51 protein-coding genes and 1 pseudogene (1 of these 52 cut by a window edge) are annotated in these 56,128 nt (G+C 68.6%); 23 read left to right on the plus strand and 29 right to left on the minus strand.

Features of this window, described 5'->3' with window-relative positions:
• Window positions 1–73: 73 nt before the first annotated feature.
• Both AWC03_RS02010 and hrpA read right to left on the minus strand, forming a co-directional pair.
• Window positions 74–775, minus strand: a pseudogene (locus AWC03_RS02010) (FAD-dependent monooxygenase); the annotation flags it as partial.
• A gap of 128 nt (window positions 776–903) precedes the next feature.
• Window positions 904–4,791, minus strand: coding sequence for an ATP-dependent RNA helicase HrpA (gene hrpA, locus AWC03_RS02015; RefSeq protein WP_085238867.1), 3,888 nt, complete (start codon window positions 4,789–4,791; stop codon window positions 904–906).
• Between the two features lie 53 nt (window positions 4,792–4,844).
• On the opposite strand from hrpA, the gene AWC03_RS02020 reads away from it, so the two are divergent.
• Together AWC03_RS02020 and AWC03_RS02025 are read left to right on the plus strand one after the other, a co-directional pair.
• Window positions 4,845–5,618 carry an enoyl-CoA hydratase/isomerase family protein gene (locus tag AWC03_RS02020; RefSeq protein WP_085238868.1) on the plus strand — a complete coding sequence of 258 codons (774 nt, stop codon included), beginning with the start codon at window positions 4,845–4,847 and terminating at the stop codon, window positions 5,616–5,618.
• 115 nt (window positions 5,619–5,733) lie between these two features.
• Window positions 5,734–6,399: a cutinase family protein gene (locus tag AWC03_RS02025; RefSeq protein WP_085238869.1), complete on the plus strand. Its 666-nt coding sequence runs from the start codon at window positions 5,734–5,736 to the stop codon at window positions 6,397–6,399.
• A 4-nt stretch (window positions 6,400–6,403) separates the two neighbouring features.
• Here AWC03_RS02025 and AWC03_RS02030 read toward each other — a convergent pair whose 3' ends face one another.
• Window positions 6,404–7,078: an IF2 family translation initiation factor gene (locus tag AWC03_RS02030; RefSeq protein WP_085238870.1), complete on the minus strand. Its 675-nt coding sequence runs from the start codon at window positions 7,076–7,078 to the stop codon at window positions 6,404–6,406.
• 26 nt (window positions 7,079–7,104) lie between these two features.
• Window positions 7,105–7,662 (minus strand): CsbD family protein, encoded by a 558-nt coding sequence (locus AWC03_RS02035; RefSeq protein ID WP_085238871.1) that lies wholly within the window; start codon window positions 7,660–7,662, stop codon window positions 7,105–7,107.
• A 265-nt stretch (window positions 7,663–7,927) separates the two neighbouring features.
• On the opposite strand from AWC03_RS02035, the gene AWC03_RS02040 reads away from it, so the two are divergent.
• Window positions 7,928–8,182, plus strand: a complete 255-nt coding sequence (locus tag AWC03_RS02040; protein WP_085238872.1) for a hypothetical protein — start codon at window positions 7,928–7,930, stop codon at window positions 8,180–8,182.
• 79 nt (window positions 8,183–8,261) lie between these two features.
• On the opposite strand, the gene AWC03_RS02045 is transcribed toward AWC03_RS02040, so the two are convergent.
• Window positions 8,262–9,095 carry an MOSC domain-containing protein gene (locus AWC03_RS02045; protein ID WP_420845641.1) on the minus strand — a complete coding sequence of 278 codons (834 nt, stop codon included), beginning with the start codon at window positions 9,093–9,095 and terminating at the stop codon, window positions 8,262–8,264.
• 741 nt (window positions 9,096–9,836) lie between these two features.
• Here AWC03_RS02045 and AWC03_RS02050 point away from each other — a divergent pair.
• From AWC03_RS02050 to AWC03_RS02065, 4 genes are all read left to right on the plus strand, one after another.
• A complete protein-coding gene (locus tag AWC03_RS02050; protein WP_085238874.1) occupies window positions 9,837–11,252 on the plus strand; it encodes a PPE family protein, SVP subgroup in 1,416 nt (471 codons plus the stop codon).
• A 47-nt stretch (window positions 11,253–11,299) separates the two neighbouring features.
• Complete coding sequence (locus tag AWC03_RS02055; protein ID WP_085238875.1) at window positions 11,300–12,685, plus strand: PPE family protein; 1,386 nt, start codon at window positions 11,300–11,302, stop codon at window positions 12,683–12,685.
• A gap of 78 nt (window positions 12,686–12,763) precedes the next feature.
• Window positions 12,764–13,936 carry a glycosyltransferase gene (locus AWC03_RS02060; RefSeq protein WP_085238876.1) on the plus strand — a complete coding sequence of 391 codons (1,173 nt, stop codon included), beginning with the start codon at window positions 12,764–12,766 and terminating at the stop codon, window positions 13,934–13,936.
• Window positions 13,937–13,987: 51 nt separating this feature from the next.
• Window positions 13,988–15,031 carry a class I SAM-dependent methyltransferase gene (locus tag AWC03_RS02065; protein WP_085238877.1) on the plus strand — a complete coding sequence of 348 codons (1,044 nt, stop codon included), beginning with the start codon at window positions 13,988–13,990 and terminating at the stop codon, window positions 15,029–15,031.
• A gap of 16 nt (window positions 15,032–15,047) precedes the next feature.
• Here AWC03_RS02065 and AWC03_RS02070 read toward each other — a convergent pair whose 3' ends face one another.
• Window positions 15,048–16,553 (minus strand): FAD-dependent oxidoreductase, encoded by a 1,506-nt coding sequence (locus AWC03_RS02070; RefSeq protein WP_169716503.1) that lies wholly within the window; start codon window positions 16,551–16,553, stop codon window positions 15,048–15,050.
• Window positions 16,554–16,612: 59 nt separating this feature from the next.
• The gene (locus AWC03_RS02075; RefSeq protein WP_085238879.1) at window positions 16,613–17,434 is read right to left on the minus strand and encodes a hypothetical protein; all 822 of its coding nucleotides are present in this window, start codon (window positions 17,432–17,434) and stop codon (window positions 16,613–16,615) included.
• A gap of 132 nt (window positions 17,435–17,566) precedes the next feature.
• On the opposite strand from AWC03_RS02075, the gene AWC03_RS02080 reads away from it, so the two are divergent.
• From AWC03_RS02080 to katG, 3 genes are all read left to right on the plus strand, one after another.
• Window positions 17,567–18,853 (plus strand): L,D-transpeptidase, encoded by a 1,287-nt coding sequence (locus AWC03_RS02080; RefSeq protein WP_085238934.1) that lies wholly within the window; start codon window positions 17,567–17,569, stop codon window positions 18,851–18,853.
• Window positions 18,854–18,995: 142 nt separating this feature from the next.
• Window positions 18,996–19,400, plus strand: coding sequence for a Fur family transcriptional regulator (locus AWC03_RS02085; RefSeq protein ID WP_420845642.1), 405 nt, complete (start codon window positions 18,996–18,998; stop codon window positions 19,398–19,400).
• A 34-nt stretch (window positions 19,401–19,434) separates the two neighbouring features.
• Entirely contained in the window at window positions 19,435–21,675 is a 2,241-nt protein-coding gene (gene katG, locus AWC03_RS02090) for a catalase/peroxidase HPI (RefSeq protein ID WP_085238881.1), read from the plus strand.
• A gap of 69 nt (window positions 21,676–21,744) precedes the next feature.
• Here the strand turns inward: katG and AWC03_RS02095 are convergent, their stop codons facing one another.
• The gene (locus AWC03_RS02095; RefSeq protein WP_085238882.1) at window positions 21,745–22,551 is read right to left on the minus strand and encodes a DUF1906 domain-containing protein; all 807 of its coding nucleotides are present in this window, start codon (window positions 22,549–22,551) and stop codon (window positions 21,745–21,747) included.
• A gap of 21 nt (window positions 22,552–22,572) precedes the next feature.
• Complete coding sequence (locus AWC03_RS02100; RefSeq protein WP_085238883.1) at window positions 22,573–24,126, minus strand: GMC family oxidoreductase; 1,554 nt, start codon at window positions 24,124–24,126, stop codon at window positions 22,573–22,575.
• A gap of 290 nt (window positions 24,127–24,416) precedes the next feature.
• Between AWC03_RS02100 and AWC03_RS02105 the strand changes: the two genes are divergently transcribed.
• Genes AWC03_RS02105 through AWC03_RS02115 form a run of 3 tightly spaced genes read left to right on the plus strand, consistent with a single transcriptional unit; the run spans window position 24,417 to window position 27,497 of the window.
• Window positions 24,417–25,682, plus strand: coding sequence for an MMP alpha-(1->4)-mannosyltransferase (locus tag AWC03_RS02105; protein ID WP_085238884.1), 1,266 nt, complete (start codon window positions 24,417–24,419; stop codon window positions 25,680–25,682).
• Window positions 25,676–26,434, plus strand: a complete 759-nt coding sequence (locus tag AWC03_RS02110) for a class I SAM-dependent methyltransferase (RefSeq protein WP_085238885.1) — start codon at window positions 25,676–25,678, stop codon at window positions 26,432–26,434. The genes AWC03_RS02105 and AWC03_RS02110 overlap by 7 nt, the downstream gene beginning before the upstream one ends.
• Window positions 26,421–27,497, plus strand: coding sequence for an MMP endo-(1,4)-3-O-methyl-alpha-D-mannosidase (locus AWC03_RS02115; protein ID WP_085238935.1), 1,077 nt, complete (start codon window positions 26,421–26,423; stop codon window positions 27,495–27,497). Before AWC03_RS02110 ends, AWC03_RS02115 begins: the two co-directional genes overlap by 14 nt.
• 9 nt (window positions 27,498–27,506) lie before the next feature.
• Here AWC03_RS02115 and AWC03_RS02120 read toward each other — a convergent pair whose 3' ends face one another.
• The gene (locus AWC03_RS02120) at window positions 27,507–28,169 is read right to left on the minus strand and encodes a class I SAM-dependent methyltransferase (protein WP_085238886.1); all 663 of its coding nucleotides are present in this window, start codon (window positions 28,167–28,169) and stop codon (window positions 27,507–27,509) included.
• Between the two features lie 123 nt (window positions 28,170–28,292).
• Between AWC03_RS02120 and AWC03_RS02125 the strand changes: the two genes are divergently transcribed.
• Window positions 28,293–28,964: a cutinase family protein gene (locus AWC03_RS02125; protein ID WP_085238887.1), complete on the plus strand. Its 672-nt coding sequence runs from the start codon at window positions 28,293–28,295 to the stop codon at window positions 28,962–28,964.
• 24 nt (window positions 28,965–28,988) lie between these two features.
• Here AWC03_RS02125 and AWC03_RS02130 read toward each other — a convergent pair whose 3' ends face one another.
• From AWC03_RS02130 to AWC03_RS26675, 3 genes are all read right to left on the minus strand, one after another.
• Entirely contained in the window at window positions 28,989–29,744 is a 756-nt protein-coding gene (locus AWC03_RS02130) for a sulfite exporter TauE/SafE family protein (RefSeq protein WP_085238888.1), read from the minus strand.
• Window positions 29,745–29,796: 52 nt separating this feature from the next.
• Window positions 29,797–32,172: a plasma-membrane proton-efflux P-type ATPase gene (locus tag AWC03_RS02135; protein ID WP_249025811.1), complete on the minus strand. Its 2,376-nt coding sequence runs from the start codon at window positions 32,170–32,172 to the stop codon at window positions 29,797–29,799.
• 376 nt (window positions 32,173–32,548) lie between these two features.
• Complete coding sequence (locus tag AWC03_RS26675; protein WP_142278303.1) at window positions 32,549–32,755, minus strand: hypothetical protein; 207 nt, start codon at window positions 32,753–32,755, stop codon at window positions 32,549–32,551.
• A 251-nt stretch (window positions 32,756–33,006) separates the two neighbouring features.
• Here AWC03_RS26675 and AWC03_RS02140 point away from each other — a divergent pair, with 251 nt between their 5' ends.
• Window positions 33,007–33,855, plus strand: coding sequence for a glycoside hydrolase family 16 protein (locus AWC03_RS02140; RefSeq protein ID WP_085238890.1), 849 nt, complete (start codon window positions 33,007–33,009; stop codon window positions 33,853–33,855).
• On the opposite strand, the gene AWC03_RS02145 is transcribed toward AWC03_RS02140, so the two are convergent.
• The 3 genes from AWC03_RS02145 to AWC03_RS02155 all read right to left on the minus strand — a co-directional run bounded on the left by AWC03_RS02145 (window position 33,813) and on the right by AWC03_RS02155 (window position 36,405).
• On the minus strand, window positions 33,813–34,676 hold the full coding sequence (locus AWC03_RS02145) for a TIGR03560 family F420-dependent LLM class oxidoreductase (RefSeq protein WP_085238891.1): 864 nt from the start codon (window positions 34,674–34,676) through the stop codon (window positions 33,813–33,815). The two genes, AWC03_RS02140 and AWC03_RS02145, sit on opposite strands and share 43 nt — an antisense overlap.
• Before the next feature lie 163 nt (window positions 34,677–34,839).
• Window positions 34,840–35,700 carry a class I SAM-dependent methyltransferase gene (locus tag AWC03_RS02150; RefSeq protein WP_085238892.1) on the minus strand — a complete coding sequence of 287 codons (861 nt, stop codon included), beginning with the start codon at window positions 35,698–35,700 and terminating at the stop codon, window positions 34,840–34,842.
• A 30-nt stretch (window positions 35,701–35,730) separates the two neighbouring features.
• Window positions 35,731–36,405 (minus strand): hypothetical protein, encoded by a 675-nt coding sequence (locus AWC03_RS02155; protein WP_085238936.1) that lies wholly within the window; start codon window positions 36,403–36,405, stop codon window positions 35,731–35,733.
• A 76-nt stretch (window positions 36,406–36,481) separates the two neighbouring features.
• Between AWC03_RS02155 and AWC03_RS02160 the strand changes: the two genes are divergently transcribed.
• The gene (locus tag AWC03_RS02160) at window positions 36,482–37,492 is read left to right on the plus strand and encodes an NADP-dependent oxidoreductase (RefSeq protein WP_085238893.1); all 1,011 of its coding nucleotides are present in this window, start codon (window positions 36,482–36,484) and stop codon (window positions 37,490–37,492) included.
• A 3-nt stretch (window positions 37,493–37,495) separates the two neighbouring features.
• Here AWC03_RS02160 and AWC03_RS02165 read toward each other — a convergent pair whose 3' ends face one another.
• From AWC03_RS02165 to AWC03_RS02185, 5 genes are all read right to left on the minus strand, one after another.
• Complete coding sequence (locus AWC03_RS02165) at window positions 37,496–38,332, minus strand: class I SAM-dependent methyltransferase (RefSeq protein WP_085238894.1); 837 nt, start codon at window positions 38,330–38,332, stop codon at window positions 37,496–37,498.
• Between the two features lie 37 nt (window positions 38,333–38,369).
• On the minus strand, window positions 38,370–38,594 hold the full coding sequence (locus tag AWC03_RS02170) for a DUF2905 domain-containing protein (RefSeq protein WP_085238895.1): 225 nt from the start codon (window positions 38,592–38,594) through the stop codon (window positions 38,370–38,372).
• 5 nt (window positions 38,595–38,599) lie between these two features.
• The gene (locus tag AWC03_RS02175) at window positions 38,600–39,247 is read right to left on the minus strand and encodes an SOUL family heme-binding protein (RefSeq protein WP_085238896.1); all 648 of its coding nucleotides are present in this window, start codon (window positions 39,245–39,247) and stop codon (window positions 38,600–38,602) included.
• Window positions 39,248–39,465: 218 nt separating this feature from the next.
• Entirely contained in the window at window positions 39,466–40,920 is a 1,455-nt protein-coding gene (locus tag AWC03_RS02180) for an aldehyde dehydrogenase family protein (protein WP_085238897.1), read from the minus strand.
• Window positions 40,921–41,119: 199 nt separating this feature from the next.
• The gene (locus AWC03_RS02185) at window positions 41,120–42,022 is read right to left on the minus strand and encodes an NAD-dependent epimerase/dehydratase family protein (protein ID WP_085238898.1); all 903 of its coding nucleotides are present in this window, start codon (window positions 42,020–42,022) and stop codon (window positions 41,120–41,122) included.
• Window positions 42,023–42,218: 196 nt separating this feature from the next.
• On the opposite strand from AWC03_RS02185, the gene AWC03_RS28070 reads away from it, so the two are divergent.
• Complete coding sequence (locus AWC03_RS28070) at window positions 42,219–42,974, plus strand: PE family protein (RefSeq protein ID WP_142278304.1); 756 nt, start codon at window positions 42,219–42,221, stop codon at window positions 42,972–42,974.
• A gap of 20 nt (window positions 42,975–42,994) precedes the next feature.
• Here the strand turns inward: AWC03_RS28070 and AWC03_RS02195 are convergent, their stop codons facing one another.
• A complete protein-coding gene (locus AWC03_RS02195; protein WP_085238899.1) occupies window positions 42,995–44,179 on the minus strand; it encodes an acyl-CoA dehydrogenase family protein in 1,185 nt (394 codons plus the stop codon).
• Between the two features lie 145 nt (window positions 44,180–44,324).
• On the opposite strand from AWC03_RS02195, the gene AWC03_RS02200 reads away from it, so the two are divergent.
• Together AWC03_RS02200 and AWC03_RS02205 are read left to right on the plus strand one after the other, a co-directional pair.
• Window positions 44,325–44,705, plus strand: coding sequence for an NYN domain-containing protein (locus AWC03_RS02200; protein WP_085238900.1), 381 nt, complete (start codon window positions 44,325–44,327; stop codon window positions 44,703–44,705).
• Window positions 44,702–45,643: an NAD(P)H-dependent flavin oxidoreductase gene (locus AWC03_RS02205; protein ID WP_085238901.1), complete on the plus strand. Its 942-nt coding sequence runs from the start codon at window positions 44,702–44,704 to the stop codon at window positions 45,641–45,643. Before AWC03_RS02200 ends, AWC03_RS02205 begins: the two co-directional genes overlap by 4 nt.
• Before the next feature lie 51 nt (window positions 45,644–45,694).
• Here the strand turns inward: AWC03_RS02205 and tpx are convergent, their stop codons facing one another.
• Window positions 45,695–46,189 carry a thiol peroxidase gene (tpx, locus tag AWC03_RS02210; RefSeq protein ID WP_085238902.1) on the minus strand — a complete coding sequence of 165 codons (495 nt, stop codon included), beginning with the start codon at window positions 46,187–46,189 and terminating at the stop codon, window positions 45,695–45,697.
• A gap of 110 nt (window positions 46,190–46,299) precedes the next feature.
• On the opposite strand from tpx, the gene AWC03_RS02215 reads away from it, so the two are divergent.
• Both AWC03_RS02215 and AWC03_RS02220 read left to right on the plus strand, forming a co-directional pair.
• Entirely contained in the window at window positions 46,300–47,259 is a 960-nt protein-coding gene (locus AWC03_RS02215; protein WP_085238903.1) for a GlxA family transcriptional regulator, read from the plus strand.
• Between the two features lie 31 nt (window positions 47,260–47,290).
• A complete protein-coding gene (locus AWC03_RS02220) occupies window positions 47,291–48,076 on the plus strand; it encodes a DJ-1/PfpI family protein (RefSeq protein ID WP_085238904.1) in 786 nt (261 codons plus the stop codon).
• Between the two features lie 28 nt (window positions 48,077–48,104).
• Here AWC03_RS02220 and AWC03_RS02225 read toward each other — a convergent pair whose 3' ends face one another.
• Complete coding sequence (locus tag AWC03_RS02225; RefSeq protein WP_085238905.1) at window positions 48,105–48,581, minus strand: nuclear transport factor 2 family protein; 477 nt, start codon at window positions 48,579–48,581, stop codon at window positions 48,105–48,107.
• A 58-nt stretch (window positions 48,582–48,639) separates the two neighbouring features.
• Between AWC03_RS02225 and AWC03_RS02230 the strand changes: the two genes are divergently transcribed.
• A complete protein-coding gene (locus tag AWC03_RS02230) occupies window positions 48,640–49,410 on the plus strand; it encodes an SDR family oxidoreductase (protein WP_085238906.1) in 771 nt (256 codons plus the stop codon).
• A gap of 40 nt (window positions 49,411–49,450) precedes the next feature.
• Here the strand turns inward: AWC03_RS02230 and AWC03_RS02235 are convergent, their stop codons facing one another.
• A complete protein-coding gene (locus tag AWC03_RS02235) occupies window positions 49,451–50,107 on the minus strand; it encodes a hypothetical protein (RefSeq protein WP_085238907.1) in 657 nt (218 codons plus the stop codon).
• A gap of 116 nt (window positions 50,108–50,223) precedes the next feature.
• On the opposite strand from AWC03_RS02235, the gene AWC03_RS02240 reads away from it, so the two are divergent.
• A complete protein-coding gene (locus tag AWC03_RS02240) occupies window positions 50,224–51,075 on the plus strand; it encodes a bile acid:sodium symporter family protein (protein ID WP_244275495.1) in 852 nt (283 codons plus the stop codon).
• 12 nt (window positions 51,076–51,087) lie between these two features.
• Here AWC03_RS02240 and AWC03_RS02245 read toward each other — a convergent pair whose 3' ends face one another.
• From AWC03_RS02245 to AWC03_RS02260, 4 genes are all read right to left on the minus strand, one after another.
• Window positions 51,088–51,759, minus strand: coding sequence for a GAP family protein (locus AWC03_RS02245; RefSeq protein WP_085238937.1), 672 nt, complete (start codon window positions 51,757–51,759; stop codon window positions 51,088–51,090).
• An 8-nt stretch (window positions 51,760–51,767) separates the two neighbouring features.
• Window positions 51,768–54,095: an arylsulfatase gene (locus AWC03_RS02250; RefSeq protein WP_085238909.1), complete on the minus strand. Its 2,328-nt coding sequence runs from the start codon at window positions 54,093–54,095 to the stop codon at window positions 51,768–51,770.
• A 94-nt stretch (window positions 54,096–54,189) separates the two neighbouring features.
• A complete protein-coding gene (locus AWC03_RS02255) occupies window positions 54,190–55,422 on the minus strand; it encodes a serine hydrolase domain-containing protein (protein ID WP_085238910.1) in 1,233 nt (410 codons plus the stop codon).
• A 75-nt stretch (window positions 55,423–55,497) separates the two neighbouring features.
• A protein-coding gene (locus AWC03_RS02260) for a fatty acyl-AMP ligase (protein ID WP_085238911.1) crosses the window boundary here: on the minus strand, window positions 55,498–56,128 show its end. The gene runs 1,205 nt beyond the window's last position; only the last 631 of its 1,836 coding nucleotides appear in the window; its start codon lies off the right edge, out of view; it ends in the stop codon at window positions 55,498–55,500.

Genomic DNA, 56,128 nt, shown 5'->3' on the forward strand with positions numbered 1-56,128 from the left:
CTGGACCAAGACAGCCGACCAAATCCTGACCAGCATCGCCAACTACTGCACCCAAATTAATGACTCAGGACACTAGCGTGGGTTCGCCGGCGGGGTCCAGGCGCCGTTCGGTGACCATGACGCGCACCCGCCCGTCGTCGACCGCCGCCAGGGAATGAACGCCGATCGCGTCGTGGCGGATGCCCGACACCGGCGAATCCCCTGTCCCGGTATCCATTTCGACCTCGGCGAGCAGGTAGCTGGTGGTCGGCTCCCAGCCGGCAAACTCGATGCCGGCGGTCTTGCGGACCGCGCTGCGTCCGCCGTCGCAGCCCACCAGGTATTCCCCTCGCAGGGATCGGCCGTTGGACAACGCGATGTCCACGGCGCCGGCCTGTTGGGCGAGGCCCCTCACCTCGCATCCGCGGTAGAACCGCACCCCCAGCTCATGCACCCAGTCGGCGAGTATCCGTTCGATCTCGTTCTGCCACAGCGCGAGACCGTACGGATGCCGGGTGGGAAAGTCGCTGATGTCCAGCCGAATCTGGGAGAACCCGGCGACCTGGGCGACCCGGCCCCGGGCGAGGAACCGATCGGCGATCCCCCGCTGATCGAGGACCTCGATGGTGCGCGCATGCAGACCCCCGGCGCGGGCGCCGACGAGATTCTGGTCGGCGCGCCGCTCGACGATCGCCACATCGACCCCCGACAACGCCAGCTCACCGGCCAGCATCAGCCCCGTCGGGCCTCCCCCAACGACCAGCACCGCATGGTCGACGTTGCTGTGCGACGACATACCCCACCCCCGTCATGAGCGAAAACCGGCTTCGGCCAGCGATTGTGCGGCAGCACCCGGCCCTTGCCGCAAGCCCCCCAGTGCGCTATAGGTTGAGAGTGGGAGGGGAACAATCCGCCGAAGGGGTCCTACAGCGCGTCGATGGCGCGGTAGATCCGCTGCTCGCTCACCGGCCGCGGGGTTCCCAGCTGCTGCGCCCACAGACTGACGCGTAATTCCTCGATCTGCCGCGCAACGTCGCGCACGTCGTCTGCCGCCCGCCGCGCGGGCGGCAGCGCGCGCAGCAGTTCGTCGTAGGCGCGCTGGACTGCGTGCACCCGCCCCATCCGCTCTCGATCCCCGTCGAGACCGTGCGGCAGCCGCTCGAGGCGCCGGCGGATCGCGCCCAGGTAGCGGGTCAGATCGGCCAGGTGGGCGCGTCCGGTGGCGGTGACGAACCCCGGCGGTAGGAGTCGGTCCAGCTGGGCGCGGACGTCGGCGATGGCGTCGGTCTGCGGCGGTGGTGGCTGGCCGGGCAGGAGCAGTTGCACTTCCTGCGCGGCGGCCAACACCTGCTCCACGCGGGCCGCGATGTCGGCGGTCGCCGACACCAGATGGCCGCGGACCCGCTCGCGCAGCGTGTCGAACTCGTCGCGGGTCCACACCGGCCCGGTTATCAACGTGTCGGCTGCCGCGTCGGCGCAGTCCTCGAGCAGCGCGGCCAGCGAGCCATCCGGGCTCGACCCCAGTATCAGCCGGGTACGTGGGCTCAGTTGCCGCTCAACGGCTTTGGCTGGTGACGCCACACTGAGCCGCACCAGTCGGCGCAGCCCCGGCCCCAGCAGCTGGTCGCGTTCCAACGATGTCGCGAACACCCGCAGGTCGACCGCGCCACCGGCGTCGACGAAACCCGGAAAGCCTCGTACGGCGCGTCCGTCGACCGTGCGCTCGACGACTCGCGGCAGCGCGTCGAGGTCGGCGGGCCAGCCGCGCAGGCCCGTCCGTTCCAGCCCGGCGGCGACCGCCCCGGCGACCGCGCGGCGGGCGGGCGCGGCCAGCCGTTGTTGCAGCGCGTCGAGGTTCTTGCCGCGCGCGATCTCGCTGCCGTCGGCGGACTCGACGGCGAAGGTCACCCGCAGATGCGCGGGCAGCTTGTCCAGGTCGAAGGCGTCTAAGGGCACCAGAACGCCGGTGCGGCGCCGCAATTCGCGCTGCAGCGCTTCCAACAGCGGCTCACCGGCCGGATCGATCCCGGCGAGCACGGCGCGCGCCGTGTCTGGTGCGGGAACGAAGTTGCGGCGCAAGTCTTTTGGCAGCGAGCGGATGAGGGCGGTCACCAGCTCCTCGCGCAGCGCCGGCACCTGCCAGGCGAACTCGTCTCCACCCAGCCGCGCGAGCACGTCGATCGGCACGTGCACCGTGACGCCGTCGTCGGCGGCGCCGGGTTCGAACCGGTAGGTCAGGGGCAGCGTGACATCGCCCGAATGCCAGGCGGTCGGCCGCTCGGTGTCGGCGGTGTCGCCGGTGCGCAACAGGTCGTCCCGAGTGAAGGTCAGGAGGTCGGGCGTGTTGCGGCGCTGCCCTTTCCACCAGGTGTCGAAGTGCCGCGCCGACACGACCTCGGCCGGGATGCGGGCGTCGTAGAGCCCGTAGACCTCGTCGTCGCCCACGAGCAGGTCGCGGCGGCGGGCCCGTTCCTCCAGCTCTTCGAGCTCGGCGCGCAGTCGCGCGTTGTCGCGGAAGAAGTGATGGCGTGTCTGCCAGTCGCCCTCGACCAGGGCGTGCCGGATGAACAGCTCCCGCGCCACCGCCGGCTCGATGCGCGCGTACCCGACGCGGCGGCGCGCAATCAGCGGCAGGCCGTACAGCGTCACCCGCTCGTAGGCCATCACCTCGCCGCGCTTGGGGTCCCAGTGCGGTTCGCTGTGGGACCGCTGTACGAGGTCGCCCGCGACGCGCTCGACGACCTCGGGCTGAATGCGCGCGGCGGTGCGCCCGTAGAGGCGGCTGGTTTCCACCAGTTCCGCCACGACCACCCACCGGGGCGGCCGTTTGGTGAGCGCCGAGCCCGGTGCGAGGACGAAGTGCGAGTTGCGCGCGCCGAGGTACTCGCGCCCGTCCTCGCGGCGCAAACCCACGTGCGAGAGCAACCCGGCCAGCAGCGCCGCGTGCACCCGGGCGGGTTCGGCCGGCTCATCGGACTCGACGATGCCGAGGTCGCGGGCGATGCTGCGCAGTTGCCCGACCAGGTCCTGCCACTCGCGGATGCGCAGGTAATGCAGGAACTCATCCCGGCACATCCGTCGGAAGCCGTTGCCCGACAGGGTCTTACGCTGCTCCCGTAGGTAGCTCCAGAGGTTCAGGTAGGACAGGAAGTCGGAATTCTCGTCGGCGAAGCGGGCATGCTTCTGCCGGGCCGCGTCCTCGCGGTCGGTGGGCCGCTCCCGCGGGTCGTGGATGGTCAGCGCCGCGGCCAGCACCAGCACCTCCGCCACACATCCCTCGGTCTGGGCCTGCAGAATCATCCGGCCCAGCCGGGGATCGACCGGCAGCCGTGCCAGGCGGCGGCCGAGTTCGGTGATGGCGCCGTGGGCGTCGAAAGCGCCCAATTCCTGCAGCAGTTGCGCGCCGTCGCGGATGCTGCGCCGGTCCGGCGGGTCGAGGAACGGAAAGCTCTCGACCTCGCCGAGTCCCAGCGCCGCCATCTGCAACAGCACCGCCGCGAGGTTGGTCCGCAGGATCTCGGGGTCGGTGTAGCGCGGACGGCCCGCGAAGTCCTCCTCGGAGTAAAGGCGGATGCACACGCCGGCTGCCACCCGGCCGCAGCGGCCCGCCCGCTGCGCGGCCGACGCCTGGGAGATCGGTTCGATCGGCAACCGCTGCACCTTCAAGCGCCGGCTGTAGCGCGAGATCCGGGCGTTGCCCGGGTCGACGACATAACGAATGCCGGGCACGGTAAGCGACGTCTCGGCGACGTTGGTCGCCAGCACGACGCGGCGCCCGGTGTGCGGTGCGAACACCTTCTGCTGCTCGGCGGTCGGCAGCCGGGCGTACAGCGGAAGGACCTCGGTGTTTCTCAGGCCGCCCAAAGCCTCTGCGGTGTCGCGGATTTCGCGCTCACCCGAGAGGAACACCAGGACATCGCCGGGCGGCTCGGCCTCGAGCTCACCGATCGCGTCGACGATCGCCTCGACCTCGTCACGGGTCTCGGTGCGCACGATCTCGTGGTCGGGGTCGTCGGGATCATCGTCGGGACCGCTGGGCACGGGCACTTCGAGCGGCCGGTACCGGATCTCCACCGGGTACGTGCGCCCGGACACCTCGACGACGGGCGCTCCGCCGAAGTGGTCGGCGAAGCGTCGTGGCTCGATGGTCGCCGAGGTGACGATCACTTTCAGGTCGGGGCGGCGAGGCAGCAGCTCGCGCAGGTAACCCAGCAGGAAATCGATGTTCAGGCTGCGCTCGTGCGCCTCGTCGAGGATCAGCGTGTCGTAGCGCAGCAGGCGGCGGTCGCGCTGGATCTCGGCCAGCAGGATGCCGTCGGTCATCAGCTTGACCAGGGTTCGGTCGCTGACTTGATCGGTGAACCGGACGGTGTAGCCGACCGTCTCGCCCAGGGGGCTGCCCAGTTCGTCGGCGATGCGCTGCGCGACCGTGCGGGCGGCCAGCCGCCGGGGCTGGGTGTGCCCGATGGTTCCGCGGACGCCCCGGCCGGCCTCCAGGCAGATCTTGGGCAGCTGCGTGGTCTTGCCCGAACCGGTCTCGCCGGCGACCACCACCACCTGGTTGGCCCGCATCGCGTCGGCGATCTCCTGGCGCTGCGCGCTGACGGGCAGGTCGGGATAGGTGACGGCGGGCACCGCGGCGTGCCGGGCGGCGACGAGCGCCTCGGCCCGGGCGATCTGCTCGGCGACGTGCCGGAGTTTGTCGGGATCGGCGTCGCGCACGTTCTTCAGGCGCCTGCCCAGGCGCGCGGCGTCGCGGGTGGTCAGACCGTCAAGGCGGGAGCGCAGTTCCGCGCGGGACAGTTCGGCCATTTCGGCCAGGATAAGCGTGCGGTGGGCACGTGCCGCCGCCCTAGGGTTGGCTCATGAGCCTCGTCACCTATGAGCTGGACGACCACGTTGCCACCATCACCCTGAACCGCCCCGAGGCTCGCAACGCCATCAACGGGCAGCTCCGTGAGGACCTCAACGCGGCCTGGGAGCGGTTCCGCGACGACCTGGACGCCTGGGTGGCGATCCTGACCGCCAACGGCAGCGTCTACTGCGCCGGCGGCGACCTCAGGGACGGCGAGGACTCCGTCGGCACCTTCGGCGGAACGTTCTGGGAGAAGCCGACCATCAACTCCTTCGAAAGCGGGATGGAGCTGTTCAAGCCGACCATCGCCGCCGTGCACGGGCCCTGCATCGGCTACGGGCTGACGGGGGTGTTGTTCTGCGACTTCGTCATCGCCAGCACAGAGGCCAGCTTCTGCTTCCCCGAGGTGTCACTCGGCGTCCCGACCATCGTCGGGGCCATCCGGTTGCCCCGGCGGGTCGGCTGGGCCAACGCCATGGAGCTCCTGTTGACCGGCAAGCCGATGAGCGCGGAGCGCGCCAAGGAGATCGGCCTGGTCTGGCGGCTCGTCGAACCCGATCAGCTGCAGGCCGAGGCCAAGGCGTGGGCCCGCACCCTCACCGACGCCGCCCCGCTGGCCCAGCGGGCTACCAAGGAGGTGGCGTGGCGGACCGCGGACATGGGCTGGGTGGAGTCGGTTCGCTTCGGCGAGACCATGCGCAAGGTTGCCGGGGCGACCGAGGACGTGGCCGAGGGACTTCGGGCCTGGGCCGAGAAGCGCAAACCCCAGTGGCGCGGACGCTAGCGGCGGCTGAGCGTTTACGTTGCGCCCCAAAGTGACTCAGCTGTCGGCGCTCGCCTCCAGGGGTAAGCCCGCACCGCCGGGGCCGGCGCGGCCGGTGATGTGACAGGATTTCGGCATGACTGCACGGAGAGTTGCTCGCATTATTGGTATCCCGGTGGTGGCCACCTGGGCGGGGCTCAGCGCCCCCATCACGCTTCCCGTCGCCGTTGCCGATCCGTGCTCCGACGTCTCGGTGGTGTTCGCCCGCGGCACCCACCAGGAGCCTGGCCTGGGCAACATCGGCCAGGCATTCGTGGACTCGCTCACGTCGCAGCTCGGCGGAAAGTCCGTCGATGTCTACGCGGTCAACTACCCCGCCAACGACGACTACCACAACAGCGCGAACGCCGGCTCCACCGACGCGAGCACCCATATCCAGGACACCGTGGCCAGCTGCCCGAACTCGAGGATCGTCCTCGGCGGATACTCGCAAGGCTCGACGGTGATCGATTTGGCCACCAACGCGATGCCGGCCTCGGTCGCCGATCACGTCGCCGCCGTCGCCCTTTTCGGCGAGCCGAGCAGTGGGTTCTCGACCATGCTGTGGGGCGGGCAGCCGCTGCCCACGATCAACCCCGCTTACGGATCGAAAACCATCAGCTTGTGCGCCCCCGACGACCCGATCTGCTCCGCAGGCGGCAACATAATGGCCCACGTGTCCTACATCGACGACGGGATGACCGCTCAGGCCGCCACCTTCGCGGCCAACAAGATCAACCAGGGTCCCGCGCCGCGCGTCTGACCCGTCAGCCGTTCTCCCGCTCCTCTTGCCGCTGCTGCCTCTCGGCGGCGGCAAGGTGCGCGACCCGGTCCGCTTCGGACCGCTTGTCGGCGGCGTCGCCCAGTTTGTCCTCGGCCTCGTCGATTTTGACTGCTGCGGCCTTGGATGCGGCCTGCTCGGCGGCGTGAGTCCTGGTCTCGACCTGGCGCTTGGCCGATTCGACGGTCCGCTTCTGCCGGTCGGCCGCCTCGTCGGCGCGCCGCTTCGCCGCGGCGCTCTGCTGCTGAGCCGACTGTGCCGCCTCCCGTTTGCGCTGCTCGGCGGAGTTACGCGCCTCTTTGATCTCGTGCTGCGTGGCCGCCTGCGCTTCCTCGCGCTCCTCGATCGCCCGGTCGCGGGCGTCCTTCAGCTTGGCGTCGGCGCGTTCCTTGCGGGCCGCGGCCTTGGCGTCCAGCCGCGCGGCGCGACCCAGCGCGTCGCTGCGTTCGATCAGTGCCGTGCCGCGCTCGACGAGTCGCGGGTCGTCGAGCGCATTGCCGACCGTGCTGTCCAGCATGCCCAGTGAGCGCTCGAAGAGCAGCCGCGCGGGCGCCTCGCCGGGGATGCGGGTGACGACCCGGTCCTCGATGAGCTGCAACGGGACCCGGGCGAGTTGGTAGTGAAACCGCAGGACTGCGAACGGGAGTTCGGAAATCTTCATCAACTTCTCCTGTATGTGGTCCGCCGTCAGGGCAGGTCGGCTTCGTTGGTCACGTTCTGAGCTTCGCGTCGAAGGCGGTCGGCCTCCGACTCTTCGTTGCGGGCCACCTGCACCGATGTCTGGTGCTCGGCGACGGCGTCGACGATTTCTTCGGAAGCGTCACGGATTTCGGCTCGCTCGTCGGCCTTGGCCCGTTGCACTTCGCGCTGTGCGTCCAGCTCGGCCTGCGTCTTCGCTGCGGTCTCCCGCTGCCGCGCGGTCTGCTCGGCGGCGCGCTTCTGGGCCGCTTCCCGAGCTTCGATCGACTCCTCGGTGGAAACGGCCTGGGCATTCGCCGCGATGCGCTGTCGGGCGCCTTCCACCCGGGCTTCGGCCGCGTCGTTCCGCGCCTGCTTGGCCTGGGCCTCGGCGACGGCCTCCATCGCGTTTGCTTCCTTGCGCTCGTGCGCCTGCGTCTGCTCGAGCTGCCCCTCGGCGGTCAGCGATTCGTTGCCGGTGACCGCCCCGAAGACCTCTTTGGCTTTGCCTTTCACCGAGTCGATCAGGCCCCTGCGGGCTTCGCCGGCTTTGTTCTGTTCGCTCATTCGGCAGTCTCCTTGCGGCGCTAGCCAAGCGCCGAGTTCGTTCGTTGGTGTCACGCTCAGTGGTTCCACCGACGCCGCGGATCAAACACGCGTGTGACCTGGGTCACGCGCGTGCGGAGCGTGCCTGATGTCGGTTTTTCGACGAATTCCCAAGCGCTACAAGGCTAATGGGGATCAATGTCCCGAGGGCCGGTCGCCCGGGCAGTCGTCGGCATGACGCCGGTTGAAAATCGGCGACAGGGATCGATCGGCTACCGTCGACGGTATGTCCGAAGTCTCCGGTAACGACCGAATCGACGACGTCAGCCCAGGCGACATCATCGCCGTCGACCGCGGCTCTGGTGAACGGCCTTACAAAGTGGTGTTCAAAGACCCCACCGACGGGGGCTACCTCCTGACGTTCCAGGACGACGACGGGGAGACCTTCCAGCTCGAGCTGGCCGCCGGCACCACGGTCAGGCGGTCGCTGGCCTCGAAGTGGGAGTCCGCGCAAAGCCCCACGCCGCACGCGGAAGCCTAGGTAAGCGCGTCCGCAGCGACGTCGATGCGGCCCTCGATCGCGACCAGCACGGCGCCTTAATCTGGGCGCCTGAGCTCGCCTACCCGCCGATGGTGACGCGGTCGCCGACGCGGATGACGCCCTCGGACGCCACCGCGAGATACGCGCCTGCGCACGGCTGAGCGCCATGGCCGCCGGTGTCCCAACGGTTCTCGGCCGCCGGTAGGCGGAGCGCCTGCGGAGCCCGTGGCAGTGGGCCGTGTTCGAGCGTCGGCACGACGCATCGTGAGGTCGCGGTCAGGACGCGCAGGCGTACCTCGCCGGCGGCGATTTCCGTTCCGACCCAGCCGTTTTCGGCGTAGGGCGGATAGTCCGGTGGGGTCGCGATGACGATGTTGGGTCGGTATCGCAGCGCTTCGACACCGATGTGCGCGAGCGTGGCCGTGGTGATCGCGTGCAACGGGGCCTCATCGGTGAATGCGTCGCCCGGGGTGGCCTGGGCGATCTCCAAAATGCGGCCGCTGACCTCGGCGTCCAAACCCAGTTCCAGCAGCTGCTCCGGATCCGGGCGCACCAGCGTGGCGCCTTCCGGGCGCTGGGCGATGAGTCGGACCGGTCTTCCCAACAGGCCCGAGAGCAGTTCGTCGATGCCAGGATCGTCTACCGCCACGCTGGTCCCGTCGGGCAGACCGATCCTCACCCGTCCGGCTTCTCGGTTGGCGGTGCACTTCAGCAGGCCCCGCCACAGCCTGGCGTTCTTGGCGCTCGCCACGTGCCCGGTGGCGGTGTCCACCAGCGCGAGTCGCCGGTCCCCCTCGGCGCCGTGCTCGTCGACGAGGATGCTCGACACGGTTTCGCCGAGCATCGACTTCACCGGGTAGCGGAGCAGGCTTTCCACCCGCATGTCCACCGTGGCGAGGCCTGAAGACGCCATCGAATCCTTCATCGCCACCCTCACTCGGCGAGACCGCCAGAACCATCCCGCTCAGAGTATGCGGGACGGGCACGGAAACGGGTGGACACCGGGGAGGCGATCAACCGTCGGCCACGCGGTCGGCGCTGATCCGATGGCCCAGGCGACGACGCCGGAGTCGTCCCCGCCGCCAGGTGAAACCGAGGCTGGGTATTCTCGCGACGAATGCTTGGTCGGTGGCGCCGACCATCGCCATCGCAGTGCTTGCGGCCGGAAAGGCGGCTCGCCCGCTCGCGCAGTAGCCAGCAATCTGACGCTGGCCGCACGCCCAGGGACCGGGGAAACAGGTGACTAGTGAAGCGACTTCCTCGCTACCGTCCTTTGGTTTAGCATTGCGACCCTTGGGAATCGACGTCGGATCACCAGACGCTGCCCAGGGCTGCATAATGGGCTAGGGAGGGGGTTAGGGCTTTGCGCTGGTGGGCAGCGTATTTGCGCCGATCATCCCAGAACTGCTGGGCCGTCCGCTGTACCGCGTAAGAGGCGCCGCAGCGCTCTCGGCGGCGATTCTCCGGGCGGCAAACTGGGTCGTTTCAGCAACGGGAAGGGACTGGTTGTCCGGTGCATGCAGCAAATGTGCTAAGCCCGTTTCTGGTGCTTCCCGACGCCGGGTGTGAGATCCGAAGTGCCATGCTCACATGCGTCCGCCGGGATGCGTCCACCGCCCTGGCTTTTCGGCTCAACTTCAGTTAAGGGACCGACATGGATTTCGCGATCTTCCCCCCGGAGGTCAACTCCGGCCGGATGTATATCGGCGCCGGATCGGAATCGATGGTGGCCGCGGCCGAAGCCTGGGAGGCACTGGCGTCTGAGCTCCATACGACGGCCAACGCGTATCAGTCGGTGATATCAGGTCTAACCGCCGGCCCGTGGCTGGGTCCGTCGTCGGCGTCGATGGCGGCCGCGGCCGCGGCCTACGTCAGTTGGCTCAACAGCGCCGCGGCGGGGGCAGAGGAAGCCGCCATCCAGTCCAGGGCTGCGGTCGCCGCTTATGAGGAAGCGTTTGCATCGACTGTGCCGCCACAACTGGTCGCAGCCAACCGCAGCCTGCTCGCGCGACTAGTGGCGGCTGATCTCTTCGGGCAGTACACCTCCGCGATCGCGACCACCGAGGCGCAATACGCCGAAATGTGGGCCCAAGACACCGCGGCGATGTACCGATACGCGGCTGCATCGGCGGCCGCGACGACGCTGACACCGTTCGCCTCCCCGCGCCAGAACACCGATCCAACAGGGTCGGTCAAGCAAGCGGCCGCGGCCGGCCAAGCCGCCGGCACCTCGGTCGGCAATGTGCAAAACGACGTTTCGTCGGCCCAGCAAACGTTTTCCGCGGTACCCCGCGCGTTGCAGAGCTTCGCAATCGCGGCGCCGCTGGATCCTCCAACCACAAGTTCGCTGACGACCTTGAGCAACCTCATCACGATCTTCGTCGACCTGCCGGCCAGCCTGGTGGGCACCTTCGTCGGCGTCCCGTTGGGTGTCCTCGGCCTCGTGGCGCTGCCCTTCGACATCGGCGGCTACGGCACTGGTCTCCACACCGACGACATCGTCAGTGGCTGGAACGGGGAGCAGCCTTGGCCGGGCACCGGGCCGGCGCCCGTCAAAGAGTTCCCCGCGCCCCTGCTGAATCTGCCGCCGGGCACGGTGCCGCCGCCCAGGGTCTCCGCCGGTGTGGGCCAGGCCAACACGGTCGGGACGTTGTCGGTGCCGGCGACGTGGACCATAGCCACGCCGATGGTGCGTCCCGTTTCCTACGCGCTGCCCGCCTTGCCCGCCGCCACCGCCGGCGCGGTCGAGGAGGCGGGGTCGGGTACGACGTTCGGCCAGATGGCATTGGCGGGTCTGGCCGGGCGAGCCATAGCAGGCACCCTGGGCACCGGCGCGGGCAAGGATGGCGGCAAATCGCCCGGGGGCGAACAACTGCGGGCTGCCGCGGGTGAGGCCAACGCCGCGCAAGCCCCGGCGGCGGACGGTGAAGCGGGAGCGCCGGAGTCCACGCCTCGGACGGTGGTCACCGGAGTCGCGGCCGAGCTACGAGAATTCGCCAAGCTTCGTGACGAGGGAATCCTGACCGAGGAAGAGTACACCGAGCAAAAGAACCGGCTGCTCGGTCGCTGAACCGCGGTCTGGCGAATTCGCGATTGTCCGAAGGGGAATGTGCCGCAATGGATTTCGGGATGTATCCGCCGGAGATCAACTCCGGTCGGATGTATGCTGGTCCGGGCGCGGCGCCATTGTCGGTGGCGGCTCAGGCATGGGCGCAGCTGGCCGACGCGCTGTACACGACGGCCAGCGCGTACGAGTCGGTGGTAACGGGGCTGACCAACGGAGCATGGTTGGGCCCCGCGTCGGTGTCGATGACGGCCGCGGCCACGCCCTATGTCGAATGGCTGAGCAGCACCGCGGCGCGGGTGGAGGAGACTGCTGCCCAAGCCACAGCCGCGGTCGCCGCGTACGAGGCGGCGTTCGCGGCCACCGTACCACCCCCGGTCATCGCGGCAAATCGCAGCCTGTTGGCGGCGTTGGCGGCGACCAACTTCTTCGGGCAGAACACTCCGGCGATCGCGGCCACCGAGGCGCAGTACGCCGAGATGTGGGCACAGGATGCCACGGCGATGTACACCTACGCCGGTTCGTCGGCAGCCGCGACTGTGCTGACACCGTTGACCTCACCGCGGCGCAACACCACCCTCGGTGGGCAGGCCGGTCAGGCAACCGCGGTCAGCCAGGCGGCCGGCGCGCCCGCCGGCGATGCCCAAGGGATCGCGTCCGGTGTCGCGCAGGTGTCTTCGGTGGCGCCTCAGGCGTTGCCCAGCCTCCCGATCGCGGCACCGGCGGCCACGACGCCGATCCCGCTGAATACGTTGAGTGACCTGCTCACAGTTTTTGTCACCGGCCCGTCCAGCCTGGTCACCCTCGGTGTCCTGACCCCGCTGGATATCTTGTCCGGGCCGATTGACCTTCCCTTCGCCCTCGCCGGCACCCTCGTGGGTTTCCACACCGATGACATCGTCAGCGGGTGGAACGGGGAAGAGGTTTGGCCGGGAACCGGGCCGGCGCCCGTTCGGGATTTCCCGGCGACTCTGACGAACCTCACCCCGGGCGCCGTGCCGACGGTGACGGGCGGGCTGGCCCAGGCGAAGGCGGTCGGGGCATTGTCTGTGCCGCAGGCATGGACCACCTCCGCGCCGGAGGTGCGCCCCGTCGCGCTGGCGTCGCCGATGACCGGATTCGACTCTGCCGCGGCGGCGCCCATGGAAGTCGGCTCGAGCGCCGCATTCGGCGACGTGGGATCAGCGGCCATGACCGGGCGCGCCATGGCCGGGCCGCCGAGCGGCCGCGGGGGTAGCAGCAGGGTGGCCGGTCAGCGCGTGGTTGCTCGCTTCGGCAGCGCGGCGCCCGACCGTGAGGCGGAACATGCGCACGTCACGCCGCGGATTGTGGTCACCGGAGTCGCGGCCAAGATTCGCGAGATAACCAAGCTCCGCGATGCGGGACGGCTGACCGTCGAGGAATACGAGAAGCTGAGGAAGCAGCTGCTCGGGCACTAACGCAGTGGCCCGTGGGCCGGCTCGCAGCAGCCCAGGGACCTGTAGCATGACCGCGACTGATGACTAGTGAGGTCGTTGATGAAGATTGTGCTGGCAAGCTACGGGAGCCGGGGCGACGTCGAGCCCTGTGCCGCCGTCGGTCGGGAGCTGCTCCGCCGGGGCCACGACGTGCGCCTGGCGGTTCCGCCCGACAGTCTCCGGTTCGTCGAGGCGGCGGGTGTCGCCGCGGTCGCTTACGGGCCGGACACCCGGCAACAGATCACCGAAGCGACAAATTTCGTTCAACGTGTTCAGGATCCGATCAGCGCGCTACCCGAACTCCTGGAGCGCGTCGGCAAGGTGTGGGCAGAGAAGAGCACGACGCTGGCGTCTTTGGCGGAGGATGCCGACTTGCTGGTGGCCGGCATCAACGAGCAGCGGCTGGCAGCCCACGTCGCGGAGCGTTACGGCCTGCCGTTCGCCGCGCTGCACTTCTTCCCCGCAGGGGCGCTGGAACTCGGGGGGCTTCAGGAGCACGTGACGAAGGTGGCCGAAAGCGCGCAGCGCGAGGCGCTGGGTTTGTCCGCAGCTGCCGGATCGTCGACCAGGGACGTGCTGGAAATCCAGGCCTACGAGGAGCTCTGCGTCCCCGGGTTGGCGAACGAATGGGCGAAGTCCGGTCGCCGGCGGCCGTTCGTGGGAGCGCTGACCTTGGACATGCCGACCGAGATCGACGACGAGGTGTTGTCGTGGATCGCCGAGGGGGCGCCGCCTGTCTACTTCGGCTTCGGCAGCACGCCGGTGACATCGCCCGAGGAGACGGTCGCGGTGATCAGCGGGGCGTGCGAGCAGTTGGGCCAACGAGCGCTGATTTGCAGCGGCTCAAACGATTTCAGCCACCTCACCCAGGCCGCCCACACCAAAATTGTGGATGCGGTCAACCACGCGGCCGTCTTCCCCGCATGCCGCGCGGTCGTGCACCACGGGGGCGCCGGTACCACCGCCGCGAGTATGCGGGCCGGAGTGCCCATGTTGGTGCTCTGGCTCTGGCTCGATCAGCCGATCTGGGCATCCGCCGTCAGCCAGTTGCAGGTGGGCATCGCCAGGCCTTTTTCTGAGTCAACCTACGATTCCCTCGTCGCGGATCTGCGGTCCCTGTTCGCTGGGGACTATGCGACGCGGGCCCGCGAGTTTGCCGCCGCGATGAGCAAGCCGTCCGAAAGCGTCGCCAAAGCCGCCGACCTCTTGGAAGACGCCGCCCGCGTGGGCTGATCGGTGCGACGTTCAGTGGTGCAATGCGGCCGGGTCGTGTAGAAGGTTCTGGTGCAGGATCCGCCTTCTGAGCCGTTCGATCCGGCGATGCTCCACGAAGCGGTGGTCAGGCGGTTGTATCGCCGGTCGATGGCCGAGGGGCAGATCAGGGTCCCGGCAGTGCCCGCCTTGATCGACGAGTACGTCCAGTTGTGCGGCAACCTATGCGCCACGCTCGGGGTTTGGTACACGCCCGAACAGTCGTCTCAGTTCAGGGCCGCCCTGCAAGCAGAGCTCGCGAAGGGCTTCAAGGCCTCGCCCCGGTCGGACCTCGTCATTTCGTTCAACTCCCCCTTCGGAACCGGCGTGAATTTCCGAGTCAAGGCCGAATGGCGGACCCTCGACGCCGATTACGACGAATGGGTGGCCGTCCGTCCGCCGCCGCTGTTTGGCACCGAGCCCGACGCCCGCGTGTTGGCGCTGGCCGCCGAGGCGCCTGATCCGATGACCTACCGCGTGCTGGACGTCGGCGCGGGCACCGGGCGCAACGCTTTGGCCCTCGCCCGACTCGGCCACCCGGTGGATGCGGTCGAGATGGCGTCGAAGCTGGCCGATGTCATGCGTTCGGAGGCGGATCGCGAATCGCTGGCCGTGCAAGTGATTCAGAGCGACGTCTTCACCGCCATGGAAAGCGTCCACGAGGAATATCAGCTGATGGTGCTCTCCGAGGTGGTGCCCGACTTCCGGACGACCCACGAATTGCGGGGCATGTTCGAACTCGCCGCCGACTGCCTCGCTCCTGGCGGACGTCTGGTGTTCAACGCCTTCTTGCCCCGCGACGGATACGTCCCGGACGACGCTGCGATTGAGCTCGGGCAGCAGTGCAACACCATGATCTACACCCACGACCAGATGGCGAGCGCCGCGGTCGGCCTGCCCTTCGAGCTGATCGCCGACGACTCCGCCTACGAATACGAGAAAGCCCACCTTCCCGAGGGCGCCTGGCCGCCCACGGGTTGGTTCGAGGGATGGGCCCTCGGGCTCGATGTGTTCGACGTCGAGCGCGAGCACTCGCCGATCGAATTGCGCTGGCTCGTCTACCAAAAGGCGGGCTGAGCCCCCCTCTTGGCGCTCAGGCGGTCAGGTCGCGGGTCGCCGGCCCCTCCAGTAGGGTGCCGTCCGGCGCGAACCGCGACCCGTGCAGTGGGCATTCCCACGCCTGATCGGCGTCGTTCCAGTTCACGATTCCACCGAGGTGAGGGCACACCGGGGAAACGACATGCTCGGTGCCGTCGACGCGGCAGCGCGCCTCCAGATGCCACGGCGGCCCGCCGACCACGCCGCCCTCGTCCGCGCGGGGGCTTCGACGGCCGGCGCGCAGCAGCGGGGTGATCCAGCCCTTGGCCAGATCGAAGCCCACCTCGAGGTTGGCCTGCAAGGCCGTCGGCAGGCCCGACAGCTCGTGGGGGCTCCAGCTGGCGAACGCCCGGGCCCAGTCCATTCGGCCCCCGAGGATCCGGCTGGACAGGGCCAAGGCCGCTGCGGCGCCGTTCGTCATTCCCCATTTGTTGAATCCCGTTGCCACGAAGATGGTTTGGGTGTTGGGCAGGATGGGCCCGACATAGGGCAACTGATCGATGGGCGTGTAATCCTGCGCCGACCAGAAATGCGTCTGCTCGGCACCCGGATAGTGCGCGCGGGCCCACGACGCCAGCTCCTCGAGCGCCTTCGAAGGGCTCTTCTTGCGACCCACCGTGTGGCCGGCCCCGCCCACAATCAGCCGCTCCCCGTCCGCGGTGGGCGCGTAACGCACCGAACGCGTCGGCGAATCGGTGGAGATCATCATCGGCCGGGTGATGTCGCCCGGCACCTTGAACGCCAAGCAGTACGAGCGGCTGGGCTTCACGCGCGCGAAGTATCCACCGCGATCCAGGATCGGGATGCCGGTCGCGAGAACGAGCTGGCCGGCTTCGAGCGCCACGTCGCGCCGGGCCGCGTCGTTGGCGTGCACCGTCACCCGGTCCCCACGGGTGGACACCCGCCGGACCCGCGTGTGCTCGACCAGCCGTCCACCGCGGCCGAGCAACTCCGTGGCCAGCGCGTCCAGGAACGGCATGGGATCGAACTGCGCCTGCTCGGGCAGCCGCACACCACCGTGATACGGGAACGGGACCCCGGCGTCGTCGTCCCAGACCGCCGGCAGCCCGACCGCCTGGCACGCTTTCAGCTCCAGGCGGGCGGAAAGCACTCCCTTGGCCGACTGGGCGTAGCTGTAGGCGTCCTCGCGCTGCACCGCGATGTCATGCGACCGGCAGTAGTCGACCACCCAGTCCTGGCCTTCGCGGTTGCCCTCCACATACGCGCGGGCCAGTTCCCTGCCATGCCTGGGCAGGATCTTCGACAGATGGGTGCCCTGCAGCAGGCTGATCTTCGCGGTGGTGTTTCCCGTCGCGCAGGCCCCCACCGTGCGCGCTTCGAGCACCAGCACATCCTTGCCCGCGCGGGCCAGCAGCACCGCGGTCATCAGCCCGGTGATGCCGGCGCCGACGACGATGACATCCGCGGAACAGGGGCCCTTGTCAAGGTCGCTTGCGGCCCAAGGCTGTTCGGCTCGATTGTCCAACCATAAAGACGTCACGGGTGGGCTAATACCCTCACGGGGGCCGGGGAAACACCGCCGCGGGCCGGTCGCCGCCGTCACGCCCGCTTCAGCTGTGCTTTCGCCTCTTTCACCGATTCCGCCGCGGCACGGCTGGCGTCCTTGGCCCGCTCGTAGCTCTCTTCGGCGCGTTCGAGGTCGCACTCGGCCGTTCGCAGCGCCGCAACGGCCCGATCGCGTCGCTGCCGGGACGTGTCCCGCTCGGCCCGACGCTGCGACAGCCTGGCGTCGGCGTCGGCCTTTTCGCGCTCGGCGGCGGTCACGGCTGCCGTCAGCTCGTCGAGCCGCCGCTGCTTGGCCGCGTCGCGCGCGGGTCGCTTGGCAGGTCGCGGCCGCGCAGGCGTCGGTCGCTCCGTCACCTGCCCCGCTGCCGCGGTCGTCCTCACCGGCGCCGCCGCGCCGAAATCGCCGAAACCCGACCACTGCTCGGGGCGGGCCAGCCGGCCGAGCCGCTCCCTCACCTCGGGTTCGGCGATGGCCGCTTGCAGTGTGCTGGTGATGTCGTCGCGCACGGCGGAGGACGGGTTGCTGACGTCGGCCGCTTGCAGTGCCGCCCGCGTGAGTTCGTCGATGAGCTGGTGCTGCTTCGCGGACAAGTCGCGGATACGTGCGCCGTCCATCGCGGCGTGCGCGGCGCGCAGCTGATCGCCCAGGTCCGCCAGGCGTTGTGCGGAGTCGGTGTGCCGCAGGGCGAGTCGGTTGACGACCCACGCCGCCGTGGTCGGTTTGTTGGCCGCGGCGATCCGCTTTGCGGCGGCGTCGTCCAGGCGTCGCTTGGCCGCGGTCGTCAATCTGGTGCGCTCGGCGATGAAGTCCTTCGGCGCCGCCCAATAGAGACTGTCGAGTTCGTCGTCGGCCATGACGCCATGATCCCCGCGCCCGCGGGCGCCGGTTTAAAAATCGGACGACCGTGGCACCTGATGGACAACATCGTCCCGCTGGGTAGTGGCTTGGTCCCGGCAACCAACAGAACGCAAGGATCCGACAGCTCAATGATGTCCGCGAACAGTGATCGGCCCACCCGCCGGATCCTCGGCGATCGCCGGCCCCGCCGGTTGCTGATCGCCGCGCTGGTGCTTGCGGTCGTGGTGGCCGCAGTCGTGATTGCGGCATCGCTGGGTTGTTTCGGCGGCGGCTGCGGTTACCGCAGCGCGTCGCCGAAAACCGCAGGACCGGCGCAAGTCACCATCACGCCCGGCCCGGACGCGCGCGACGTCGATCCGGTCGCGCACGTGATGGTCAAGGCCGACTCGGGGACGCTCACCGACGTCCGGATGGTCAACGAGAACGGCAAGCAAGTGCAGGGCGTGATGACGCCGGACAACACCGTGTGGAAGCCCACGGTCCCGCTGGGCTACGCCCGCACCTACACGCTGACGGTCGCCAGTCGCGGCCCCAGCGGCGTTGCTTCGCACCAGGTTTCGTCCTTTTCGACGCTCAAACCGTCGAACCAGACCAAGGTCTCGTTCACCACCACGTCGGAGGCCGCGCTCAAGGACGGCGGGACATACGGTGTCGGGACGGTGGTCGTGGCCCACTTCGACGAGCAGATCGGCGACCGGGCCGCCGCCGAGCGGCAACTGGCCGTGACCACCGACCCCAAGGTGCAGGGCTCGTGGTTCTGGGTCGACACCCAAACCGCCCACTGGCGGCCGGAGCACTACTACGCCCCCGGCACGACCGTCACCGCCGAGGCCAAGATCTACGGAATCGGCCTGGGCAACGGCCTATTCGGGCAGGACGACACCAAAGTGTCGTTCCGGATCGGCGACGCGCATGTGTCCATCGCCGACGATGCCACCAAACAAGTCAGCGTCTTCAACAACGGCACGTTGATGCGCACGATGCCCACCTCGATGGGGATGGGCGGCACCGAAAACGTCGGCGGTAAGAGCATTTCGCTGTGGACGCCGCCGGGCATCTATACCGTCCTCGACAAGGGCAACCCCGTCGTCATGGACTCCTCGACGTTCGGCCTGCCCAAGAACTCGCGCCTGGGCTATCGCGAAACCATCAACTACGCCACCCGGATCAGCACCGACGGCATCTACCTGCACGAGCTCGACGCCACGGTGTGGGCGCAGGGGCATCGGGACACCTCGCACGGATGCCTGAACCTCAACGCCGACAACGCGAAGTGGTTCTACGACTTCTCGGTGCCCGGGGATGTGGTCGAGGTTCGCAACAGCGGTGGCCCGCCGTTGACGCTGGCGCAGAACGGCGACTGGACGCTCAGCTGGGACGACTGGCGCAAAGGCAGCGCCCTGAAGCCGACCTGAAGCCAACCTGACGCCGATGTGACGCAGCCCATTCGTCACCTGCATTTGTGGTCTGCTTCACAATAAACTCTTGACTCGTTCCAATTAAGTGCGTCATATTGGTGCGGTGGCACCGACCGCCGATTACGCGGAACGACTGCGGATGGCCGATCTGCGGGTGACCCGTCCCAGGGTCGCCGTGCTGGAGGCGGTGGACGCCCACCCGCACGCCGACACCGAGACCATCTTCTCGGCGGTGCGCGTCGGCCTGCCCGACGTCTCCCGCCAGGCCGTCTATGACGTCCTCAACGCGTTGAGCACGGTGGGTCTGGTCCGCCGGATCCAGCCCTCCGGGTCGGTCGCCCGCTACGAGTCGCGAGTCGGCGACAACCACCACCATGTGGTGTGCCGGTCCTGCGGCGTGATCGCCGACATCGACTGCGCGGTCGGTGCCGCTCCCTGCCTCACCCCGTCCGACGAGAACGAAGTTCTCGACGGTTTCGTCCTGGACGAGGCCGAGGTCATCTATTGGGGCGTGTGCCCCGACTGTTCGACCGCAGATGCCTAGCTCGCAGCCCAATCACCCCTAAGAAAGGAATGCTGTGTCCAGCGATACCTCCCAGAGCCGGCCGCCCCACGACGACAGCAAGACGGCCAGCACCAGCGAGAGCGAAAACCCCGCAATCCCCTCCCCCAAGCCGAAATCGAACGCGCCCCTGACCAACCGGGACTGGTGGCCCGACCAGATCGACACATCGATGCTGCAGCCGCACAACCCGCAGTCCAACCCGCTCGGCGAGGACTTCGACTACGCCGCGGAGTTCGCCAAGCTCGACGTCGACGCGCTCAAGGCCGACATGATGTCGCTGATGACCAACTCCCAGGACTGGTGGCCCGCCGACTACGGCACCTACGGCGGCCTGTTCATCCGGATGAGCTGGCACGCCGCGGGGACCTACCGCATTCACGACGGCCGCGGCGGCGGCGGCCAGGGCATGCAGCGCTTCGCCCCGATCAACAGCTGGCCGGACAACGTCAGCCTGGACAAGGCGCGTCGACTGCTGTGGCCGCTCAAGAAGAAGTACGGCAGCAAGATCTCCTGGGCGGACCTGATCATCTTCGCCGGCAACTGCGCCCTGGAGTCCTTCGGGTTCAAGACCTTCGGCTTTGCCTTCGGCCGTGAGGACGTCTGGGAGCCCGAAGAGATCCTCTGGGGCGAGGAGGACGAGTGGCTGGGCACCGACAAGCGCTACTCCGGTAAGCGCGACCTGGCCGAGCCCTACGGCGCCACCACCATGGGCCTGATCTACGTCAATCCCGAAGGCCCCGAGGGCAAACCGGATCCCATCGCCGCCGCGATCGACATCCGCGAGACGTTCGCCCGCATGGCGATGAACGACGAGGAGACCGCCGCGCTCATCGTCGGCGGCCACAGCTTCGGCAAGACCCACGGCGCCGGCAGCGGCGATCTCGTCGGCCCCGAGCCGGAGGCCGCCCCGATCGAACAGCAGGGGCTGGGTTGGAAGAGCTCCTACGGCACCGGCGTGGGCAAGGACGCCATCACCAGCGGCCTGGAGGTGGTCTGGACGCCCACCCCGACGAAGTGGGACAACACCTTCCTCGAGACCCTGTACGGCTACGAGTGGGAACTCACCAAGAGCCCCGGCGATGCCTGGCAGTTCGTCGCCAAGGACGGCGCCGGCGCGGGCACCATCCCCGACCCGTTCGGCGGGCCGGGCCGCGCCCCGACGATGCTGGTCACCGACATCTCGATGCGTGAGTCGCCGATCTATCGCGACATCACCCGGCGTTGGCTGGACCACCCCGAAGAGCTGACCGAGGCGTTCGCCAAGGCCTGGTTCAAGCTGCTGCACCGCGACATGGGGCCGATCAGCCGCTACCTCGGCCCGTGGATCCCCGAGCCGCAGCTCTGGCAGGACCCGGTTCCGCCGGTCGACCACGCGCTGGTCGACGAAAGCGACGTCGCGGCGCTGAAGGGCAAGGTGCTCGCGTCCGGGCTGTCGGTTCCTCAGCTGGTCAAGACCGCCTGGTCCGCAGCGGGCAGCTACCGCAACACCGACAAGCGCGGTGGCGCCAACGGCGGACGGCTGCGCCTCGAGCCGCAACGGAACTGGGAGTGCAACGAGCCCTCCGAGCTCGACAAGGTGTTGCCCGTGCTGGAAAAGATCCAGCAGGACTTCAACGGCTCTGCATCGGGCGGCAAGAAGATCTCACTGGCCGACCTCATCGTGCTGGCGGGGTCCGCGGCGGTCGAGAAGGCGGCCAAGGACGCCGGCTACGAGATCTCGGTGCACTTCGCTCCCGGGCGCACCGATGCTTCCCAGGAGAACACCGATGTGGAGTCCTTCGCGGTGCTCGAACCGCGGGCCGACGGCTTCCGCAACTACACCCGGCCCGGGGAGAAGGCTCCGCTGGAGCACCTGTTGATGGAGCGGGCGTACCTGCTCGGTGTGACCGCCCCGGAGGCGACGGTGCTCATCGGCGGCCTGCGTGCCCTCGGCGCCAATCACGGTGGCTCCAAGCACGGGGTGTTCACCGACCGGCCCGGCGCGTTGACCAACGACTTCTTCGTCAACCTGCTCGACATGGACAACGCGTGGAAGGCGTCGCAGTCGGCGGAGAACGTCTACGAGGTCGTTGACCGGGCCTCGGGCACGGTCAAGTGGACCGCGACCGCGAATGACCTTGTCTTCGGGTCGAACTCGGTGCTGCGCGGGCTGTCCGAGGTCTACGCCCAGGACGACAACCAGGGCAAGTTCGTGGAGGACTTCGTCGCGGCGTGGGTCAAGGTGATGAACAACGACCGGTTCGACCTCAAGTAACGCCCGGATACGACGCGACGCCCCGCGGGCCCTCGGCTCGCGGGGCGCCGTGCGCCGGGTGCGGCTCGCTCAGCGCGCGAGGTCCCACTGGCCGAAATCCGGCGCGAGCACGTCGTCGATATCGACGTTGATCCCGCCGAGGAGCGGACTCGGGTTCGACGGGCTGTTCACCACGGCCTGGTAGAGCACGGCCGCGGGTTCGCGGGCGCCGTGCGACCACGATTTCGTCTGCCACGCCCACCGATGCCCCGCACTGCTCGAGTTGCCGATGACGCCGTCCCGGATCGCCCACCCGCACGCGTGGGCATGCCCGTAGATGCCGGTGCGTCCCACCCCCAACGCGGAGTTGATCCCCCGAAACCATTGGACGGCAACGCTGTTCCAGGTGTTCTCGTCGATGTCGTCGTCGACGCTGAAGAAGATCGGCGCCGATGCCGGGCCCCCGGCCGCGCCGTGCAGTCGCTGGGCCGTCTGGGCATCCGCGACGCCGCCGTCGAAACCGCGGGTGTAATCGGACGGGTCCGGCCAGCCGGGTTTGCCGTACTGGAAATTGCTGACGATGTGCAGGCCCGCCGCCCGCAGCGCGTCGGCATACGCGCGGGTGAGCGGTTTCGCCTCGAAGTTGGCCCCCGCCCGCGACTCCGACACGTAGTTCACCACGCCGTCATAACCCGCCGACCTGATCTCGTCCGGCGAGATCCTGCGCTCGGCGAAATCGATCAGCCGCATGTCGGCGGCGCGTGCCTTCGGCGCCGCCGGATTGGCGGCGAGCGCTCCCAAGCCGAGGAAGGCCGGCGCCGCGGCGAATTTCAGCGCGTCGCGTCTCGATACCGATCGCCGCCGGCCGCGTTCGTCTGATGCAGCCGAATACTGCATCGCGCGATGGTAACAAACAGCTCAGAACCGGTGCTCGGCCTCGATGAACCGGGCGGCGCGCTCTCCGATGACGACACAGGGAGCCATGGTGTTGCCACTGGTGATTCGCGGCATTATCGATGCGTCCGCGATGCGCAGGTTCTCGATGCCGTACACCTTCAGGCGTCCGTCGACGACCGACATGGGATCGCGACCCATCTTCGCCGTCCCCGATTCGTGCCAATAAGTGGTGACCGCGTTGCGCAGATAACCTTCCAGTTCAGTGCCCGAGAGATCACCCGGCATGACTTCGCGGGCGACGAAGGGCCGGAGTTCGGCGAAATTCCCGATTTCGCGCAGAGTTTCCACGCAGGCGATGGCGGTTTTCAGATCGTCGGGGTCCGACAGAGCATTTGCTTCGATGCGAATCGGGTCGGCCGGATGAGGCCCCGACAACCGCAGGCGACCGCGGCTTTTGGGGTGCGTCGGCGAGCCGAACAAGATCCAACTGTTGGTCGGCAGGCCATATCTCGCGACGTTCTCGGGGGTCGCCTTGGGAAATGGGCCTAAGCAGGCGAAGAGATCGGGGCCCTGAATGTCGGCCGCCCCCGAGTCCCAGAACATCGTCGCCCCGACCTGGGTGCCGGTCTGCACGGTCTCGGGAAACTCCCACACGCAGTCGAACCCGAAGTGATCCTGAAAGTTGCGTCCGACTCCGGGCAAATGCTGCCGAACTGTGATTCCGACGCGCCGCAATTCCTCGCTGTCGCCCACGCCGGACTGCATCAGCACCTTGGGCGTGTGGATCGCGCCCAACGACAACACGACCTCCGCCTCGGCGGCCACCTGATGAGCCGCACCCCCGTGCAGGACTTCGACGCCCGCCGCCCGGCCACCCCGGAAGACCACGCCGGTGACGAGCGCGTGCGGCAACACCGTCAGGTTCGGCCGCCGCAGCAGCGGGCCGACATAGGTGCGGAACACGGACTCGCGCCTGCCGTTGCGGCTGCGCAGGTCGGCGATGGCGGCGCCGCGCGCATTTTCCATCAGGCGACCGTTCGGGCTCTGGTAGGTGGGGATGCCGTGACCCCGCGCTGCGTCCAGCACCGTCGGTGCGAGCGGATGCCTGTCGGATGCCGGCTCGACGAACACCGGTCCGCCCCTGCCCCGATGATCCGGTTCGCCGGTGCCCTGCCAGTCCTCGATTTGCCGATACAGCTCCAGGACCGGCGCGTACCCCCAGGCCGGCTCGCCTGATTCGGCCGCGAAGTGGTCCCAGTCGCCACGGTGCCCGCGGGCCCACACCATCAAATTGATGCTGGACCCGCCGCCCAGCACTTTGCCCATCGAGAACGGGATGGAGCGTCCGTGTAGCCGCGGGTCGGGCTCGGACACGAAACCCCAGTCGCGGTCGCTCCCCAGATTGGACGGCCATTGGCTCGCCTCGGTCACGCCGGGATGGTCGTCCGAGCCGCCCGCTTCCAGCAGCAGCACCTTTACGTCGGGATTCTCCGCCAGGCGGGCGGCGACCACTGACCCCGAAGACCCGGCGCCACACACGATGACGTCGTAACGCGGTTCCAAAACAGTACCCACGAGTGCTCCTCACCTGAAGCTGGGTATAGCTTTCTATACCGTGTTGCACGGGTAGGGCAGACCAACGGTTCAATCCGCTTCGGTGCCGGGTGGCATGATCTTTGCGTGCCGGATTTCCGTCAGAGCGATGACACGGCGGCCGGTGACGTCCGAGCTCGTTGCGCTCGATTAGGTAATCGAACTATAGTCTGGACACATGTCCAGTTTGCTGTCACGGAGTTCGGGAGCCCGTTGACCGCGATGGGTTCGGCGTTGTTCCGCGGTCATTCACCAGCAAAGAAGAGTTGAGTATGCGAATTGCCCTGCTGTCCTACCGTAGTAAAACCCATTGCGGCGGACAGGGCGTCTACGTGCGCCATCTCAGCCACGGTCTGGTGGAACTCGGTCACGACGTCGAGGTGTTCTCCGGCCAGCCCTACCCCGACCTGCTCGACCCCCGGGTGCGGCTGACCAAGGTGCCGAGCCTGGATCTCTACCGCGAACCCGACCCGTTCCGCGTGCCGCGGCCCAGCGAGATCCGCGACTCGATCGACCTGCTGGAACTGCTCACCACGTGGACCGCGGGCTTCCCCGAACCGCGGACATTCACCATGCGCGCCGCGCGGTTACTGGCCGGCCGGATGGCCGATTTCGATGTCGTCCACGACAACCAGAGCCTGGGCACCGGCCTGCTTCGGATCGCCGCCGCGGGACTGCCGGTGGTGGCGACCGTGCATCACCCCATCACCCGTGACCGGGTGCTCGATCTGGCCGCTGCGCGGTGGTGGCGAAAACCGTTGGTGCAGCGATGGTATGGGTTCCTGGCGATGCAGCAGCAGGTGGCCCGTCAGATCCCGGACCTGCTGACGGTTTCCTCGTCGTCGGCGGCCGACATCGTCAGCGACTTCGGTGTCTCGCCGGAGCAGCTGCACGTGGTGCCGCTGGGCGTCAACACCGAGCTGTTCAAGCCGGGGTCGCGCCCCCGGCATCGAGGGCGGATCATCGCCATCGCCAGCGCAGATACCCCGCTCAAGGGTGTGCGCACCCTCCTGCACGCGGCCGCGCGGTTGCGCACGAGTAGGGACCTGGAGCTGCGGCTCGTCGCGAAGGTCGAACCCAACGGCCCGACCCACAAACTCATCGCCGAGCTCGGCATCTCCGACATCGTCCACATCACCAGCGGGCTTTCCGACGCCGAGCTTGCCGCGCTGTTCGCGTCGGCCGATGTCGCCTGCATTCCCTCGCTCTACGAAGGGTTTTCGCTGCCCGCGGTGGAGGCCATGGCCAGTGGCACGCCGATCGTGGCCAGCCGGGTCGGCGCGCTTCCCGAAGTCCTCGGCACCGACGGCGCGTGCGCCGAGCTGGTACCGCCCGCCGACGTCGATGCGCTCACCCGCGCGCTCGGTGACCTGCTGGATTCACCGGAGAAGCGACGGAGTCTGGGCAAGGCCGGACGAACCCGCGCGGTCGACGTGTTCAGCTGGGAGGCGGTGGCCGCTCAAACCGTCCGGGTCTACGAGCGGGCGATCGCACGCAACGCCGCCCCCGCCGCGGCCGAAGGCCAGGCGCAATGCTGACCGTCGATTTCGACCGGCTACGGATCGGGCCCGCGACCAAGGTCATCGACGTCGGGTGTGGGGCGGGCCGGCACGCCTTCGAGGCGTATCGGCGCGGTGCGGACGTTGTTGCATTCGACCGCGATGCGGACGAATTGCGTTCAGTCGACACCATTCTGCGCGCGATGGCCGAGGCCGGTGAGGCGCCCGCCGGGGCGTCGGCGACGGCGGTGCTCGGTGACGCGCTGAAATTGCCGTACGCCGACGGGACGTTCGACTGCGTGATCGCGTCGGAGATCCTCGAGCACATCTTGCACGACGACGCCGCCATCGCCGAACTGATCAGGGTGCTCAAGGTTGGCGGCACCCTGGCGGTCAGCGTTCCGCGCTGGCTCCCCGAGCAGGTGTGTTGGCTGCTGTCCGACGAATACCACAGCAACGAGGGCGGCCACGTCCGCATCTACCGCGCCAGCGAACTGCGCGCCAAGATCCTCGATGGCGGAATGCGATTGACGCACGCTCACCACGCCCACGCGCTGCACTCCCCCTTCTGGTGGCTCAAATGCGCTGTGGGCGTGTCGAACACCGATCACCGCGCCGTGTCCGCATACCACAAACTCTTGGTGTGGGATCTGATGCAGCGGCCGAAGATAACGCAGCTGGCGGAATCGCTGCTCAATCCCCTGGTCGGCAAGAGCGTGGCGATGTACTTCGTCAAACAGCCGACCGCCGAGCGCCCAGCGACTGTGGGGTATGCAGTTGCGTCGGTCTAACCCGCCATCGGTCCCGGGTGTCCTGAGCCCGGAGCAATGCCGCCAGACCGCGCTGTCGATCGCAGCCCTCCAAGAATCCTCGGGAGCCATCCCCTGGTCTGAGGGCGGCCACACCGATCCGTGGGATCACGTCGAGTGCGCCATGGCGCTCACCGTCGCCGGACTGCTGGAACCGGCGCACGCGGCGTTCGAGTGGAGCCGCCGCACCCAGCGGCCCGACGGCTCCTGGCCCATCCAACTGCGCGCGGGGGTCGTCGAAGACGCCAACAGCGACAGCAACTTCTGCGCCTACATCGCCACCGGTGTCTGGCACCACGTGCTCGTCACCGGTGACCGGCGCTTTGCCGCCCAGATGTGGCCGGTCGTGCACAAGGCCATTGACTTCGTCATCGACCTGCAGGTCGGCTACGGCGAGATCTGTTGGGCCCGAAGCGAAGCCGGTCCCCTGCAGGAAGCGTTGCTGACCGGCTGCGCGAGCGTCTTCCACAGCATCCGGTGCGCCTTGGCGCTCGCCGCCCTGATCGGTGAACCGCAGCCGGAGTGGGAACTGGCGCTGGGCCGCCTCGGGCACGCGATCGCCGCTCACCCCGAAGCGTTCACCGAAAAAGACCGCTACTCGATGGACTGGTATTACCCCATCCTCGGCAGCGCGTTGCGCGGGCCGGAGGCGGCCGCGCGGATCAAACAGCGGTGGGACGAGTTCGTGGTCGGCGGCCTGGGCATTCGGTGCGTAGTCGACAGGCCCTGGGTCACCGGTGCCGAGACGTGCGAGTTGGTCATGGCGCTCGACGCCATCGGCCAGCGGTCGGCAGCCCACCGGCAGTTCGGCGCGATGCAGCACTTGCGCGAAGAGGACGGCTCGTACTGGACGGGCCTGGTGTTCGCGGACGGAAAGCGGTGGCCCGAGGAGCGCACCACGTGGACGGGAGCGGCGATGATCCTCGCCGCCGACGCGCTGTCGGACACCACCGCCGGCGCCGGGATCTTCCGCGGCCACGGGCTGCCGATGGGCCTGCAAACGGACTTCGACTGCGAATGCGTGGCCGCCGGGCCGGGTCGGTGACCGTCGACTCTAGATCGCTTCGCCCGGCTGACCGCTGACGCGTTCGAGGACCCGCAGCGAACCGGTGGCCGAAACCTCCCGGAACTGGCCGGAATCGATTGCGCGGCAGTAGATGTAATACGGGGGTCGCCCGCCGTCCCTGGGGTCCGGGAACACGTCGTGGATGGCCAGTCCACCGCCGACGCTCACCCACTTCGCCCATCCGTCGAAGTCCTGGTTCGCAGCGGCCTCGCTGTGGCCGCCGTCGATGAACAAGAACTGCAGCGGCGAGCGCCACCCGGAAGCCACGACCGGCGACTTGCCCACGATCGCAACGACGTGGTCGTCCAGCCCCGCGGCATCCAGCGTGCGGCGGAAGGTCGGCAATGTGTCGAACAGTCCCGTGACGTCGTCCACCAGCGAGGCGTCGTGGTACTCCCAGCCGACCTGGTGCTCCTCGGAGCCGTGGTGGTGGTCGATCGTGTAGAGCACGGCGGCCCTCTGTTGGGCGGCGGCGCCGAGCAACAGCGTGGATTTGCCGCAATACGTGCCGATCTCGACCCCTACGCCGCCGTCGAGATAGCGCAGCGCGGCGTCGTAGAGGGCGCGGCCCTCGTCGGCGGGCAGGAAACCTTGCACCTGCTCGGCCAACGCAAACAAGCGCTCGGGTGCGCCCGCATCGACGTGACTCATCAGCTGAACCTATCGTTCCCGGCGACAGCGCCGGCGCGGTGGTCGTCGTCGCCGCCGCACCATCGGGTCTGGCCGCTACACCTAAGCCCAGCGGGGGTGGCGAGACCGCTTTACGATCATGCTGTGCTTGCCCGCAGACTCGGTGAAATCGGTTCGGCGGCCGTCCTGACCGCGGCCGTCGTGGTGTTGCCTGCCGCGGTGCCGTCGTCCGGCATCCCGAGCGCCGCCGCGGCCAGTTGCCCCCCGGTGCAGGTGGTGTTCGCCCGCGGGCGCATGGAATCGCCGGGACCGGGGGCGCTGGGCAACGCCTTCATCAGTGCGCTGCGATCCAAGGTCAACAAGAACATCGGGGTGTATGCCGTCAACTATCCGGCCGATACCGAGGTCGCGCAGGGTGCCAACGACATGAGCCGCCATGTTCAGGACATGATCACCAACTGCCCCAACACCCGGCTGGTGCTCGGCGGCTACTCGCTGGGGGCGGCCGTCACCGACGTCGTGCTCGCGGCACCCATCAGCGCGTTCGGTTTCGACAGCCCCCTGCCGCCCGGCGCCGATCAGCACATCGCGGCCGTGGCGTTGTTCGGCAACGGAAGCCAGTGGGTGGGGCCGATCACCAACTTCAGCCCGGTCTACAACGACCGGACCATCGAGTTGTGCCACGGCGCCGACCCCATCTGCAACCCGGCCGACCCGAATACCTGGAAAGCGAACTGGCCACAACACCTGGCCGGCGCCTACATCGATGCCGGCATGGCCAACCAGGCCGCCGATTTCGTCGCCGGCAAGCTCTGACCGACGGCGGCACCGTCGAACTGCTCAGCCGGCCAGGCGATACACGGTAAACGCAGTCCCGCTGGCGATCAGAAACCAGCCGAAAGCCGCCTGCACGTTCCTGGCACTCATCTGCTGAGCCCACAGGGCGGTCACCGTGCCGGACGGCGCGGCACCGAGAGTGAGCGCCGCGGCCACCGACCAATCGATATGCCCCAGTGCCCAATGCGTGGCGGTGGTTGGAATGACGAGCACGCTGATCACCGCCAGGCTCGTCCCCGCGGCCTGGGGCATCGTCAATCCGAAGAAGAGCAGGAACATCGGAACGAGAAGAAAACCGCCACCGTTCGCCAGCAACCCGGTGAGAAGGCCGACCCCCGCAGACACCGCCACCAACCGGACGCGATTCTTCCGCCGTGCCTCCCCAATGCGACGATCCCGGTCGGACACCGGACGCAATACCCTTACCCCGACGGCGATCAGAACCACACCGGAGGCGATCAGCAACGGGTCGCCACCGACCAGCGGCGAGAGCAGTGCGCCCCCCACGGTGGCGGGGACCGCGCCGAGCAACGACCACAACGCCGCCCGGGGGCGAACATGGCCCTTGCGCAGGTAAGGCCAGCCGGCGGCCAGAGCCGTCGGCAGTGTCGCGGGAAGCGGCGTAGCCACCGCCATCAATGCGGGCAGCCCGAGCAGCGACAGCAACGGCGTTGCCAGTGATGAACCACCGACGCCGAACACACCGCTGAGCGCGCCCAGCGCCGCACCCACCACCAGGAATTCGAGCCAGGGCGGCACAGCTAAGCCGCTAAGCTTTGACGCGACGAATCAGCCTGGGGCATCCGCGGTTTCACCTAGCGCGGCTGGAGCTGTGATTTAGCACCCAATAAGCGGCGAGCTTGAGCCGGTCATTGAAGAGAAACCACACGACCGAGTAGCCCCAGACGAGGCCGGCCCACCGCCATCCGAGCGGCGCCATGGCCACGCCGTAGACGGCAATCAGGGTGGCGATGGTTTGAGCCGTGATGACCGCCCCCACCATCAGCGGTGCGGGTGCGGGCCGCGACCAGAACGGGCCGCGGGAACGGGTGAGGAAGATGGTCAGCTGACCGGCGACGGACAGCTTCAGGTAGATCATGGTGCGGATGAGGTCGTGGCTGAGCCCGAAGACCCTGTCGGCGAGGAAGAACAGCGTGAAGGTCGCGACGACGCCGATGACACCCAGCACGGTGGCGATGGTCAGCACGGCGCGCATGTCCCACTTGACGGGCCTGGGTGAGCCGCGCACGTGGTCGTAGGCGATCGACAGGATCGCGCCGTCGTTGAGCAGCGCCAGGAACACGATCATCGCCGCGGTGACCGGGAAGAAGTTCATGAACACCACCGCCAGGGTGATCAGCAGCAGCACCCGGATGGTCTCGGCGATGCGGTAGGTGGCATAGCTGGTCAACCGGGCGAAGATCTCGCGGGCCAGACCGATCGCGCGCACGATCACCGACAACCCCGGCGCCAGCAGGACCACGTCGGCGGCCGCGCGCGCCGCATCGGTGGCCCCGGACACCGCGATGCCCGCGTCGGCCTGCTTGAGCGCGGGGGCATCATTGACGCCGTCGCCGGTCATTCCGACGATGTGCCCGCGGGCCTGCAATAGCCGCACGATGTGGTACTTGTGCTCGGGAAACACCTGTGCGAAGCCGTCCGTCGCCTCCACCCGGGCGCCGAGCTCGTCGTCAGCGGCGCCGTCGAGGATGGCGGCATCGAGGATCTGGTCGCCCAGGCCGACCTGGCGAGCGATCTCGCGGCCGATGGCGACCTGATCTCCGGTGACCATCTTGACGTCGATGCCGAGTTCCCGTGCGGCGGCGATAGTCGCCGCGGAGTCCTCGCGGGGCGGATCCGCCAAAGCCAGCACACCCATCAGCCGCCAGGTGTCGTCGCCGTCGGTCTTCGCCACGCCGAGTGCCCGGTACCCGTGGCCGGCGAACCGTTCGACCACGCCGTCGACCTCCGCGGACGCGCCATCACCGCCACAGAGGGCGGCGATGACCTGTGGTGCGCCCTTGCTGACCCGGAAGGTCTTGCCCCCTGCGCCGTGCACCAGCGCCTCGGTGCGCTTGTTGACCGGATCGAACGGAACGAACTGGGCCACCCGCTGCGCCGGTGGTTGTCCGGCGGCCGCCAGCACCGCCAGATCGATGAGGTCGTTGTCCTCGGCACGCGAGGCCAGCGCGGCCGCCTCGAGCAGTTCGTCGTCGCTGACGGCGGTGGCGGTCCACCGCGCGGCGAGCGCCAGGCGGTTCTGGGTCAGGGTGCCGGTTTTGTCTGAGCACAGCAGGTCGATGCCGCCGAGTTCCTCGACCGCGGGCAGATGGCTGACCACGGCCTCGTGACGCGCAAGCTGGCGCGCGCCGATGGCCATGGTCACCGACAGCACCGCCGGCAGCGCCACGGGAATCGAGGCGATCGTGACGACCAGGGCGAACTCCAGGGTCTGCAGCACCGGGTTGCCCCGAACCAGCGAGACCGCGACCGTCAGGGTGACCAGGGCGAGCGCGATCACGATCAGGTAGTTGGCGATGCGCAGCACCGCGCGCTGGAAGTGGCTGACCGTGCCCGCGCTTTCCACCAGCGCGGTGGTCTTGCCCATGAACGACGCCGCGCCGGTCGCACAGACCAGCGCGTCGGCCTCCCCGCGCACCAGCACCGACCCGGAAAACAGGTCGTCGCCCCGCCCGCGACTGACGGCCAGCGACTCGCCGGTCAGCGCGGACTGGTCCACCTCGAGGGTGGCGTCGTCCAGCACCCGCAGGTCGGCGGGAACTACGTCGCCCAGCCGCACCCGCACCATGTCGCCGGGCACCAACTCGCGCACCGCCACCGTCACCCACGCGCCGTCGCGCAGCACCCGCGCGGAGGTCGCCAGCCGCTGTTTGAGCGCGGCGATCGCGTTGGCCGCCTGGTGCTCCTCGAAATACGCCACCAACCCGTTCATCGCCAGCAACACCCCGATGATCGCCGCGTCGGTCCAGTGCCGGGCGGCCAGCGACAACGCCAGCGCGACCTCGATCATCCACGGGATCGGTGCCCAGAAATACCCGAGAAACTCCAGCACCGGATTGCGGTGCCGCTCGGCAATCTCGTTGGGCCCGTATTTTTCGAGCCGCTGTTGCGCCTCGGCTGATGTCAAGCCTGTTGTGGCGCCCGTCAATTCGCCGGCGTGTGTCAACTCTGCCTCCCCGCATACGGCAATTTCACGGTCCACCCTGGCACGGTCACTGGGTGCGAAGTAAGGGCCGAACGGCCCCAACGCTTTCCAGCGCTGCGCCGCGGAGACCCGTCGCGATGGCGGCTCGCGAGCCTTTAGGTGGCCAGGCAGCGCAGGTGTGGCGCGAATACCACGATGATTGGATACCGCCTCTCCCCGTCCACAATTCGAAAAATCGCGGCGAGGCCGCAAGCGTTGGTGGGCCGCGCTGCGCCCGGAAGCTCAGCCGTCATCCGAAACGGTGCAGGGGTCGGCGGGTCGTTGCCGCTGCCACGCTAACTCGTTGGCGCCCGAGTAACTGGCGCGGCCGCTTTTCCGCAATTTGCGCGGAGAAATGTCAGGCCGGGGTATTGGTGCTCGAGTAGAACTTGAACTCGCGCATGAGCGGAATGACCTCGCCGCCGGGAATCGCGGCGCACTGCCGGGAGCGGAAAGCGGGATGACGGCGCATCGCGTCACGACGCTCGCGCTCGTGCCGCTGGGCCGCGGTCCATAACGGATGGGACTGAAGGAAAATTACCGTCGCTCCCGTTGTTTCAGCCACGATCGTTAACTCCTCTCAGCACAACCCGTAATAGCGGTGGTTATCGGCTTGTGATCTCAGAATGCCCGGCCGATCCTGAGACCAAACCATCCGTGAAGTTGAGAATTAGCCATGAATTTCGACTAATCGTTCAACCACCGCCGTGCCGCCATCCGTGCTGGCCCGGCGACGAAACGAAACGTTAGCGGCGGCCACCGACACATTTCGGTGTTTCGGCTCCGCACGGTGGCGGCTGCTATGGTCCCTTGCGTATGCCCGAGATGGATCGCCGCCGCATCATTTTGACGACCGGGATCGGCCTGCTGGCAGCCGCGCTGCCTGCGCCGCACGCCCTGGCCCACCCCGTGGGACGGGATTCGCCCGCGGACCGTCCTCCCGCTCCGGCGGCGCCCAGCGGCCAGACCGGCAGCTACGTCTTTCACGACGAGTTCGACGGTCCCGCCGGCTCGGCCCCCGACGCCTCGAAGTGGACGGTGGCGAAGGCCCGCGAGACCATCAAGGACCCGACCTATTGGGAACAGCCCGAGCACATCGGGCAGTACCGCGACGACCGGCGCAACGTCTTCGTCGACGGCAACTCCAACCTCGTGTTGCTCGCCGCCAAGGATGGCCCGACCTACTACAGCGGCAAGGTGCAAGGCCTCTGGCGCGGCGGCGTCGGCCACACGTGGGAGGCCCGCATCAAACTCAACTGCCTGACCGCCGGCGCCTGGCCTGCGTACTGGCTCGGCAATGAGGACCAGGGCGAGATCGACGTCATGGAGTGGTACGGCAACGGCAGCTGGCCCTCGGCCACCACGGTCCACGCGAAAGCTAACGGCGGCGAATGGAAGACCCACAACATCGCGATGGACAGCGCCTGGCACACCTGGCGCACCCAGTGGGACGCGGCCGGTATTCGATTCTGGAAGGACTACGCCGAAGGCGCCCAGCCCTACTTCGACGTACCGGCGAGCTCGCTGCCCGATTGGCCCTTCAACGCGCCGGGCTACACGGTTTATCCGGTGTTCAACCTGGCGGTCGCCGGCTCCGGCGGCGGCGATCCCGGGCCCGGAACCTATCCCGCCAGCATGCTCGTCGACTGGATACGGGTCTGGTAGTCGAGAGCTCGGCAGCTTTCGAGCAGTGCCAGTGTTGGCGCCTCCCGGAAGGCCAACACCATGTGCTGGCAGCCGAGCTGCTCGAATTCGGACAACAGCGCAAGTTGCTCCTCCACCTGGCCGGATTCCGCCGGATGCAGTGATACCTGCGCGGAGCGCTCGATCTCGCTTGGGTCGCGTCCCACGACGGCACAGGCCTCGGAGAGCCGGCCGTTCACCGCGCCCCATCGTTCGGGTCCCTCGTGTCCCGGCATGTTCCACATGTCCGCGTGACGCGCGATGACGCTCAACATCTTCGGTTCCGTGCCGCCGATCACGATCGGCGGGTGTGGGCGCTGCAGGGGCTTCGGTTCGCAGAGCGCCTCTTGAAGGGTGAAGAACCTGCCGTCGAAGTTCACCGATTCCTCGGCCCAGAGCCGACGGATCACTGTCAGTGCCTCGTCGACCATGGCGACGCGGGTGCCCGGGCTGGGAAACGGGATCCCATAGCCGCGATGCTCGGCCTCGTGCCACCCGGCGCCGATCCCGAAGTTGAGCCGCCCGCCGGAGATGTGGTCGACGGTGACCGCCATCTTGGCGAGAATCGCCGGGTTCCGGTAGGTCACGCCGGGCACCAGACAACCGATGCGCGCCCGCCGGGTCACAACGGCCATGGCGGCCAGCGTGGTCCATCCCTCGAAGGTGGGGTCGGTGTGTTCCATCGGACCGTAAAAATGGTCGTAATCCCACACCGCGTCGAAACCAAGGTTATCCGCGATGCGCCACAGCTGCTCGAGTTCGGGATATTTGAAACCCAGGTCGAATTTGACCGTGATGCGCATGCGGCGATATTAAGACCGGCGCATCACGTCCGCAGTGCAAAGTGGCCCGAACTCCAAATCGTCGTGCCGGCGTAAGGTGCCAGACCTGCCGGATTAACCCCACGGAGAAGCGCGCACGCCCGCCTAGCGGCGAAGCAAATCGGTTGTGCGGGTTGCTAGCTGGCTAGTCGCTGCCCGGCTCATGAACCAGCAGGGCCACCGCACTCGAGGATCTGCCGCCCGGACGGCGCAAATCCGGTCGAGGCAGCCAGGCAAGCGGGCGCATCCAGATCGGTAGGCGATGCAATCGGTGGGCGGCCACCAGTACCGATTCCGCCTCTACCGTCCGCCAACCAAGGTTTTCGAAAAAGGCCAGCCCGTTGTCGGGTGCGAATTTGAACGGCGCGTTCTCCGAGATTCCGGCGACGTTCTTGTTGATTCGCTTCTTCAGGCCGGGAAAGGCGAAATCGAGCATCCACCACGCGACTTCGGGGCGCTTGATCGCATCCGAAAGCCCGGCGATGGCGGTGGGTTCGAGATACATCGACAGACCCTCAGTCAGCACGAAGGCCTTCGACGCGCCGTCGAGCGCGTCGTTGAAGAACGCGTCTCGGGCGTGCGGGTCGGCGAGGTCAACCGCTATGCGCCGGAGTTGGCAGCGCGGGGTCTGATCGGCGAGTACTTGCGTCTTCTCCTCGAGCAACTTGGGCAGATCGGCCTCGATCCAGGTGAGATCAGCGGGGAGGTCCAAGCGGTAGGGCCGGGTGTCCAGGCCGGCGGCCAGATTCAGCACCCGGTCGCAGCCGTTCGCGAGCGCGTCGGCGATGGCGTCATCGATGAGCTTGGTGCGGGCGACCAGCCAGAAACCGCTGCGATCCGTCCAGCGAACGTTGTCGACGATCGCGCGGCCGTGTTCGCCGGCGAGGCGTTCGGCGAGCGGGTCGCGGAACAGCGCATCGGGGCGGGCCGATTCGGTCGCCCGGTGCAACGCCGTCCACCGGGCGGTATCGGAAACATGGGTGATGGTGTGCGCGTCGCCTGACATACGTTGCGTTATAGCAGCCCCGGTGCCGCCCTACTGTCCAGCCCTGCCCCCGGCGAGCCAGGCCTCGGTCACGGCGCGGGTCGCCGGCGGCGGAAGGACGGCGTCCGGTGCGCCGAGGCGGCCGACCTTGACGGTCCACGCCGGAGCGGAGCGGTCGATGCAGGATCCGGGCCCCTGGCTGGGCAGCCACAGCACGGCGAGGCCGCTGCCGGGGCCGCCGCAGCCGTAAACGCCGACGTAGCCATCGGCGCGTCCGCCCCACGCGCCACCGTTGCGCAGCAGGCAGCGGGTTCCGTCGTCCAGAGTGAGCGCGAACGGGTCCGGCGTCGCGCCCGGCCGCACGGGCGGGAGCGGGCCGTCGTAGCTGACCCGATGGAGGCGCTGCTGCCAGGGATCGTTCACGCACAACAGCGATCCGGGTGTCGACGGCCAGCAGGTGCCCGCGCCGGCTGCGCTGGGTGAGCAGTAGTAGACGTCGTCGGCCACCGCCGACGGCGACGGGGTGGTGCAGTCGTTGACGACGACGACGTTGCCCTCGGGAGGCGTTTCCTTGTAGCCGTTGATCGGTTGGCCGCCGGGACCGACGGCCACCACGGTGATCACCTGGGTCGGTGGCGGATCGGCGGTCGCGACCCCGGGCTGCGCGGACACCGCCAGCGCCCCCACTGCGATCGACACGAAGACGAGTCGTGGCATCACCTTCATCGAGTCCACCTCCGGTCGAGCGGCGCCCCTTTGTGCAGGGTAGAACGCGCACGCGCGTGGAGGGTACGGTGCGCTAATGACCGGACGAAACCGTCGTTTCCTGCTCCGTGAACGTCCCGTCGGGCGCATCGGCCCCGGAACGTTCGAACTGACCGAAGAGGCGATCCCCGAGGTCGGCGACGGCGAGGCGCTGGTGCGGGTGGACTGGATCTCGCTGGACCCGACGAACCGCATGTGGATCAACGACACCCCGTCCTACCTGCCTCCGGTAGGCATCGGCGAGGTCATGCGAGCGGGTGCCCTCGGCGAGGTCGTCGCGTCGAAGAGTTCCACCTACGCCGTCGGTCAGCGGGTGCAAGGCCTGCTCGGCTGGCAGGAGTACGCGGTCATCTCGGACACGTCGCTGGTCAATCCCGTCGAGGTCGCGCCGGGCATTTCGCCGAGCGCCTACCTCGGTGCGCTGGGGATGACCGGGCTCACCGCGTGGATCGGGATCCGCGATATCGGCAAGCCGCAGCCCGGCGAGACCGTCGTCATCTCCGCGGCGGCCGGTGCGGTCGGCTCGGTCGCCGGCCAACTCGCCAAGGACGCTGGAGCGCGTGTCGTCGGAATCGCCGGAGGGCCCGAGAAATGCGCGCTGCTCACCGACCGGCTGGGGTTCGACGCGGCGGTCGACCACCGTGCCGACGACTGGGCCGCCCAATTGGCCGCGGCGACACCCGACGGCATCGACGTCGACTTCGAAAACGTCGGCGGCGACCTCATGGATGCGATCTTCGCCCGGCTCAGCATCGGCGCCCGCGTCGCGCTGTGCGGCCTGATCTCCGGCTACAACGCGGCGGACCCCCCGCCGGGTCCGCGTGCGTTCGGGAACCTGCTCATCCAGCGCGCCACCCTGCGGGGCTTCATCGTGCTGGACCACTTCGGGCGCGCGCCGGAAGCGATCAGCGAGATCGCCGGCCTGATCGAGGCCGGAAGGCTCACGCCGCTCGAGACCGTCGTCGAGGGGTTCGAGCAGTTGCCGACGGCGATCAACATGCTGTTCGACGGCAAGAACGTCGGCAAGCTGGTGGTCAAGGTCGGCTGATAATCAGCCGAAGTCGAGCAGGGCGTAGACCCCGCGGTAGGGCTTCATCGGCGGGAACCGCCACAACGCGGGGTACAGCGTCCCGAAGAACATGCCCCGGCCCGCGGGCATCGGGACATCGTGCACGGCGCGGATGCCGGGCACGGTCCGAGCCCATTTCTCCAGTTGGCCCACGGAGAGGCTGAACGGCATCGGCGGCACCCGGTAGCGCTTGGACGAACGCAGCCCCTGCCGGGCGACCATCTTGATGGCGGTCGGAGGGAGGTCGAAGAACATCTGGCCGCCGGGAAAGCTTCTGGCGCACGCAGCGATCAGTCCCAGCGCCTCCTCGGGTTGCAGGTACATCAGCAGACCTTCGGCGCTGACGAACACGCCGTTGTCGCCGTCGACACGGTCGATCCAGCTGTAGTCGAGGACGGATTGTGCGAGGTGACTGATCCGCCGGGACTGCGGCAGCAGGCGCTTCCGAAGGTCGACGACGGGGGCCAAATCCACCGACAGCCACCTGAATTCCGCGTCGGGCAGGGCGCGGTCGAGGCGCCAGAAGGACGTCTGGAAACCCTCCGCGAGCGCGACGACGGTCGCCTTGGGGTGCGCGGTGAGGTATTCGACCGCGCACCGGTCGACGGCCAGCGAGCGCAGCGCCATCTCCTGGCCCTTGCGCCCGAATTTCTCGAAGTCGAAGTCGATGGAGCCGACGAGTTGGACGGCCATCGGATCGTCGATGATCGGGTCCGGGTGCGCGGCCTGGTGTGCCCTTCCGTTCAGGGTCAGCAGCGCCGTCTCCGACACGTCGGTCAGCATCCCGGCGTCGACCTTCTGTCCGTCCGGAGGGATCATTTCCCCACACCGTAACCGGTGGCCGGTGCGCGACGCGTCATCGCCGAAACATGTAGCGCACCAGCGAGACCACGACCGTCGCCGCGACCGACACCAACAGCATCGACATCACCGGAACGTAGACGCGTACGTTTCCGCGCTCGATCCGAATATCCCCCGGGAGGCGACCGAACCACGACAATCCGCCGGCCCACACCAGGATGCCGAGCAGCGCAATGAGGATTCCCGCCGTCACGATGAACGGGCCGATGTGCCGTTCCATGCGGGCTAGCCCGGTGCGGACGCCGGATCGACGGGGATCGCGATCTCGTTGCGGCGCCGCATCGGCAACGTCCAGGGCGGGTCGTAGAACCAGGCCTCGGGATCTCCGGCCGGTTGAATTCCTCGCTCCTGCAATATCTTCAACAGTTCGTTCGTGCGGGCGGTGACCGCCTTGGGCCCGCGGTCGCCGCTGAATCGCAGCACCGCCACCGTGGCGGGCGGCACGCTGACGAGGCGGACCTGATCATCCTTGGGCATGGGAAGGGTCTCCAATGTCCACTTCGCGGGCATGAAAAACCGGATCGTCCAACCGGTCTCGGTGCCTGCGGACTGGACGACGGGGGCGGTCATCGCGATCTGTTTGCCGCGACGGATCGACTGCTGACTGACCGGCGCCGTCATCGAGATCGATTGGTCGCCCCGATTGCCGCCGAAGATATAGCCCGCCAACCGCCGGAACCCGACGTCGCGAGCGCGGATCTGGTCGGCGTCGACGGTGGTCTCGGCGGCAATCCGCGGACCGTAGCGGCGTATCTCGACGGCGTCGGTGACTGGATGGTGCGTGTAGGTAGGCTCCTCGGTACCGACCCGGATGCCGCCCACGGCCAGAACCGATTCGACCACCTGCTCGGCCAGCTTGATCGGATTGATCATCAGGACCGTTTCCTTCCTCGATTCGAGAAGCAGACCAGGCTGACCCGCGGCGTCACGGGTGCTCCCCTGAATTGACCCACCAGCAGCAGTCTGCCCGCAAGCATGCCTTCGTCGCAGCGTCTCTTGGGACCGGTAGCCGGTTCGCGGCCCCGCACTTGGTGCGAGGTGACGCGCCGGCGCGTTCGCGCTGTGGAGCGCCTTCCGTCTGACGCCGCGCGTTAAAGCTGGATCCAGGCCGACTTCGTCTTCATGTACATGTCGATGCCCTCTTTACCGAACTCGTGCCCCCAACCGGACTGCTTGTGGCCGCCGAACGGCACGTCGTGGTCGAAGACCAACTGGCAGTTGACCTGAACGCTGCCGGCGTGCAGGCGCTTGAGCATCCGGTGAGCCCGGCCGACATCCTGCGTCCAGGCGGTGGCCGCCAGGCCGTAGGTGGTGTCGTTGGCCATCGCCACGGCCTCGTCCTCGTCGTCGAAGGGCAGGATGGTGACGACGGGCCCGAAGATCTCCTGCTGGTAGAGCCGCATGCCCGGATCGACGTTGGTGAGCACCGTCGGGTGCACGAAGTAGCCCTTGCGGTCCAGTCGGTAGCCGCCGGTGACCACCTCGACCCCGTCGCTGCGGCCCTCATCGATGAAGCCCATGACGCGGCTCAGCTGTTTGTGGCTGATCAGCGGGCCGCTGACGCAGCCCTCCTCGTTGGGCGCGCCCAGCTTGAAGGTATTCGCCATCATGGCAAGGCCTTCCACGACGCGGTCGTACACGCCGCGCTGCGCGAAGATCCGCGATCCGCACACGCAGCCCTGGCCGGAGTGGACGAAGATGCCCAGCGACGCCATCAAAATCGCCTTGTCCAGGTCGGCGTCGTCGAAGATCACGACCGGTGACTTGCCGCCCAACTCGAGGGTGACCTTCTTCAAGTTGCCGGCCGACGCCCGCACGATCTCCTTGCCGACCTCGGTGGACCCGGTGAAGGCGACCTTCTCCACGTCGGGATGCGCGGTGATCGCGGCGCCCGCGGTGTGGCCGTAACCGGTCAACAGGTTGACGACGCCCTCGGGTACGCCGGCCTCGTGGACCAGCCTGTCGAGCAGCAGTGCCGAAAGCGGCGTCTCCTCGGCGGGTTTGACGAGCATGCTGCAGCCGGCGGCCAGCGCGGGCGCGAGCTTGGCGCTGGCGTTGAAGATCGGGCCGTTCCACGGGAAGATCAGCCCGACCACGCCGTACGGTTCCTTGCGGGTGTAGGCGTGCATGTTGACGAAGGCGTCCGTCGCGATGCCGTCGGTCTTCACGTCGTAGGCGACGCCGTTGATCTTCGAACACCAACCGGCGTAGTAGCGGAAGAACTCCGAGCAGGTCGACATCTGCAGCGTTGCCTGCATCAAGGGCATGCCCGTGTTGAGCGAGTCGAGCTGAGCGAACTCGTCGGCGTGTTCGTCGATCAGATCCGCTATGCGCCACATGATCTTGGCCCGCTCGCGGCCAGGGAGCTCGGACCAGACGCCGGACTCGAACGACGCCCTCGCCCGCGCGACGGCGTCGTTGACCGCCGCTTCCCCGCAGTCGGTGAATTCGGTGATCGTCTCCTCCGTGGCGGGGTCGATGACCGCGATGACGTCACCCGTTCCCGGCCGCTTGCGCAGGTCGTCCAATACCGTCTGCAGCGTCATCTGATCCCTCCCGTGCCGCGGGCCGTCCGGCCGCGAGTGCGTTCCAATGCTGAGCACTTGCTTAGCATTGTGCTCGTGCAGCGGTCAAGGACCGCGTTCACGGGCACGACCGTGGGGCCGCGAAAACGGCTAGGCGCCGTCGATTACCGGGCGAGTGTCGAGTGGAGCCGTTGAATCCGGATCAGGTTGCCTGCCGGGCCTACGCGCCGACCAGCTCCGGATGGAACTTGGCGGCCATGCGGCGCAGCCCGTCCCGCCAGCCGACCGCCGTGCCGCCGATGAGCTCGTGCATCCGCGCGCTGTCGGTGGGATTGCCGCGCAGCGCCTGCTCGCTCACCTCGAAGACCGGCTCCTTGCCCACCAGTGAACCGAGGTAGCCGCACCACTGTTGAATGCTGACCGTTTGGTCGCCGCCCCAGTTGACCGTGGTCGCCGGGACGGCGGCCACCTCGAGCAACTTGGGAATGGTCGCGATGATGTCGTCCTCGTGAATGGGGTTGTAGCGGGCGGGCGCCCCGGGCGGCACCGGGATCGGGATGCCCGCCAGCATCATCTCCATGTGGTAGAACGGCCACCCGCCGTTGTCGCCGTAGGGAACGTTGAGCCGCGCGATCGTGGTGGGCACTCCGAGGACCCGCGCCATCGACCGGGCGACCACCTCCCCGGCGATCTTGGAGATGGAGTAGGTGGGAAACAGGGGCTTGTGGTTGTCGCCCAGGGCGGCATCCTCGGTCCGGGGATCGTCGCCGGGCGGGTCATACACGGCGGCGGACGAGCAGTGCAGAAACGCCTTCGCGTCGCGGCAGTGCGCCATGAGCAGGCCCACCGACTCCGCGTTGGCCGCGAGATCCTTGTCCCAGTTCCCGCTCTTGGCCACCGCCAGGTTGAGCACGTACTCGAAATCGTTTGGCAGATCGCCGAACTCACCGGCCGCCAGGTTGACCGTCTGGGTGTGGACGCCCGACTTCTGCAGACCCTCCCGAGCCGCTGGATCGGTGAAGCGGGCGATGCCCCACACCTCGTTGTCGGCCGCGAGTGCCCGTGCAATCGGGGTGGCGATTTGACCGGTGGGGCCGGTGATCAGGATCTTTGAGCCGCGCATGCGCTGATAGTAGGCGACGATCCGAGCGGGCCGACGATTTCGAGGTTCGGCGTGGTGTGCTCGCACGGGAGGGCGGCAGCCGGGCCCGCCCGAAAGTGTGGGCAGCACCCAACCGGCGCCCTTAGACTTGATTCATCGCCCAGCGCAGCTGGTCCCGACGTATCGGCGCTCATCGCTCGCACAGGAGCACACGCACATGGAACCGCTGTCACATGACCCGGCCGCGGGGGCCATCGGGTTGCAGGTGGTGGAGCTCGCCACCCAAGGTCTGGCCTCCGGCGCCGCCGCGACGGGGCCGGTGACCGCGTTGGCTCCCGCCGGCGTGGACGAGGTCTCGATGCTGGCCGCGACGGCATTCGCCGCCGAGGGCACCGCCATGCTGGCCCTCAACACCGCCGCCCAGGAAGAGATCGCCCGGACGGGGGTGGCGTTTGCCGACATCGCCCGGATGTACGCCCAGGTCGACGGAGAGGCGGCGGGCACTTTGCACTCAGCCGGCGGCCGGATCGTTGGCCAGACTTTCCTGGGGCCCACGGGCGGCGGCGGACTGCTGCGCGCCGAGGTGCTGCCGGGGGCGGGCGGCTCGGCTCCCCGCACGCCGCCACTGGCCGACCTGGTCGGGGGAGGGCCGGTCGCCGGCCCGGCGCCGACGGTGCCGGCCCCCTCACCGACGGTGCCGACCCCCTCACCGACGGTGCCGACCCCCTCGCCCACGGTGCCGACCCCCTCGCCCACGGTGCCGACCCCGGCCCCGGCGATGCCCGCCGCCGGCGCCGCGTCGACGTTGCTGGGCGCCGGTGCGGCACCTCTCAGCTCGCTTGGTTCGCTGGCCCAGGGGGCGTCGGCCGGCGGGGCCGCCGGGCCGGGCCTGGCCTCGTCGCTTGCCGGCAACACCGACGAAGGCAAGCGCGACGAGCCGGGCGACCAACAGCCGGGCGAACGCTTGGTCTAGCCGACGACCGGGTCAGCGAGTCACAGCCCCGGCTGGTCGTCGATGATGCCGAGCCAGATCTGCGCGACGTCGATGGCCACCTTCTCGCTGATGAAGGCGTGCTGCGTGCCGGTGTAGATGTCCCGGAAGGCGCGCTCCAGCCGGCTGCCCTCGCGGATGGAGCTGGTGCCGGCGACCAGGTGCGCCCACTCCGAGCAGCTCCGGGCCGTGTCGGTGGCGTAGACCGCGGCCACCCGCATGTCCGCGCGCAGCGCGGGCGTCAGCTCCTCCCCCGACGCGACCGCGGCCTCGGCGGTGGTGAACGCGTCCAGCACCAGCAGACGGGCGGCGCGCCAGGCCGCGCGGTGGTGCGCCAGCCCCTTCTGGAATGTCGGGCGGCTGGCCAGCGACGCCATGTCGCTCATCCGAAACTTCGTCGCCGCCAGCTCCTGGACGTCGTCGAGCATGCTTTTCGCCACGCCGAGCGCCCACGACGCGTGCCCGGCGGCGGTGACCGGCATCAGGCCCATCCGGGTGGCCGGTGAGCTGCCCCGGTGCGGCTGGCGCGTGAACAGCTCGAAGGTGCGGCTCGCCGGCACGAACACCTCCTGGGCGCTGTAGTCGTAGGACCCGGTTCCCTTGAGGCCCTGGACGAACCAGCCGTCGTTGAAGCTGATCTGATCCCGGGGAATCACCGCGACCCGCATCTCGGGGAAGCCCTCGCTGATCCAGCGCATTTCGCCGCTGTCCATCGGCAGGAACCCCGCCGCGATGTACTGCGAGTGGCCGGTGCCTGAGCCGAAGTTCCACGACCCGCTCACCAGGTAACCGCCGTCGACGGCGGCCCCTTGACCGTTGGGAAAGAATTGGCCGCCCATGGTGACGCGGTTGTCGTGCGCCGTGAACACCTCGGCGAAACCGTCGTCGGGCAGGTAGGCCGCGGCGGCGAACGACGAGGGCAGGTTGGCGATCCCGATCCAACCGAAAGAGCCGTCCTGCCAAGCCATTTCGATCCAGGTCTCGATCATCTCGGCGAACGAGGGTTCCACACCCCCGGCCGCCGCCGGGTTGAACGCGGACATCAGCCCGGTGGCCCACATCTCGTCGACGATCCCCGGGGTCAGGGTGCGCATCCGCTCGGATTCGGCGGCCTCGGCGCGCACCAGTTCGCGCATTCCGCGGGCCAGCGACACAACCCGGTCATCGGTGTCGGCTATCGACGTCATTCACCAGTCCCATCGTTGCGACGGCATCAGCGGCAGCTGATATCGGTGACCGTACCAACCGCTTGACGCCCGAGAATGGAAACGGCGCGCCGCGGAGTGCGGGGCCGTGAGCGCCGGTGTGACATGCCGCCTTACCGTAGGGGCCGTGCGGTGGATTGTGGACGGCATGAACGTGATCGGGAGCCGCCCGGACGGTTGGTGGAAGGACCGCGGCCGCGCCATGGTCGCGCTGGCCGAGCGGCTCGACCGATGGGCCGCCTCCCAGGGAGACGACGTGACCGTCGTGTTCGAACGGCCCCCGTCGACGGCCATACCCGCGTCGGTGATCGAGATCGCCTACGCGCCCAGGGCGGCCGCGGACTCGGCGGACGACGAGATCGTTCGACGCGTCCGGGCCGCTCCCCGACCGCACGATATTCGTGTGGTGACGTCCGACAAAGGGCTCAGCGACCGCGTGCTCAGCCTGGGGGCCACGGTCCAGCCCGCCGCGAGCTTCCGGGACCTCATCGACCCGAGGTCCGCATGAACACGGTCAACCGGGTCTGCGGACTCGCCGGGATCGACATCCCGATCATCCAGGCGCCGATGACCTACATCGCCGGCGCCCAGCTGGCCGCCGCGGTGTCCAACGCGGGCGCGCTGGGCATCATCGAGACCACTTCCGAGCAGGGCCGGGCCGATCTACGGCGCGTCCGCGACCTCACCGACCGCCCGGTGGGCGCCAACATCGCGCTGATCATGAACCGCGACCCGGGCACCGTGGATCTCTTGGTGGCCAACGGGATTCGCTTCGTCACCACGTCCGCCGGCGATCCGGCGCTGTTCACCGGCCGGCTCCACGACGCCGGGATCACCGTGTTCCATGTGGTGGGCACCCTCGCGGCGGCCCGCAAGGCCGTCGACGCCGGGGTGGACGGGCTGGTGGTCGAGGGTGTCGAGGGCGGCGGGTTCAAGAACCGATTCGGTGCATCGACCATGGTGCTGCTGCCGTTGGTGGCGGCCCACGTCGACGTGCCGATCGTGGCGGCGGGCGGCATCTGCGACGCGCGCTCTATGGCGGCCGCGTTCGTGCTGGGCGCCGAGGGCGTGCAGATGGGCACGCGGCTGCTGGCCTCGGCGGATTCCCCGGTCCACGGCAACCTGAAGCAGGCGGTCGTCGCGGCCGACGAGACGTCCACCGTGCTGCTGCCCCTCGACGGCAAACGCATGATGCGTGTCATCCGGACGGCCGCCGCCGACAGGCTCGATGCCGCAACGTCTTCCGCCGATGGCGCCGCGGCGCTGCAGCGGGTGCAGCGGCTCTACTTCGACGGGGACATGGACGCCAGCGTCGCCAACACCGGTCAGGTGGCCGGCCGCATCCAGGACATCCCGCCCGCCGCCGACATCATCGAGCGGATGTGGGCGGGGTGCCGCGAAGTGCTGGCGGTCACGGCCGATCGCCTGGGGCTGGCCGGGGCCTAGCCGCGGCGGTCCCTTGCCGTCGGAAACGACGCCGCTGCGGTCAGCCGGGGATCAGCCCGCCGCGGCCAGCGCCGCGTCGTAGTTCGGCTCCTGGGCGATCTCCGGCACCAGTTCGGTGTAGGCGACCTTGCCGTCCGCTCCGACCACGACGATGGCCCGGGCGAGCAGACCCGCCATCGGTCCGTCGCTCATGGTGACGCCGTAGTCCTCGCCGAAGCTGCTGCGGAACGCCGAAGCCGTCTTGACGTTGTCGATGCCCTCGGCGCCGCAGAAGCGGGCGAACGCGAACGGCAGGTCCTTCGACACGCACACCACCGAGGCGCCGCTGGCGGCGGCGCGCTCGTTGAAGGTCCGGACGCTGGTCGCGCACACCGGCGTGTCCACGGACGGGAAGATGTTGAGCACCACGGCTTTACCGCCGAGCTGGTCGCTACTGACCGCTCCCAGGTCGCCGCCCGTCAGGCTGAAGGCCGGCGCCGGAGATCCGACGGCAGGCAGCTCGCCGACGGTGTTGATCGGGTTTCCACGCAACGTTATCTGTGCCATGCCGACAGTCTGCCAAGCCCGTCGCGACGGCCATGGGTCAGGTCCCATGTCCTAATTCGTGGGGTGCAGGTCGTAGACGACACGCCCCGGCGTGCCGAACACTTGACCTCATGGCTCGCAAAGTGGTCATCGCCGGGTATCCCGGCGTGCAGGCGCTCGACGTGGTGGGGCCGCACGACGTGTTCACCGGCGCGGCGCGGCTCACCGGCGGCGGGTACGACGTCATCGTGGCCTCCGTGGACGGGCGGGCCGTCACCACCCCGACCGGCCTCGCCTTCGTCGCCGCGCCGCTGCCGGAACCCGACGACCCCCGCGAAAAGATCGACACGGTGGTGCTGCCCGGCGGCGGCGGCGTGCAGGAAGCGCGGTCGGATGCCGAGCTGATCGGCTGGATCAAGGCCGTCGCCGCGACCGCCCGTCGCGTGGTCACGGTCTGCACGGGCGCGTTCCTGGCGGCCGAGGCGGGGTTGCTCGACGGGCAGCGGGTGACCACCCACTGGGCCTTCGCCGGGCGGTTGGCCCGCGAATTCCCCGCGATCGACGTGGACGCGGATCCGATTTTCCTCCGCAGCTCGAAGACCGTGTGGACGGCGGCCGGTGTCACCGCGGGAATCGACCTGGCGCTCTCGCTGGTGGAGGACGACCACGGCACCGAGGTCGCGCAGACCGTCGCGCGGTGGCTGGTCTTGTATCTGCGCCGCCCCGGCGGGCAGACGCAGTTCGCGGCGCCGGTGTGGATGCCGCGCGCCAAACGACAGGCGATCCGCGCCGTGCAGGAGGCGATCGAGGCGGAACCGGGCGGTGAGCACGGCATCGACCAGCTGGCCCGCCGGGCGGCGATGAGCCCGCGTCACTTCACCCGGGTGTTCACCGCCGAGGTCGGCGAGGCGCCCGGGCAGTACGTCGAGCGGATCCGCACCGAAGCCGCGCGGCGGCAGTTGGAGGAGACCGACGACACCGTCGTCACGATCGCCGCCCGATGCGGTTTCGGCACGGCGGAAACCATGCGACGCAACTTCCTTCGCCGGGTCGGTATCCCGCCCGACCAATACCGCAAGGCCTTTGCCTGAAAAGACGCCTGAAACCGAGAGGACGACACCCATGACCCAGATCGCGATCGTGACCTATCCAGGATTCACCGCGCTCGACATGATCGGCCCCTACGAGGTGCTGCGCAACCTGCACGACACCGAAGTGCGGTTCGTCTGGCACCAGCCGGGGCCGATCACCGCCGACTCCGGCGTGCTGGTGATCGGGGCCACCCACTCGCTGGCCGAAACGCCCTCGCCCGACGTCGTTCTCGTGCCGGGCGGCCCCTCCACACCGGTGCACGCCCGCGACGAGGCGCTGCTGGACTGGCTGCGGCAGGCCCACCGGACGGCCCGATGGACGACGTCGGTGTGCTCCGGGTCGGTCATCCTGGCGGCGGCCGGCCTCCTCGTCGGCCGGCGCGCCACGTCGCACTGGCTGACCGTCCCGGCGTTGAAGGCGTTCGGCGCCGTCCCGGTGGGCGACGAGCGAATCGTGCGGCAGGACAACGTCGTTACCAGCGCCGGGGTGTCGGCGGGACTCGACCTCGCGTTCTGGCTGGCCGGACAGATCGGTGGAGAAAGCCGCGCCAAGGCAATCCAACTCGCGATCGAATACGACCCGCAGCCGCCGTTCGACTCCGGCCACGTGTCGAAGGCGTCGGCGACCACGAAGGCGGCCGCCACCGCGCTGCTGTCCCGGGACAGCGTCAAGCCGGCCACCATGAAGGCCGCCACCATGCTGGCCTGGGAGCTGGCCTGGGAGCAGGCATTGGCGGCCGTGCGATCGCGGCGCCGGGGCGCCTTCGGGGCCGACCGCGCATTTCGCGACACGACACGCCCCGGTGAAGCGTCGTAGCCTGCACGCTCGGCGGGGGTGGGACCGTCTACGCCTGAGGTTGCAGGATCTCGGTTGACTCGAGCCGTCCGCCGGCCTGAAGCCAGGCGGCCACCACGCCGGGCGCATCCCGGTTGGGGTTATAGATGTCTTCCTCGCTGGAGAACAAGCCGTTGCCGGCGTAGACCAGCCGCGTCCAGTTCGGGAACCAGAAGGGTTCGCCGTCGGGATCGGTCGGGTGGTCCAGCAGATTCTTGATCATCACGACGACGGCGTCGTTGTCCTCGTCGTAGGCGGTCCAGCCGGACGGAAATCGCATGTGCGGGAACGGCGCCATGACGGCGACGATCCAGTCCCGCACGGCCTCGCGGCCGCGGAACACCCCGTAGTGATGTTCGGTGTAGACGACGTCCTCGGTGAAGAGATCGGCGAACGGCCGCCAGTCGCCCGAGGCGCTGCACCCCTCCACGACCCGCGTGTAGTTCTCGACGGCTTGCTCGATTTCGGCCCTGGTGAATTTGCCCATGGCGGACACACTAGAACGTGTTTCCGGTACAGGTAGCTCGTCTGAATGGGGAGATCGCATGAACGTCTTGAAGTTGTTCGATCTGCGCGGCAAGCGGGCCCTGATAACCGGGGCATCGAGCGGCATCGGCAAGAAGGTGGCCCAGGCCTACCTGCAAGCGGGGGCCGACGTGGCCATCGCGGCGCGCCGTCCCGAGAGCCTGGACCGGGTCGCCCGGGAGATCGCGGGGGACGGCGAGGGCAAGGTCGTGCCGATCCGTTGCGACGTGACCCAACCCGATCAGGTCGGCGAGATGCTGGACCGGGTGACCGCGGAGCTGGGCGGCGTCGACATCGCGGTCTGCAACGCCGGCATCATCACCGTGAACCCGATGCTGGACATGTCGCCGGAAGAGTTCGAACGCATCCAGAGCACCAACGTCACAGGCGTTTTCCTCACCGCACAAGCGGCGGCCAGGGCGATGGTCCGACAGGGGCGGGGCGGCGCCATCATCACGACGGCCTCGATGTCGGGGCACATCATCAACGTTCCGCAGCAAGTCGGTCACTACTGCACCTCCAAGGCGGCGGTGATCCAGCTGACCAAGGCCATGGCCGTCGAGTTGGCGCCGCACAACATTCGGGTCAACAGCGTCAGCCCGGGCTACATCCTCACCGAACTCGTGGAGCCGCTGACCGAATACCACCGCCAGTGGGAGCCGAAGATACCGCTCGGGCGGATCGGCCGCCCCGAAGAACTCGCCGGCCTGTACCTCTACCTGGCCAGCGACGCTTCCAGCTACATGACGGGTTCCGACATCGTGATCGACGGCGGATACACCTGCCCGTAGCTCTCGTAACGCGGACGGGTCGGCCGAACCGGTTCGCAGGTCAGCCCTCCAGCTCCCCGGAGATCCCCCGCTCGATGCCGGCCTGGGTGGTGGCCGGTAAGACGATGAGGCCGTCGAGTTCCCGGCGCGCCAAGTCGTAGGCGCGCCCGCGTTCCTGCGATGTCGCCGCGGGATCCGACGCCACCCGGAGCAGGTTCTGAGCGCGCGCGATCCGCTGCTGGTCGGTCCCGGAGAAGTCACTGCGACGCCTGCGCATCGCTTCGGTCTCGGCGGCGTTGAAGGCGGTCACGTAATCCTCGACCGCGTGCCGGTATTGGGCGGTGGCCTCGCGGTCGTCGAGCAGCTCTTCGGCTTTGACCGGGCGCAGGAAGTCGGCCCGGAGCTTGGCCTTGTGAAAGGCGACCGTGAGCGGATCGCGCATGTCCGTCATGAGCGGGAAATCGAGGAGCTTGGCGACGTCGAGCTCGTAGGCGAGCCAGCGCGCGTCGGTGCGGCTGTGCTCCTCGAGGATCCGGCGCAGCGACCGCCACTGCGCGACGTGATTGTCACCGGTCGGCGGTGTCTCCGTCCGTTCGGGAGGCGACTGCTGTTCGGCGCGCCGGCGGTTGGCCCCGAACGCGCGCACCGCCGCGACGGTCGCACCCGCCAGGGGCAGGAGCACGATCAACAGCTCGGCCAACCGGATGAGCACACCCACACGGCCAGGATGCCATTGCAGGGCCGTCCGGCGCGGGCTCGCGCGCATCCCGTGGTGCGTCCTCGACCATCCCGGCACCGTGCTGAGGCCGGCGTGGCAGGCTGACCGGTGTGAGCATGGCCGATGCGGCACGCATAGCCTTCCAGATCAGCCTCTTCGTCGTGATCCTCGGTTACGGGTTGACCGCGCGGTTCGCCGACGCCGCCTACCTGTTGCGCCTGCCGGATCTGCTGGCCCGCTCCTTGCTGGCCGTGCTGGTCGTGGCGCCGGTCATCGCGGGCGTGTTGGTGGGGGTGCTGGACCTGCGCCCCCAGGTGGCCATCGCGCTTGTCACCCTGGCGGTTTCACCGCTGCCGCCGTTGCTGCCGCGGCGGGGCGAGAAGGCGGGCGGGCGCCCGCAATACGGGCTCGGCCTCGTGCTGGTGCTCGCCGTTCTCGCGGTCCCGGTGATCTCCGTGGCCGCGCCGTTGATCGCGCGCGTGTTCGGGCACCAGTACGTCGCGAGCCCCTGGGCGATCGCGGAGCTGATGCTGATGTCGGTGGTGGCGCCGCTCGTCGCGGGAATGGGGATCCGGAGGCGCTGGCCGGCCCTCGCGGCGCGTATCGAGGGACCGATCGACCACGTGCAGCGGTGGGCGCTGCCGGTGGCGATGGTCGTTCTGCTGATCGCCGCGGCGCCGAGCATGTGGAAGCTGCTGGGTGAGTCGACGCTGCTGGCGATGGTGTTGTTCGCGGGCAGCACGGTCGCCGTGGGGCACGTGCTCGGGGGCCCCGAGCGGGAGTCGTCGGCGGTGCTGGCATTCGCCAGCAGCTGCCGTCACCCCGCGACGGCGTTGACCATCGCATCGGTGAACTTTCCCAACGCGGACGAACACGGGGCCGTCGCCCTCTACGGGTTGGTCACCGTCGCGGTGGGTGCGGTCTACACCTTCTGGTTGCGACGGCGCGCGGCCACGCCATCCGCCTGACCGGCGAGGTCCCTAGAGAATCCCGAAGCCGCGCAGGGCTTTGATCGCGAACCATGTCCCGAAGATCACGCTCAGCGCGATCACGATCGGCCGGTCGTGTGCTTGCAGCCAACCCAAGACCCTGTCCAGCAGGGCGCGCGATCGGTCCGGGAAAACCGCTGCCACCACGACGATGAGGAGATTCACGCTCGCGGCGAGCGCCACAAAGAGGACGTAAGAACCGACATTGGCGGGCCGGCTCAAATTCGCGTTGCCGATCACGCTGATGGCCCCGAGCGTGAAGACCCAGGCTTTCACCGACACGGCGATGACCCCGGCACCGATGAAGAACGCTTTGGCGGGCGTGGCCGACGTCAGCATGGTCATCCACTTCGGCGGCGGTGCGTCGGGATCGTCGTCCGTCAACAGCTCCCGCGCCGCGGTGACCAGCAGCAGCAGTGCCACCACCAACAGCGCGGTGGCAGCGATCCAGTGGTGCGGGCGGTCCGGGTCGGCGCTACGCGCTCCCCAATGCAGGATGGTGCCGAAGATGAGGCCTTGCAGCAGGCGCGTGCTGATGTGCCCCGCAACCCAGGCGCCGGCCGACCGCACACGCGACGGGGTCCCCAGCAGCATGATCGTGATGACGACTTCGATCGGTTCCAGCGCACAACCGAGGAGCAGCGGGACGAGGCCGCTCCACATCGCGAGCACTACTGCGCCCCGAGCGCGGCGCGCATCTCCGCCTCGGCGAGCGCCGCGGCCAGGTCGGTGGGATGCGGATGCACGGTGGCGTCGATGCGGTCGATGCGACCGGTGAACCGGAAATCGTGCCCGTAGGGCGCGACCGGGGAGCCGGTGTCGGTGCCCACGTCCAACGTCTCGCCGCTCATCGAGAAGCGAAACGGAACCGTGCGTTCGACGCGGCCGCCGGCCACGGTCATGTCGTTGACACGCAGCGACACCGAGGCGCCTTTGCCCAGTCCGCCGCCGTCGTAGTCAAACGACACGGCCAGCGCGACAGGGCCTTCCGGCAGCGGCTCGGTCGCCGCAATGGTGGTGAGCTCATGGCCCAGGTAGTTGTAGGCGAAGCGGGGAATGCCGCGTTGCAGGTACAAGCTCCACCCGGCCATCGCGCCGCCGATGCAGATGACCACGCCCCGAGCGCCGCCCGCCGGAATGGCGAGCTGTGCTCGCAATTCGAAAGAGGTGCTGGTGTAGCTCAGTGTCACGGGCTCGGGGATGCGCACCTGCCCGGCGTAGTAGGTGACCGAGGTGCGCTCGGCCAGCAGGCTCGGCCGGTTGCCGGGGAAGGCGCGGGCCAGCGTCGCGTCGCTGAGCGGGTAGACGTCGTATTTCCGCGCCTCGGCATCGAATACGGCCTTCAGCTCCGCGAGCTTGGCGGGGAGTTGCGCCGCCAGGTCGACGCCCTGGCTGAAATCGTCGGCGAGGTGGTAGAGCTCCCAGCGTTCGGTGTCGCCGAACGGCGTTGCGCGCTGGGCGCGGACCCAGGGCAGTCGACCGTGAAAACACGAGGCGATCCAACCATCGTGGTACACAGCGCGATTGCCGAAGATTTCGAAATACTGGGTGGTCCGCCGCCCGGCTGCGGCAGGGTCGTCGAACGAGTACCGCATGCTGACACCCTCGACCGGCTTCTGTTCGACGCCGTTGACACACGTGGGCATCTCGATGCCGGCGGCTTCCAGGATCGTCGGCACGATGTCGATGACATGGTGGAACTGGCTGCGCTGCTCCCCCGCCGCCGCGATGCCCCGCGGCCAGGAGATCGCCAGCCCATTGCGGGTTCCGCCGAAGTGGGACGCCACTTGTTTCATCCACTGAAACGGTGCGTCGAGCGCCCACGCCCAGCCCACGTTGTAGTGGTTTTCGCAGCGTGGCGTGCCGAAGTCGGCGATGTGGGCCAGCAGCCACTCCGGATCCTCGGGCATGCCGTTCTGGAAGGCCGGTGAGCTCCACGCGCCGTGCAGCGTCCCTTCCGCGGATGCGCCGTTGTCGCCGCACAGGTAGATGAACAACGTGTTGTCCCACTGCCCTGACGCGTCGACGGCGTCGATGACCCGCGCGACCTGGGCGTCGGTGTGAGCCAGAAACCCGGCGTAGACCTCCATCAGCCGCCGGGCCACCGGCTTGTAGCGGTCGTCGTAATCGGCCCATGCGGGTATCTGCGGGGGTCGCGGCGTCAACACGGCGCCGGCGGGGATGATCCCCAATTCCAGCTGGCGGGCGTAGATGCGTTCCCGCAGCGCATCCCAACCGTCGTCGAATTGGCCGGCGAACCGGTCCGACCATTCCGGCCACACCTGGTGCGGGCTGTGGGTGGCGCCGGGCGCGAAGTACAGGAAGAACGGCTTGTCCGGCGCGGACGTTTGCTGCAGCCGGATCCAGTCGATCGCCTTGTCGGCGAGGTCTTCGGTCAGGTGGTAGTCGTCGCGTCCCAGGTACGGCTCGACGGGCGTGATCTGGTCGTAGAGCGCGGGTTCGTACTGGGAGGTGTCCCCGCCCAGAAATCCGTAGAAACGCTCGAAGCCGAGTCCGGTCGGCCAGCGGTCGAACGGGCCGGCCGGCCCGATCTCCCAAATCGGGGTGAAGTGCGCCTTGCCGAACAGCGCCGTGCTGTAGCCGTTCATCTTCAGCACCTGGGCGACGGTGGCGGTGCTCTGTGGGATCAGGCTGTCGTAACCCGGGAATCCGTAGGCGATCTCGCAGATGGTGCCCATGTGCGCGCTGTGGTGATTGCGACCGGTCAGCAGTGCGGCGCGGGTCGGTGAGCACAGCGCGGTGGTGTGGAATTGGTTGTAGCGCAACCCGGCGCCGGCGACGCGGTCCAGTGCGGGGGTCGGCACCGGTCCACCGAAGGTCGACGCGGCGCCGAACCCGACGTCGTCGAGCAACACCACGACGACGTTGGGCGCGCCGGCGGGCGGGGCGGCGATCGACGGTCTTACCGGGGTGGAGTCGGCCGCCGACGGGTTGAGGCCCCGGTCGAATCGTGCGTCCCCGCGGGGCGGGTTGACCATGGCGCCTCCTGGTGCTGGTGCAGCGGATCTCCCGGCTGTCCCCCAGGCAACTCGGCAGCCTCACCGTAGCGGACGAAAAGGATTTCCACCGGCGTCACGTCTGCGGACGCACGCCGAGCACGTCGCGAAACAGCGCCTGCCGCAGGGCGAGTTCGCGCGGGTCGCTCCACAGGTGAAAGCCCAGCCGATTCATCACGTAGGCGAACCCGACGCCGGTGTCCGGGTCGGCGCAGCCGAACGAGCCGCCGAAGCCCGGAGTTCCGAAGGCCTTTTCCGAGGAGCCGAAGGCGAAGTGCGGCACCGGTTTACAGAACCCCAGCGAATACGCCACGTCCACGTTCATGACCTTGTCGCGGGCGCCCCGGCTCGGCTCGAGCGCCGGCGCCGCCAGCGCATCGAGGGTGTCGTCGCCGAGACCGAGGTCCGCTCCCCCGGTGGCCGCGCCGCCGTACAGCCGCGCCACCGCCCGGGCGGTGCCGATGCCGTTGGCCGACGGGATCTCGACCGCCCGCACCTCGTCGCGGTTGTAGTCGCCGTTGAACGCGTTGACGCCGCGCGGGACCCCGATGGTGCGCGCCGTCAGGCCGACCGGGTTGAGGGAGGCGCCGACGAACCCGGCCGGCATCACGTTCAGATGCAGCAGCGACTCCGCGCGCGCCCAGTTGTGGACGTGCGCCACCCGCTCGCGGTCGACCGAATCCGGCAGTCCGATGTGCAGGTCCAGTCCCAGCGGCCGGACGACCTCGTCGGCCATGAAACGGCCCAGCGTGCGGCCGGCCGGGTCGGTCCGGCGGATCAGCTCGGATTCGTACCAGCCGAGCGTGATCGCGTGGTAGCCGTGCCGGGTGCCCGGGCGCCACGCGGGCGCCTGCGCCGCGAGGATCGGCGCAAGCCTGGCGGGGTCGGCGACGTCGGCCAGCGTGGGTTTCGGTTTGAGCGCGCACAGTCCGGCCTGGTGCCCGAGGAGTTGGCGGACCGTCACCTCGCCCTTGCCCGCTTGCGCGAATTCCGGCCAGTAATCGGCCACCCGGGCGTCATAGGAGAGGAGTCCCCGGGACACCGCCACGGCCACGACCAGGGCGGCGACCCCTTTGGTCGTGGAGAACATGTTGACCATCGTGTCGGGCCGCCAGGGCTCCTTGGCCAACCCGTTGCGGTAGCCGCCCCACAAGTCGACGACCTTGACCCCGTCCCGGTACACCGCAACGGCGGCGCCAACTTCCGCGCCGTCGCGGAAACTGGCGCGGAAGGCGTCGGCGACCTTTCCGTAGCCGGTGTCGGCGTCGCCGTGAATCCGATCCGCCGGCACTGCAATCTTGAGCACCATCGTTCGCCTCCCACGGGAGACTAAGTCAACCGCGCCGCGAGGGCCCCGCTTTTGGGGCGTCCCGACCCGCCGCGGTCAGCGCGCGCCCAGGCTGCCGCTGAGGTATTGGGCGCGGCACGCGCGGCGCGCCAGTTTGCCGCTGGTGGTGCGCGGAATGGCGCCGGCCGGCAGGAAACGCACGTCGGCCACCGGCACACCGTGGCGGCGCGAGACCGCGGCGCGGATGGCCTCGATGGCCGGCTGCGGGTCGGCGCGGCTGGTTCCCGTGGCCCGCTCGGCGATGATCACCAGCTGTTGACCGGTGCCCTCGGCCGGCACCGCGAAGGCGGTCACGTACCCGCGCCGGACGATCGGCGACGCTTCTGCGACGGTCGCCTCGATGTGTTGCGGGTAGTGGTTGCGGCCGTCGACGGTGACCATGTCGGCGATCCGGCCCGTGACGTACAGCTCGCCGTCGAGATGGGTGCCCAGGTCCCCGGTCCGCAGCCACGGGCGTTCGGCGGCGGCGCCCTGGGCGTGGCTGCCCTCGGCGAGCCGCGAGTGCAGCCGGGCGCCGAACGCTCGCCGGGTGTCGTCGGGCAGCCCCCAGTAACCCCGGCCGACGTTGTTGCCCTGGATCCAGATCTCACCGATACGACCGTCGGGCAGTTCGGTGCCGGTGTCCGGGTCGACGATGACGGCCCATTCGCTGCGGCCCACCTGACCG

It is taken from the genome of Mycobacterium europaeum, from assembly GCF_002102155.1.
In the GTDB taxonomy this organism is placed as follows: Bacteria; Actinomycetota; Actinomycetes; order Mycobacteriales; family Mycobacteriaceae; genus Mycobacterium; species Mycobacterium europaeum.

Bases quoted from the DNA above. Each gene is read 5' to 3' on its own strand.
- AWC03_RS02050 (WP_085238874.1), top strand. From the start codon at position 9,837: ATGGATTTCGCGATCTTCCCCCCGGAGGTCAACTCCGGCCGGATGTAT.
- AWC03_RS02245 (WP_085238937.1), bottom strand. From the start codon at position 51,759: ATGTGGAGCGGCCTCGTCCCGCTGCTCCTCGGTTGTGCGCTGGAACCG.
- AWC03_RS02180 (WP_085238897.1), bottom strand. From the start codon at position 40,920: ATGACGCTGCAGACGGTATTGGACGACCTGCGCAAGCGGCCGGGAACG.
- AWC03_RS02030 (WP_085238870.1), bottom strand. From the start codon at position 7,078: ATGAAGATTTCCGAACTCCCGTTCGCAGTCCTGCGGTTTCACTACCAA.
- AWC03_RS02025 (WP_085238869.1), top strand. From the start codon at position 5,734: ATGACTGCACGGAGAGTTGCTCGCATTATTGGTATCCCGGTGGTGGCC.
- AWC03_RS02230 (WP_085238906.1), top strand. From the start codon at position 48,640: ATGAACGTCTTGAAGTTGTTCGATCTGCGCGGCAAGCGGGCCCTGATA.
- AWC03_RS02225 (WP_085238905.1), bottom strand. From the start codon at position 48,581: ATGGGCAAATTCACCAGGGCCGAAATCGAGCAAGCCGTCGAGAACTAC.
- AWC03_RS02085 (WP_420845642.1), top strand. From the start codon at position 18,996: ATGGCCGATCTGCGGGTGACCCGTCCCAGGGTCGCCGTGCTGGAGGCG.
- AWC03_RS02205 (WP_085238901.1), top strand. From the start codon at position 44,702: ATGAACACGGTCAACCGGGTCTGCGGACTCGCCGGGATCGACATCCCG.
- AWC03_RS02075 (WP_085238879.1), bottom strand. From the start codon at position 17,434: ATGGCCGACGACGAACTCGACAGTCTCTATTGGGCGGCGCCGAAGGAC.
- AWC03_RS02095 (WP_085238882.1), bottom strand. From the start codon at position 22,551: ATGCAGTATTCGGCTGCATCAGACGAACGCGGCCGGCGGCGATCGGTA.
- AWC03_RS02160 (WP_085238893.1), top strand. From the start codon at position 36,482: ATGACCGGACGAAACCGTCGTTTCCTGCTCCGTGAACGTCCCGTCGGG.
- AWC03_RS02250 (WP_085238909.1), bottom strand. From the start codon at position 54,095: ATGGTCAACCCGCCCCGCGGGGACGCACGATTCGACCGGGGCCTCAAC.
- AWC03_RS02170 (WP_085238895.1), bottom strand. From the start codon at position 38,594: ATGGAACGGCACATCGGCCCGTTCATCGTGACGGCGGGAATCCTCATT.
- AWC03_RS28070 (WP_142278304.1), top strand. From the start codon at position 42,219: ATGGAACCGCTGTCACATGACCCGGCCGCGGGGGCCATCGGGTTGCAG.
- AWC03_RS02255 (WP_085238910.1), bottom strand. From the start codon at position 55,422: ATGGTGCTCAAGATTGCAGTGCCGGCGGATCGGATTCACGGCGACGCC.
- AWC03_RS02185 (WP_085238898.1), bottom strand. From the start codon at position 42,022: ATGCGCGGCTCAAAGATCCTGATCACCGGCCCCACCGGTCAAATCGCC.
- AWC03_RS02040 (WP_085238872.1), top strand. From the start codon at position 7,928: ATGTCCGAAGTCTCCGGTAACGACCGAATCGACGACGTCAGCCCAGGC.
- AWC03_RS02020 (WP_085238868.1), top strand. From the start codon at position 4,845: ATGAGCCTCGTCACCTATGAGCTGGACGACCACGTTGCCACCATCACC.
- AWC03_RS02080 (WP_085238934.1), top strand. From the start codon at position 17,567: ATGATGTCCGCGAACAGTGATCGGCCCACCCGCCGGATCCTCGGCGAT.
- AWC03_RS02055 (WP_085238875.1), top strand. From the start codon at position 11,300: ATGGATTTCGGGATGTATCCGCCGGAGATCAACTCCGGTCGGATGTAT.
- AWC03_RS02240 (WP_244275495.1), top strand. From the start codon at position 50,224: ATGGCCGATGCGGCACGCATAGCCTTCCAGATCAGCCTCTTCGTCGTG.
- AWC03_RS02105 (WP_085238884.1), top strand. From the start codon at position 24,417: ATGCGAATTGCCCTGCTGTCCTACCGTAGTAAAACCCATTGCGGCGGA.
- AWC03_RS02045 (WP_420845641.1), bottom strand. From the start codon at position 9,095: ATGGCGTCTTCAGGCCTCGCCACGGTGGACATGCGGGTGGAAAGCCTG.
- AWC03_RS02165 (WP_085238894.1), bottom strand. From the start codon at position 38,332: ATGATCCCTCCGGACGGACAGAAGGTCGACGCCGGGATGCTGACCGAC.
- AWC03_RS02155 (WP_085238936.1), bottom strand. From the start codon at position 36,405: ATGAAGGTGATGCCACGACTCGTCTTCGTGTCGATCGCAGTGGGGGCG.
- AWC03_RS02120 (WP_085238886.1), bottom strand. From the start codon at position 28,169: ATGAGTCACGTCGATGCGGGCGCACCCGAGCGCTTGTTTGCGTTGGCC.
- AWC03_RS02150 (WP_085238892.1), bottom strand. From the start codon at position 35,700: ATGTCAGGCGACGCGCACACCATCACCCATGTTTCCGATACCGCCCGG.
- hrpA (WP_085238867.1), bottom strand. From the start codon at position 4,791: ATGGCCGAACTGTCCCGCGCGGAACTGCGCTCCCGCCTTGACGGTCTG.
- AWC03_RS02110 (WP_085238885.1), top strand. From the start codon at position 25,676: ATGCTGACCGTCGATTTCGACCGGCTACGGATCGGGCCCGCGACCAAG.
- AWC03_RS02140 (WP_085238890.1), top strand. From the start codon at position 33,007: ATGCCCGAGATGGATCGCCGCCGCATCATTTTGACGACCGGGATCGGC.
- AWC03_RS02215 (WP_085238903.1), top strand. From the start codon at position 46,300: ATGGCTCGCAAAGTGGTCATCGCCGGGTATCCCGGCGTGCAGGCGCTC.
- AWC03_RS02220 (WP_085238904.1), top strand. From the start codon at position 47,291: ATGACCCAGATCGCGATCGTGACCTATCCAGGATTCACCGCGCTCGAC.
- AWC03_RS02175 (WP_085238896.1), bottom strand. From the start codon at position 39,247: ATGATCAATCCGATCAAGCTGGCCGAGCAGGTGGTCGAATCGGTTCTG.
- AWC03_RS02145 (WP_085238891.1), bottom strand. From the start codon at position 34,676: ATGCGCATCACGGTCAAATTCGACCTGGGTTTCAAATATCCCGAACTC.
- AWC03_RS02060 (WP_085238876.1), top strand. From the start codon at position 12,764: ATGAAGATTGTGCTGGCAAGCTACGGGAGCCGGGGCGACGTCGAGCCC.
- tpx (WP_085238902.1), bottom strand. From the start codon at position 46,189: ATGGCACAGATAACGTTGCGTGGAAACCCGATCAACACCGTCGGCGAG.
- AWC03_RS02035 (WP_085238871.1), bottom strand. From the start codon at position 7,662: ATGAGCGAACAGAACAAAGCCGGCGAAGCCCGCAGGGGCCTGATCGAC.
- AWC03_RS02195 (WP_085238899.1), bottom strand. From the start codon at position 44,179: ATGACGTCGATAGCCGACACCGATGACCGGGTTGTGTCGCTGGCCCGC.